This window comes from Phenylobacterium aquaticum (assembly GCF_022695515.1).
Classification (GTDB): Bacteria; Pseudomonadota; Alphaproteobacteria; order Caulobacterales; family Caulobacteraceae; genus Phenylobacterium; species Phenylobacterium aquaticum.
This window is the reverse complement of record NZ_JALDPT010000003.1, coordinates 52,855-108,405: the sequence shown is the minus strand read 5'-3', so window position 1 is coordinate 108,405 and position 55,551 is coordinate 52,855. Positions and strand designations below refer to the sequence as shown.

Here is a 55,551-nt window from a genome sequence, read left to right as displayed (position 1 = left end):
TCGAGATCTGGACCTGGGGCCAGCTGGGCTTTCACGCCAAGCCCTTCGGATTCCTGAACATCGCCGGCTTCTATGACGGCCTGGCCGGCTTCCTGGACCACACGGTGGACCAGGGCTTCGTCAAGCCGGTCCATCGCCAGATGCTGACCTTCAACGACCACCCCGACACCCTGATCGACGCGCTGGCGGCCTATGAGGCTCCCGACGTCGCCAAGTGGGTCGAACGGTTCGAGCTCTAAGCCATGACCCGCGCCAAAGCCTTCATCAACGCCCGCCTGGTGGACCCGGCCTCCGGCTGGGACGGTCCCGGCGCCCTTTTGGTGCGCGAAGGCAAGATCGCCGACGTGGTCCAGGGCGGCGATCTCGGCGCGCTCTCCGCCGACATCGAGGTGATCGACGCCCGCGGCGCCATGCTGGCGCCGGGCCTGGTCGATCTGAAGGTCCGCACCGGCGAGCCTGGGGCGGAGACGAAGGAGACGCTGAAGTCAGCGGGCCTGGCCGCCGCGGCCGGCGGCGTCACCTCCATCGTCCTGCAGCCCGACACCAATCCGGTGATCGACGAGGCCTCGGTCGTCGATTTCATCCTGCGCCGGACGCGGGATATCGAACTGGTCCACGTCTATCCCGCCGGCGCCGCCACCAAGGGCGCCAAGGGAGAGCGCATGGCCGAGATCGGCCTGATGCGGGAAGCCGGCTGCGTCTTCGTCACCGACGCCGACCGGCCGATCGTCAATTCCAAGGTCCTGCAGCGGGTCCTGGCCTACGCCAAGAGCTTCGACACCCTGGTCGCCCACCGCCCCGCCGATCCCTGGCTGTCGACGGGAGCCGCCGCCACGGCCGGCGAGCTGGCCGGACGGCTCGGCCTGCCCTCGGTCCCGGCCATCGCCGAGCGCATCATGCTGGAGCGCGACATGGCCCTGGTGGAGCTGACCGGCGCCCGCTTCCTGGTCGATCAGGTGACCACCGCCGCCGCCCTGGAGACCCTGGCGCGGGCCAAGGCCAAGGGCCTGCCGGTCACCGCCACCACCTCGATCAACCACCTGTCGTTCAACGAGATCGACATCGGCGACTACCGCACCTTCCTGAAGTTCGATCCGCCGGTGCGCGGCGAGGACGACCGGCAGGCAGTGATCGAGGCCCTGGCCTCGGGCCTGATCGACATCGTGGTCTCCGCCCACTGCCCCGCCCCGGCCGAGGACAAGCGCCTGCCCTATGACGAGGCCGCGCCCGGCGCCGTGGGGCTTGAGACCCTGCTGCCGGCCCTGCTGGCCTTCCACCATGACGGCCGCATTCCGCTGATCGACCTGATGCGGGCGGTCACCTCCAAGCCCGCCGATCTCCTGGGCCTCGCCGCCGGCCGCCTGGCCAAGGGCGCACCCGCCGACCTGGTGCTCTGCGATCTCAATGCGCCGATCCTGATCGACGCGGCCAAGCTGCGCTCCAAGTCCAAGAACTCCCCCTTCGACGGGCGCCGGCTGCAGGGCGAGGTGAAGATGACCCTGGTTGACGGCCGGGTGGTCTATCGGGCTTGACACACGCCCACATTCGTTCTCTTTTTGTTCCGATTTGGCGGACTTCGCTGTAAAGTAGGCCGATGAGGCCGCGCGTGGTGCGACGGCCCAGATCGGAGAGGCAAATGCAGCAAAGACAGGTCCGCCAACCGGCTCCGCCGCGATCCGTGGTCGATACCGATCGCAAGGCCTATGACGCCATGATCTCCGCCCATAAGGCGCGTCAGGCCCGTCAGGCGCAGCCGGACGCCAGGAGCCTGGCCGAGGGGCTGGACAGGGGCGCGCATGTGACCGAAGGCGGCCAGGCCGCTTCAGAGGTCATGGGATCGATCATGCATGACGCGGACGCCTTGATGGCGGCCGATGCCCTGAAGAGATTTACGGGCCCGGTCGGAAACGCGCTGTCGATAGGCGCGGCGGTTTCGAACTACCTCGCCGATGTTCGCGGTGGCATGTCGAAGCGAGCAGCCACACTGAAGAATGGCCTTGAGTGGGGCGCAAGCACGGGCGGCGCCGGGGCGGGGGCGGTGCTCGGCGGAGAACTGGGATCTGTCGCGCCTGGCCTCGGAACCGTTGGCGGCGCTGCGGTGGGCGGGGTCCTGGGCGGCCTTGGCGGCAGCGAATGGGCCCGTCGCGTTTCGGATCGCGCTCTGGAAAAGTACGATACCTTGAAGCGCGAAGCTCCTGAAATGAACTATCCCGCGTACTGGATGAACAGGCTCAAATAGACATGACCGACGCGGCCGGACGTCAGACCGTTATCGCCAGGCAGTCGATACCTCGCCTGCTCCTGGCCGCGTCGATCTGCGCCCTGGTTGGGATTGGTTCCCTCGTCCTCCTGATGATGACGCCAGAAGACAGCCCCCTGGGATCATTCGACACCGCCCTTTTCGGTGGCTGGCTTGTTGTGATGAGCGTTTGCGGGCCCTTGGGTTTCTACGCCCTGTCAACCGCCGCCATGGGAAGCGCCGCGATCTACGCCGAAGGCGGGACGCTTCGCTTCAGCATCACCGAGCAATGCCTTCCCATCCGCAGCTATCGCGCCCGCCCACGCGCAATCGCCGATGTCAGGCGTGTGAAGCCCGGGCCCCGCTTTCCCTGGGGCGGCGAACCAATTTTCATTACGATCCTCTGTCGGAACACCGCCAATCTGAGGATAATCACGTTTTTCTTCTCAACGCCCCTCAGCGAGATCGCGGCGAATTTTGAGGCGCTCGGTGTCAGAACCGAGGGGGATTCGCCAGCACCGACGTTTCCCCAAGCCTGACCGATGGAGTGAGTACACGCGACCATGTTGGGGGCCTTCCCCATGACAGCATGCCGGCGGCCCGCTAGGACTTGCCGATAAACCGAGGGGAAACGACCATGCCTGCTGACTTGAGCCCAGTCCTGATCGCCGGCGCCTTGATCGGCGGATATCTGCTCGGATCCATCCCGTTCGGGGTGATCGCCACCCGGCTGGGCGGGGCGGGCGATGTGCGCAACATCGGCTCCGGCAATATCGGCGCGACCAATGTGCTGCGCACCGGCCGCAAGGACCTGGCCCTGATCACCCTGCTGGGCGACGGCGGCAAGGGCGCGGTGGCGGTGCTGATCGCCTGGCTGGCCACCCGCGACGGCCCCAAGGAGGCCCAGGCCGCCCTCACCTCTCTGGCCGCCGGCGCGGCCTTCCTGGGCCACCTGTTTCCCGTCTGGCTGAAGTTCAAGGGCGGCAAGGGCGTGGCGACCTTCTTCGGCACCCTGCTGGCCGCGGCCTGGCCCGTCGGCCTCGCCGCCGGGGCGACCTGGATCGCCATGGCCTTCCTGTTCCGCATCTCCTCCCTCGCGGCCCTGACCGCCGTGGCCCTCGCGCCCATCTATGCGGCCTTCGTGTTCGACCGCCCCCTGCCGATCGCCTGGCTTTCCCTGTTCATGGGCGTGCTCATCTACATCCGCCACAAGGACAACATCCGCCGCCTGCTGAAGGGCGAGGAACCGAAGATCGGCGGCAAGAAGGACGCCGCGCCCCAGGACGCGCCAGCCCCGTGACACGCCGCCTGACCGACGCCGCCCGGCGCGACTGGCTCAGGCTGGCGCGCACCGAGAACGTCGGTCCGGTGACCTTCGATCAATTGATCAGCCGCTATGGCGAGGCCTCCATCGCGCTCGCCGCCCTGCCCGACCTCGCCCGGCGCGGCGGGCGAGTCTCGCCGCTCGGCGTGCCGGACCTGTCCGAGATCGAGGCGGAACTGACGCGCGGCGCCCGCCTCGGCGCGCGACTGATCGCCGCGTGCGAGCCCGATTTCCCCGCCAGCCTCGCCGCCCTGGATCCCCCGCCCCCGGTGATCTGGGTGCTGGGAAACCCCGACCTGCTGCACCGCCCCGCCGTGGCCGTGGTCGGCGCGCGGGTCGCCTCGGCCAGCGGCCAGAGGTTCGCCCGCACCCTGGCCGCCGACCTGGGCGCAGCGGGTCAGGTCGTCGTCTCGGGCATGGCGCGTGGGGTCGACGCGGCCGCCCACGAGGGCTCGCTTGCTGCCGGCGCGGTCGCGGTCCTGGGCGGCGGGCCGGACGACATCTATCCGCCTGAGCACCGCGGCCTCTATCAGCGCCTGGTCGCCGAGGGCTGCGTGGTCTCCGAGAACGCGCCGGGCCGCGCCGCCCAGGCCAAGGACTTCCCTCGCCGCAACCGGATCATCTCGGGCCTGTCGCGCGCCGTGGTGGTGGTCGAGGCCGAGATCCGCTCCGGCTCCCTGATCACCGCCCGCATGGCGCTCGAACAGGGGCGCGAGGTGCTGGCCGTGCCGGGCTCGCCGCTCGATCCCCGCGCCAGGGGCTGCAACGACCTGATCCGCCAGGGCGCGGCCCTGTGCGAGGGCGTCGACGACGTGCTGCGGGTGCTGGAGGGCTGGCGTGGCCTGCGCGAGCCGGACGGCCCGGACTTCACCGCGGCCCCGCCCGAGGACGCCGAGATCGACGCCCTGCGCGAACGGGTCTTCGACCTGATCTCGCCGACGCCGGTCTCCCGCGACGACCTGATCCGCGCGGCGGGCGCGCCGGCCGCCCATGTGCTGGCGGCGCTGGCCGAGCTCGCCCTGGCCGGACGGATCGAATTCTCCCCCGGCGGTCTGGTCGCCCGGACCTAGTGGCGGCGATCGGGGCCGGAATGGGCGGCGCGCATCGCCTCGCCCATGGCCTGGGTCAGGAGGTCCGACAGGCGTTGGTGGCCGTGCCGGGCCGCCAGCTCGACCAGATCGTCGAGCGCCTCGGCGATGAAGCCGGCGGCGAGTTGGGCGGGAGACTGGGCGGGCGGCTTGGACATGCGACGCCGCGGTCACTAGCCGATTCCTCCGCCGGCAGCGCGCTAAAGTTGTCAACGTCTTCAGGTTGCCGTTTGGGAAGCTTCGTCAGGGGCCGTTGACACGGAGGGGCGCCCGCCCCACCTTCCGGGCCCTTGAATTCCGGGCGCTCCGCCCGTTGGAACGCCCAGTCACTCATGAACCTCGTCGTCGTCGAGAGCCCCGCAAAGGCCAAGACCATCAACAAGTACCTGGGGTCGGACTATAAGGTCCTGGCCTCGTACGGACACGTTCGCGACCTTCCCGCGAAGGATGGGTCGGTGAAGCCCGACGAGGACTTCGCCATGCTGTGGGACGTGGACGCCAAGTCCGCCAAGCGGCTGTCGGACATCGCCGAGGCCGCCAAGGGCGTCGACCGCATCATCCTGGCCACCGACCCCGACCGTGAAGGGGAAGCCATCTCCTGGCACGTCCTGGAGGTGCTGCAGAAGAAGAAGGCCGTCAAAGGCGCCATCGTCCAGCGCGTGGTGTTCAACGCCATCACCCGCTCGGCGGTGACCGAGGCGATGAAGAACCCCCGCGACATCGACATGGAGCTGGTCGAGGCCTATCTGGCCCGCCGCGCCCTGGACTATCTCGTGGGCTTCACCCTCTCGCCGGTCTTGTGGCGCAAGCTGCCAGGCGCCCGCTCGGCGGGCCGCGTGCAGTCTGTCGCTCTGCGCCTGGTCGTCGACCGCGAAATCGAGATCGAGAAATTCAAGACCCAGGAATACTGGACCGTTGAGGCCGACGTCACCGCCGGCAGCGACCCGTTCCTGGCCCGCATGGTCAAGCACCAGGGCAAGCGGCTCACCAAGTTCGACCTCGGCAACGAGGCCTCCGCCCAGGCGGCGAAGGCCGCCGTCGAGGGCGCGACCTTCAAGATCTCCGCCGTCGAGAAGAAGCCCGGCAAGCGCTCGCCCGCCCCGCCCTTCACCACCTCGACCCTGCAGCAGGAGGCCTCCCGCAAGCTCGGCTTCTCGGCCCAGCGCACCATGCAGGCGGCCCAGAAGCTCTATGAAGGCGTCGACATCGGCGGCGAGACCGTCGGTCTGATCACCTATATGCGGACCGACGGCGTGCAGGCCGCGCCGGAAGCCATCGACGAGGCCCGCGTGGTCATCGGCGGCCTCTATGGCCGCGAATACGTTCCTGACGCCCCGCGCATCTACAAGACCAAGGCCAAGAACGCCCAGGAGGCGCACGAGGCCATTCGCCCGACCAGCCTGGCCCGAAACCCCGGCTCGCTGCGGCTGGATAGCGACCTCGGCCGGCTCTACGAGCTGATCTGGAAGCGGATGATCGCCTCCCAGATGGAGAGCGCCCGGATCGAGCGGACCTCCATCGATCTGGAGAGCGCCGACGGCCAGACCGGCCTGCGCGCCTCCGGCCAGGTGGTGCTGTTCGACGGCTACCTCGCCGTCTACGAGGAAGGCCGCGACGACGCCGACGACGAGGAAGGCGGCCGCCTGCCCCAGGTCAAGGAAGGCGCCGACGCCCGCGTGGTCGCCTCCCGCGCCGACCAGCACTTCACCGAGCCGCCGCCGCGCTATTCGGAAGCCAGCCTGGTGAAGAAGATGGAGGAGCTCGGCATCGGCCGGCCCTCGACCTACGCCTCGGTCCTCACCGTGCTGCGCGACCGCGCCTATGTGAAGATGGACAAGAACCGCTTCGTTCCGGAGGACAAGGGCCGCCTGGTCACCGCCTTCCTGGAGCAGTTCTTCGCCCGATATGTGGAGTACGACTTCACCGCGGCCCTTGAGGAAAAACTCGACCTGGTCTCGGCCGGCGAGCTCGACTGGAAGGCGCTGCTGCGCGAGTTCTGGACCCAATTCGCGGCCTCGGTCGGCGAGATCGCCGAGCTGCGCGTCACCCACGTGCTGGACGCGCTCAACGAGGCGCTCGGCCCGCACATCTTCCCGGAGAAGGCGGACGGCTCCGATCCGCGCGGCTGCCCGACCTGCGGCACCGGCAAGCTCAGCCTGAAGACCGGCAAGTTCGGCGCCTTCATCGGCTGCTCCAACTATCCGGAATGCCGCTACACCCGCCCCCTCGCCCAGTCCGAGGACGATGCGGAGAACGTCAGCGGCGACCGCGAGCTGGGCGTCGATCCGGAAACCGGTGAGACCGTGTTCCTCAAGGTCGGGCGCTTCGGCCCCTATGTGCAGCTGGGCGAAGGCGACAAGCCCAAGCGCGCCAGCCTGCCCAAGGCCTGGCCGCCGGCCGGCATGGACCTGGAAAAGGGCCTGCGCCTGCTGAACCTGCCCCGTGACGTCGGCGCCCACCCGGAGGACGGCGGCATGATCGTGGCCGGCATCGGCCGCTACGGCCCCTTCATTCTGCACAACGGCGCCTACGCCAACCTGCCCAGCGTCGACGAGGTGTTCGAGGTCGGTCTGAACCGCGCCGTCACCCTGCTCGCCGAGAAGCGGGCCGGCGGCGGACGCGGCCGGACCGAGGCGGCGGCGCTGAAGGACCTGGGCGCCCACCCGGTCGACGGCGCGCCGGTCAAGGTGCTGTCGGGCCGCTACGGTCCCTACATCAAGCACGGCTCCACCAACGCCAATGTGCCGCGCGGCTCGGATCCCGCCAACATGACGCTGGAAGAGGCGGTCAAGCTGCTCTCCGAACGCGAGGCCAAGGGCGGCGGCAAGAAGCCGGCCAAGAAGGCGGCCAAGCCCAAGGCCGCGCCCAAGGCGGCCAAGGCCGAGACGGCGGCCGCGCCGAAGAAGGCCGCAACCAAGAAGCCTGCGGCGAAGACGCCCGCCGCCAAGAAGGCCCCCGCGAAGAAGCCGGCCGCCACCGCGGCGACCGGCGCCGCGCCCTGGGACGACGCGTCCGAGGACGAGGCCTGATCTGAGCCATGGACCTCGCGGTACGAGATTTCTCCGCCGCGGGGTACAGGTCGCTTCAGCGCATCACCTACCCGGTCTCGCAGCTGGACGTCTTCGTTGGCGCCAACGGGGTCGGCAAGTCGAACCTCTATCGGGCGTTGGAGCTGCTGCGCTCGGCGGCCGACAACACCCTTGGCCGCGATCTGGCTCGCGAAGGTCTCGACCGGGCGATGTGGGCCGGGCCGCGCCGAAAGCAGCCTGTCCGAATCAGGCTCGCCGTCGGCCTCGCTCCGCCCGAGCGATCCGAGGCGACCTTTCGATACGAGGTCGAGATAGGTCTGCCGCCGCCCGTCAGCGCGGCGTTTGCATTCGAACCGCAGATCAAGGTGGAACGGCTTACCTATCAGGGCGGGTCGCGGTCCGTGGTCCTGGTCGAACGGGACGGTCTCTCGGTGATGGCGCGGGACGACGGGGGCCGACCGGTCAACATCGACATCGACCTGCTGGAGTCCGAGACCATCCTGGGACGGTTAGACGATCCCTCGCGCTATCCGGAACTGGATCGGGTCCGGCGCACCCTGCTCCAATGGCGGTTCTACCACGATCTTAGGACCGACCCCGGCTCACCGCTGCGTCAGCCCTGCATTGCGGCAGCTACGCCGACATTGGCCTCCGACGGCTCGGACCTCGCCGCCGTCTTCGCCACCCTGGCGCATATCCGCCAGGACACCGTCGACCTGGACGAGGCGGTCGCACATGCCTTCCCTGGCGCGCGTCTGGAGATTCCAGCCCCTGAACGGATGGCGACGTTCGGCATGGCCTATCCGGATTTTCCGCAGCGGGTGTTCGACGCCGCCGAGCTGTCCGACGGCACCCTGCGCTTCCTGGCCCTGGCCGGGGTGCTGATGGCCTATCGCCCCGCCGCCTTCATCGCCCTCAACGAGCCGGAGTCCAGCCTCCACCCTGATCTGATGGAGCCCCTGGCCCGCATGATCGTCCAGGCCGCAAAGCGCACCCAGATCTGGCTGGTCACCCACTCCGAACGCCTGGCCGCAGCCGTCGAGGCGACGGGCGCCGGCGCCGTCCGCACGGTCGTGAAGCGCGACGGGGCGACCACGGTCGAGGGCCTGACCCTGTTCGGGGCGTTCAAGGACGAGGACTGAGCGCCCGCCAGACAGGCGCAGCCTCCCGCCCCGCCCGCACGCCGGCGACGAGCAGGAGCAGCGCCAGCAAGGCCGGTCCCAGGCGAATGGCGAACGCCGTCTGCTCGGCCAGGCTGAGCACCAGGCAGACCACGCCGACCCAGAAGACCGCGCGGCGGCCCTCCGGCTCGCCCGCCGCGACCACGGCGACGCCGCCGGCCATCAGCACCAGGTCGTAGTCCATCAGCCGCGGATTGCAGATCTGGGCCACGGCCAGCGCCAGCAGGAATCGCGCCTGGGGCCCGAGCGCCCGCGTCTCGGCGATGACCAGGCCGCTCAGCGCCATGATCCCGGCGAACCCCAGCCACAGGATCTGGGTCGCGGCGTCCCCGCCCCTCAGGCCCAGATGGGCGACGTCGTCCAGGAACCCGACCCCCGTCTGCTGGCCGATCACCACGCTGGCGAGGGCGTCACGCCATGCCGCGATCTCCGGGCCGCCGGTGGTCACCACCCAGGCGGCCGCCAGAGCGGCGCCGGCGAGCCCCACCGCCAGCTTGGCGGCCCGCAGCCGCCAGGGCTCGGCCGCATAGGCGAAGATCAGCAGATAGGTCAGATAGACCGGCTTGATCAGGGCGACGCCGAGCACCACCGGGATCATCGCCCAGCCCGCCCCGCCCATGGCCAGAACCGCCGCGTGGCAGGGCCCGGCGATGTTGCCGCAGGAGATCGCGCTGCCCTTGCACATGGCCATCAGGGGCGCGCGGTCGCGCAAGGGGGCGTCCGGGGCGGACCGCAAGAACAGGGCCCAGAACATCCAGGCCATCACAGCGCCATAGGCCAGGCCATAGGCCAGCCGCAGGCCCGAGACGTCGGGCCCGCCCGCCAGGGGCGATAGCGCCCAGGCCAGCTGGGGCAGATAGACATAGGCCGCCGGCCGACCGCCCGGACAGGACAGGCCCTCGGCATAGAGCGGCATGTGGTGGGCGACCCGCCAGGCGGCGCAGGCCACGGCGTCGAAATCGTTCAGCCACCACCCGCCCTTGATCGCCCGCCCGATCAGCCCGGCCAGGGTCGAGAGGCTGAACACGACCAGGAGCTTGAGCGGCGCCCGCCCGGCGTCCGGCGCCGTCATGCCGGCCGCGCCGCGGGCATGGCGCTGACCACGCCGCAGGCGACCAGGGTTACTCCGAGCGCCAGCATCCCGGCCGGGGAGCCATAGTCGGCGAAGTCGAGCAGATGACCGGCCAGCGACAGGACGCAGGCCCCCATCGCCGCACGTCCCGCCCACAGGGCCGCCTTCGGTCGCCGGTCGCGGATGGCGCTGACCGCCACCAGCAGGCCGGGCCCAAGCAGGAATACGTCCTCGCTCATCAGCCGCGGATTGGCCAGCACGGCGCAGGCCAGGCCCAGCCACAGCCGCTGCTCGTCCAGCAGCCGGCCGCGCTCGGCGATCACCAGGCCGCAGAAGGTGACCAGCCCCGCCCAGAGCAGGGCCAGAGCCGCACCGCTGGGGCCGTCGGTTGGCACGCCGGCCAGGGTCAGCCAGCCGAACAGGCCGTCGCCCGGCGTCACCCGATAGACGAAGTGCGACAGGAGCTGACGCCAGGCCTCGGCCTCCGCGCCGCCCGCGCCGGCGAACATCACCGTGGGCGCAAGGCCCAGGCCCAGGCCGAGCGCGAGCGCCCCTGCCCGCCAGGCCAGGCTGCGCCGCGCCAGCACGACCACGGCCAGATAGGTCAGGAACACCGGCTTCACGGTCCCCGCGGCCGCGACCGCCAGCACGAACAGCCAGGGGGCCCTGGCGAACAGCAGGCCGGCGGCGGCGACGGCGGCGTGCAGGGGCAAGGCGATATTGCCCGTGGTGACCGCGCTGCCCGACACCACCGCCATGAACCGCGCGCGGTCCCGGGGCGCGCCCGGGGTCTCGACCCGCAGGCAGGCGGCCCAGACCACGAGGGCGGCCGCACCGACATAGAGGGCGACATAGAGGGCCATCAGGCCTGGATGACCGAACATCTGCAGCAGGCCGGCGAACACCCTGGCGACCCAGGGGCCATAGACGAAGGCCGCGGCGTTGGGGTCGGCGCAGGCGATCGCCTGGTCATAGAGGGCCGTCCCCGCCTGGGCGCGCTCGCCGCCGCAGACCAGGGCGCCGTAGTCGGTGAACCAGACCCCGCCGCGCACCACGCGGTTCACGAGCCCGGTCAGGACCGGCAGGCTGAACACCACCAGGCCCCAGCCGCCCGGGATGGCGATGCGAGGCCGGGGTCGGGCGATGGGCGGCGCGGCGGCGCCGAGGCGCAGCTCGCTCACGCTTCAGCCTCCCGCCACGCGCTGGACTCGACGACGGCGCTGGCCGCGGGTTCGGCGGACGCGCGCCGCCAGACGCCGACCCGCGCGGCGGCGAAGTTGAACAGGCCGCCGCCGGCCGCGCCCATCAGGCCCGCGGCGACGCCGGGCATGCCCAGCACATTGAGGCCCATGGCCATGGCCTCGCTGACCACCGCGCCCACCAGGCATCCCAGATAGAACCGGCCCAGCCCGACCAGGGCCTCGCGGCCGTGCAGGCGCTGGTCGCGGAAGGTGAGCAGATTGTTGGCCCAGAAGTTCCAGGTCATGGCCGCCCAGATCGCCAGGGCCTGGGCCGACCAGAGGCTCAGGCCCACCGCCTCGCCGCTCATCAGCACCGCCAGGTGCGCGGTCAGGCCAGTCACCCCGACGCCCAGGAACATGGCCAGCCGGGCCGGAATGACCCCGCCGGTGCGCTTCTCGATCAGCAGGCCGGCGAGATCGGCCATGACCCGCAGGTCCAGCTTGGACTCTCCGCCCAGCCGGGTGCGCAGCGCCGTCGGCGCCTCGACCACGCTGGGCGGCCGGGGCCCGGAGGTCAGCACATCGACCAGGATCTTGAACCCGACCCCGGTCAGGGATCCGCGCACGGTCTCGAACCAGTCGCGGCGCATCAGGAACAGGCCGCTGAGCGGATCGGTGACCCGCGCGCCGATCAGGGCCTGGGCCGCGCCCGTGCCGATCCGGCTGATCGCGTCGCGGAACCCGGTCAGGCCGCTGCCGGCCTCGGTCATGTAGCGGCTGCCCGTCGCCACCTCGGCGTCGGCGGCGCGCAGCCGGTCCAGCAACTGGCGGATCAGCCGCGGATCATGCTGGCCGTCGCCGTCCATGAGCCCCCGCACCTGGCCCTGGGCGGCGTCCCAGCCGGCGATAGCGGCGGAGGCCAGGCCCCGCGCGCCCTGTCGCCGGACCAGCCGGATCCGGGGATCGCCGCGCATCACCGCGCGGACGGCGCGGGCCGTGTCATCGGCGACCGAGTCGTCGACGACCACCACTTCGAAGGCCAGGCCCTCAAGCTCGCCGGTCAGCTCCTGGAGCACGCCGGGAATAGCCTCGGCTTCATCGAGGACGCAGATCACCACCGAAAGCTCCAGGCGGTGACTGTCATTGGCCGCGCGCAAACGGTCCGCGCGCCGGGGGGGCGGCTCGGTCATGGTCTCAAGTCCTCTGGGGGGCGGACCCCCGGGGTGTCAGGCCTGGGCGAGGTGCGCCCAGGCGGCCGGGGGGCGGAAAGTCCGGGATCGGCCGTGGGTCGAAATCGCCCGGCCAAGCTGTTGTTTTGATGACGTCTTCATTGCATCGCCTGGTCGTTCATTGCGGCGGGCGGCACAGACGAAACGAACCGGTATCATCTCGGTCAAACTCTAGTCGGAAGCGCGGCGAAGCCGGGGCGAGCCGCGGCGACGCGCCGGAATTCCAGTATCTATATGTTTAGTAAGAACGCAATATGTCGCGACATTTGTCCCACCCGAGGACGGCGACGGCGGCCCTGATTCCGCGCTACAAGGCGCCATGGCCAAACCCCGCGCGCCCAAGGCGTCCCGCTTCACCTCGAAAACCTCGACCAAGGTCCCCCAGGGCCTGCCGGACCGCGACACCCTGCTCAAGTTCATCCGCGAGGCGGGCGAGACCGAGAAGACCGACATCGCCAAGGCGTTCGGACTGAAGGGCGCCGAGCGTAAGGCCCTGCGCGAGATGTTGCGCGGGCTGGAGGCGGACGGCTCGCTGGGCCGGCGGGGCCGCAAGGGATTCGCCGAATCCGGCGCCGTGCCTCCGGTCGGCGTGGTCGATATCGTGGAGCGCGACGCCGATGGCGAGCTGATGGTCCGCCTCACCCGCGCCGAGGACGCCCCCCTGGTGCGCCTGGCCCCCGATCGCAGCGCCCCGGTCGGAGGCGCGCCCGGTCTCGGCGACCGCCTGCTGGTGCGCTTCGAGCGCCTGGAGAATGGCGAGCTGGAGGCCCGGCTGATCAAGCGCCTGGGCGCCAGCGCCCACAAGATCCTGGGCGTCATCCGCAAGGCGCGGCGTGAGACCCGGGTCGAGCCGGTCGACCGCAAGAGCAAGGAAAGCCTGCTGATCCCGGAGCCCGAGGCCCGCGACCTGCGCGACGGCGACCTGGTCCTGGCCGCGGTCGGCGCCTCGGAACAACGCTACGGCCCCAAGCGCGGCAAGATCCTGGAGGTCGTCGGCCGCGAGGACCAGCCCCGCGCCGCCTCCCTGATCGCCATCCATTCCCATGGCATCCCCACCGGCTTCACAGCCGAGGCGGAAGCCGAAGCCGAGGCCGCCGAGCCCCCGACCCTGTCGGGCCGCGAGGACCTGCGCGAAATTCCCCTGATCACCATCGACCCGGCCGACGCCCGCGACCACGATGACGCGGTCTACGCCCAGCCGGACGACGCGCCCGACAATCCCGGCGGCTGCGTGGTCTGGGTCGCCATCGCCGATGTCGCGGCCTATGTCCGCCCGGCCTCGGCGCTGGACAAGGAAGCCCGGGAAAAGGCCAACAGCGTCTATTTCCCCGACCGGGTGGAGCCCATGCTCCCCGAGCGGCTCTCCAACGGCCTGTGCTCGCTCAGGCTCGGCGAGGCCCGCGCCTGCCTGGCCGTGCGGATGGTGTTCGACGCCCAGGGGCGCAAGCGCGGCCACAAGTTCGTCCGCGGCCTGATGCGGTCGGCCGCCAAGCTCTCCTACGAGCAGGCCCAGGCGGCGATCGACGGCCAGACGGACGATGTGACCGGCCCCCTGCTCGAGCCGATCCTGAAGCCCCTGTGGGCCGCCTATCACATCATGCTGAAGGGCCGCCTCGCCCGCTCGCCTCTGGCCATCGAGAGCATGGAACGCCGGATCATCATCAATGCGGCCGGCGAGGTCGCCTCCATCCAGCCGCGCGCCTCGCTGGAAGCCCACCGGCTGATCGAGGAGATGATGGTCCAGGCCAATGTCTGCGCCGCAGAAATGCTGGAGTCGAAGCGCACCCCGCTGATCTACCGCATCCACGACACGCCCAGCGCCGAGAAGGTCCAGTCCCTGGCCGAGTTCCTGGCCACCCTGGGCATCCCCTGGTCCAAGGGCGAAGCCCCGCGTACCGACCGCTTCAACAAGCTGCTGGCGGAGACCCGCGAAAGCCCGCACGCCGACATCATCAACGAGGTGGTGCTGCGCTCCCAGATGCAGGCGGTCTATTCGACCGAGAACATCGGCCACTTCGGCCTGAACCTGCAGCGCTATGCCCACTTCACCTCGCCGATCCGCCGCTACGCCGACCTGGTGGTCCACCGGGGGCTGATCTCGGCCCTGGGCTTCGGGGCGGACGGCCTGTCGGACCGCGACATCTCGCAGATGAAGGACACGGCCGAGCAGATCACCGTCGCCGAGCGCCGGGCCATGGCCGCCGAGCGCGACGCCACCGATCGCTATGTGGCCGCCTTCCTGGCCGACCGGGTGGGCGCGGAGTTCCCCGGCCGCATCACCGGCGTGACCCGCTTCGGCCTGTTTATCCGCCTGGACGAGACCGGCGCCGACGGCCTGGTCCCGATCTCCAAGCTGGGCGGCGAATTCTTCATCCACGACGACCGCATGCACGCCCTGGTCGGCGAGCGCTCCGGCGCCCGCTGGCCGCTCGGCCACAAGGTGGTGGTCAGGCTGGTCGAGGCCACGCCGATCACCGGCGGCCTGCTGTTCGAGATGGTCAGCGAACCGGCCCCGCCGGACCGCACCGCCCCCCGCCCCCGCCTGGGCCAGGTCCGGCGGGTTCCCGGCGCCATGGACGCCAAGCGCAAGGGCGGCCCGCCCAAGGGCGTCCGCAAGGGCAAGCGGCGATGAGACGGGGGCTCGGCGCGGCTGCGCTCCTTCTGGCCGCCACACCGGCCCTGGCCAATGATTCCACCGCCGAGCTCGCCGCCGGCGGCCTCGTCCTGACCCGCTCTGCCCAGATCCGCATGGCGTCGGAGGACCTGTTCGTCTCGGCGACCGAGGTCCGGGTCCGCTACCATTTCCGCAATCTCACCGACCACCCGATCACCGCCCGGGTCGCCTTCCCCATGCCGGACGTGATCTCCACCGAGGAGCCCCTGGGTGTCCCGACCGAGAACCCCGAGAACCTGCTCGATTTCGCCACCCTGGCCGATGGCGTCCCCGTCCGGGCCCAGGCCGAACAGAAGGCGGTGGTCGAGGGCGTCGACCGCACCGCCCTGCTCCGCGGCCTGGGCGTGCCCCTGGCTCCGCACCTGGGCCTGACCCGCGACGCCATGGACCGGCTCACCCCGGCCCAGCAGAAGCAGTTGCTGGACCTGGGCGTGGTCCGGCCGGACGAGTATGACGCCGGCAAGGGCTGGGAGCGCCACCTCGCCCCGCTCTGGACCCTGAAGACCGCCTATCACTGGGAGCAGACCTTCCCGGCCGGGCGCGACCTGGTCGTCGACCACCGCTACAAGCCCGCCACGGGCGGCAGCGTCGGCACCCTGGTCGGCTCCGCCCGCTACGCCGCCGACGCCGAAGGCCGGGCCGAGATCGCCAAGTACTGCATGGATCGCGGCTTCCTGGCCGCCGCGACTCGCACCCGCAAGCCCGGCCAGGACTTCGCGCCCTTGAGCGAACAGCGCATCGCCTATGTGCTGAAGACCGGCGCCAACTGGGCCGGCCCGATCGGCGACTTCAGCCTCACCGTCGACAAGGGCGCGGCGGCGAACCTGGTCAGCTTCTGCGCCGAGGGTGTGCGAAAGTTCGGCCCCACCCTGTTCCAGGTGAAGAAGACCAACTTCACCCCGGCCCGCGACCTCGACATCCTGATCCTGGTTCCGAACCCTGAGCTGGCGAACTGATCGTCCAATGACCGGTTGACGCTACGGCGCCGTTTCCTCGGCGCAACAGCGGTCATACAGTTGTTTCATGACCGATCCGATCCTTGCCCCGCGGCCCGCCGAGGGCGGCCGCATGAGAGCCGCGGGAAGCCCCGCCGTGCGTCCGCGCGACGCCGCCACCCTGTTCATCATCCGTCGCGACGGCGCCAAGCCGCGCGTGCTGATGGGCAAGCGGCATGGCGGACATGATTTCATGCCCAATCTCTGGGTGTTCCCAGGCGGACGGATCGACAAGGCCGATTTCCGCGCGCCCTACGCCACCGACCTCAAGCCCGACGTCGCCGCCAAGCTGGAGGGCCACAAGGGCTCCCGCGGCCGCGCGCTCGCGCTCGCCGCCGTGCGCGAGACCTTCGAGGAGGCGGGCTTGTTGCTCGCCAAGAAGGCCGATCCCCGTCCCGCCGCCGGGCCCTGGCGCGAGTTCCTGGCCCAGGGCGCCCTGCCCGACCTCGATGCGCTCTCGATCATCTTCCGCGCGGTGACCCCGCCCATGCTCGCCAAGCGGTTCGACACCTGGTTCCTGATGGCCGACGCCGAGCGGCTGATCAGCCTGGAGCGCCAGCCCGACTGCGGCGAACTGGAGGAGATCGCCTGGTTCGAATTCGAGGACGCTCTGGCCCTGCCCCTGCCCATGGTGACCCGCACGGTGATCAAGGAGACCATGGCCCGGCTCGAGGAACCGGACCGCCCGGTGCCCTATATGCGCTTCACCGCCGGGGCGCCCAGGCTGCGTCACCTCTGATTTTCCGCGAAGCGCCACGGGCGCATTGACTTTACTCGCGGGATTCGTATTTTCCGCGGCTCTTTCAGAACACCTGCCGGCGCTTCGCGCCCCGGCCCCGCCCGAGGACCGACCATGGCGAAGCCCGCCTCCATCAAGATCCGCCTGAATTCCTCGGCGGACACCGGCTTCTTCTACGTGACCAAGAAGAACGCCCGCACCAAGACCGACAAGCTCGTCATGAAGAAGTACGACCCGATCGTGCGTAAGCATGTCGAGTTCAAGGAAGGCAAGATTAAGTAAGCGGACCCTCTCCAGGTCTGTTGTCAAAACGCCCGGACCGCAAGGCCGGGCGTTTTTCGTTTGCCCGCTGCGTTCAGGCCGCCCGCGATACGACCTTGTTTCGGCCCGAGGCCTTGGCCTCATAGACGCCCTCGTCGGCCCGCTTCAGCAGGGCCTCTGGCTTGTCGTTGGGCCCGAGCGTCGCCGCCACCCCGATCGAGATGGTCACGGTCAGCAGCTCGGCGCCGTGCATCACCCGGAAGGGCGAGCCGGCCACATGCAGGCGGATCCGCTCGGCGATGCGCTCGGCGTCCTCGATGCGGGTGTCGGGCATGACCACCACGAACTCCTCCCCGCCATAGCGGCAGGGCAGATCGATCGCGCGGACGTTCGAGGCCAGGCGCACCGCGAACTCGCGCAGCACTTCGTCGCCAACGTCGTGGCCGTAGCCGTCATTGATCTTCTTGAAGTGGTCGATGTCGATCAGCAGGCAGGCCACCGGATCGCCGCCGAGCGTCGCGCGCTTGACCAACGCGTCCAGCTGGCCAGTCATGTAGCGGCGGTTGTGCAGGCCGGTCAGCTGGTCGGTGACGGCCAGCTCCAACGAGTGATCGAGATTGTCCCGAAGATAGTCGGTGTAGCGCTTGCGCCGGATCTGGGTCCGGGCGCGGGCCGCCAGCTCCTGAGGGTCGATCGGCTTGGACAGGATGTCGTTGACCCCGATCTCCAGGGCCTTCACCAGCCGGGCGCGCTCGTCGAAGTCCACCACCGCCAGCACGGGTATATGCCGCGTGGTCTCGTCCGACCGCAGCATGGCGGTGAAGCGCAGGCCGTCGAAGGTCCGCGCCGTGGCGTTGACGATCACCAGATCCACTGGACCGCGAGCGGTCATCAGGGCCTTCTCCGGATCGCTCTCCACCACCGGGCGGTGCTCGATCGACAGCTCGTCAGCGATGCGCTGGGCCTGGCGTTCATGATCGTCGACGATCAGCACCCGGCCGCCTGTGCCGCCCAGGCGCGAGGCGGCGCCGGCGATTACGCCCATGCGGCGGCCCGAGGCCTCCCGCTCGCGCAGCTCGTCGATGACCATCTTCAGCCGGGTCAGGCTGCGCACGCGGGCGAACAGCATGACGTCGTCGATGGGCTTGGTCAGGAATTCATCGGCCCCGGCCTCCAGCCCCGCGATGCGGTCGGCCCGGCCGTCGAGCGCGGTGACCAGCACCACGGGCACGTGGCGGGTCTCGGGATCGTCCTTCAGCCGGCGGCAGACCTGGAACCCGTCCATGCCCGGCATCATGACGTCCAGGAGGACGATGTCCGGCTTCTCCTTGGCCGCAATGGCGAGGGCTGTCGGCCCATCGCTGGCGGTCAGGACCTCATAGTACTCGGCCGTCAGCTTCGCCTCGAGGAGGCGGACGTTCGCCTCGATGTCGTCAACGACCAGGATGCGAGCGGTCATGGCGTTCAGCCCAACAGACGGCGGATGGTTTCAAGGAAGTGGGTGACGGAGATCGGCTTGGAGATATAGGCCTCACAGCCGCCCTCGCGAATGCGCTCTTCGTCGCCCTTCATGGCGAAGGCGGTGACGGCGACGACCGGAATCGCGGCCAGGTCGTCGTCTTCCTTCAGCCATTTGGTGACCTCCAGCCCGGAGATCTCCGGCAGCTGGATGTCCATGAGGATGAGGTCGGGACGATGTTCGCGCGCCAGGGCCAGAGCCTGCAGCCCTTCGCGGGTCTGCAGCGTCTCGTAGCCTTGGGCGTCGAGCAGATCATGAAAGAGCTTCATGTTCAGCTCGTTATCCTCGACGATGAGGACTTTCTTGGCCATTGACGTCCTGACGATGCTTCGGGCCTGCGCGAATCGATCGCCAGCCCCACCATTAGGCTGTTGATCTCACGGATATCCTTAAACTCGCGTTAGTCGCGCCGGAGACCGCTTTTGGGAGAGCCCATGCCGCCTAGCGTCAAGACGCCTCATCTGGAGTCGATGGGGGTCGATCTGAGCCGTCCGCTGGTCATCGTCGACGTTGACGAGGTGCTCGGCCTGTTCATGCAGGGCTTCGGCGACTTCCTGGTCGGACGGGGGCTTGAGTTCCGTGTGGACCGCTTCGCCCTGTTCCAGAACATCTACCAGCCCGGCGCGACCGAGCACCTCGATCTGGACGAGGGGCGCAAGCACTATGAGGACTTCTTCCGCTATGGCGCGGGCGACATGCCGCTCGCGCCCGGCGGCCCCGAGGCCCTGCGCGCGCTCTCCGAAATCGCCAGCGTGGTCATCCTGACCAACGCCCCCGGACAGGCCCGCCTGGCCCGCGCCCGCTGGCTGGGCCGCCATGGCATGGACTATCCGCTGATCCTCAACACCGGCCCCAAGGGCCCGCTGGCCGCCGGCCTGGTCGCCCAGGGCCGCGGCCCCGCGGCCTTCGTCGATGACCTGCTGCCCAATCTGAACTCGGTGGCCGAGCATGCGCCCCACGTCGCCCGCTTCCAGCACGTGGCCGACCCCCGCCTGCAGCCGCTGGCCCCGGCGGAACCCGACCGCCACACCCGCATCGACGACTGGGACCTCCTGCGCCAGGCGATCGCCCAGGCGATTTCCTAGCCGCCGCCCTGCGAACGCCCGTTGAGTTCCGCGCCAAAACAGAACAAATCATGACCCCATGATCCGGATCGGGGTGGACTTCGGCGGGACCAAGATCGAGGCGGCGGCGCTCGACGCCGACGGCCGGTTCCTGGCGCGCCTGCGGGCGCCCAACCCCCGCGACTATGACGCCGCCCTGCGCACCGTCGCCAATCTGGTGGCCGACGCCGAGCAGGAGGCGGGCGGCCGCGCCGCCGCCGTGGGCGTCGGCATGCCTGGTTCGATCTCCCCGGCCAACGGCCTAATCCGCAACGCCAACTCGACCTGGCTGAACGGCCGCAGCTTCGGCGCCGACCTGGAGCAGGTTCTCGGCCGCCCCGTCCGGCTGGCCAATGACGCCAACTGCATGGCCCTGTCGGAGGCCACAGACGGCGCCGGCGCCGACAGCGCCGTGGTCTTCGCCGTCATCATCGGCACCGGCTGCGGCGGCGGGCTGGTCGTCGACCGCCAGCTGGTCAACGGTCGCAACGGCGTCGCCGGCGAATGGGGCCACACGCCCCTGCCCTGGCCCTCGGACCTGGAGCACCCCGGCCCGACCTGCTGGTGCGGCCGCCGCGGCTGCCTGGAGACCTGGATCTCGGGGACCGGCCTGGAACGCGACCACGGCGGCGGACTGGCCGCTCATGAGACCGTCGCCCAGGCCCGCTCAGGGGACGCGGACGCCTCCGCCGCCCTCGACCGCTATGTGGATCGCCTGGCCCGCGGCCTCGCGGTCGTCTGCGACATCGTCGATCCGGACGTCATCGTCCTGGCCGGCGGCATGTCCAATGTGGACGAGCTCTATTCCCGCCTGCCCAGCGCCATCGCGCCCCACGTCTTCACCGACGCCTTCACCACCCCTGTGCGCAAGGCGGTCCACGGCGATTCCTCGGGGGTGCGCGGCGCCGCCTGGCTCTGGCCCCTGGAGGGGTCGGCGTGAAAGCCCTCTGCCGCGACTGCTTCCAGCGCGGCGAGTTCGAACGCCGCTGCCCGGCCTGCGGCTCGCTGCGTGTCGTCGCCCACGAGGAGCTTGAGGCGCTGTCCATCGCCCACATGGACTGCGACGCCTTCTACGCCTCGGTGGAGAAGCGCGACCGGCCGGAGTTGCGCGACGTGCCGGTCATCGTCGGCGGCGGCAAGCGCGGCGTGGTCACCACCTGCTGCTACATCGCCCGCATCTTCGGCGTTCGCTCCGCCATGCCGATGTTCAAGGCGCTCAAGGCCTGCCCCCAGGCCGTGGTGATCAAGCCCGACTTCACCAAGTACCGGACCGAGAGCCGCCGGATCATGGCCATGATGGCCGACCTGACCCCCCTGGTTCAGCCGCTCTCCCTCGACGAGGCCTGGATGGATCTGTCGGGCACCGAGCGCCTGCACGGCCATCCCCCCGTCGAGACCCTGGCCCGCCTCCAGGCCCGCATCGAGGCCGAGGTCGGCATCACCGTCTCCATCGGCCTGGCCGCCAACAAGTTCCTGGCCAAGATCGCCTCGGACCTCGACAAGCCCCGCGGCTTCTCGGTGATCGGCGCCGAGGAGGCCGAGCGCTTCCTGGCCCCCCGCCCGGTCGGCATCCTGCCCGGCGTCGGCCCGGCCATGGTGGCGACCCTGGCCGCCCAGAACCTGCGCACCGTGGGCGACATCGCCCGCGCCGACCTCAAGCAGCTCGCCGCCCGCCTGGGCGCCAACGGCCTGCGGCTGCACGCCCTGGCCCAGGGCCGCGACACCCGCGCGGTCAATCCCGACCAGGTCCGCAAGTCGATCAGCGCCGAGACCACCTTCGAGGACGACCTCAAGACCCTGGAGGCGCTGGAGGACCAGCTGCCGCACCTGGCCGAGAAGGTCGCCCGCCAGTCCCGGTCCGGCCAGCTCGCCGGCCGGGTGGTGACCCTGAAGCTGCGCGGCGACGACTTCCGCATCATCACCCGCCGGCGCGCCCTGCCCCTGCCGACCCAGACCGCCCGCACCATCTTGGCGGTCGGCCGTGAGCTCCTGGCCCAGGAGCTGAAGACCGGCGCCCCCGGCCGCAGCTGGCGGCTGATCGGGGTAGGCCTGACCGAACTGGTCGAGCCCGACAGCGTCGAGACGGACTTCTTCGGGGGCGGCGAGGCCCGGGCGCTGGCGGGCGAAAAGATCGCCGACGCCATCCGCGCGCGATTCGGCGCGGGCGCCCTGACGTCAGCTCGCGCCTTGAAGGGGAAATCCTCAGCCGAGGATTGAAATTGTCACATTCGACCCCATTTCGAGCCATGTGAGCGTGACCAAAACTCAGCCTCGCTGTCGATCTGTCGTCTCGCGACGATTTCGACCCTTCCAAACCGCTGGCTTTTCCATATCTAATCCAGAGGTAGGGCGGACCTTTGTCCGTCAGGAGACCTGTTCGATGGCCGAGCGTAAGCAAGGTGATCAGGCGACGGGCGACCGGTCGGCGGTGATCACTCAAACGAAGCCGAAGACGCAAAAGCCTTCGCTTTACCGAGTGCTGCTTCTGAACGACGACTACACTCCAATGGAGTTCGTGGTCTACGTATTGGAGCAGTACTTCCATAAGTCGCGCGAAGAAGCGACAAAGATCATGCTGCATGTCCACCAGCACGGTGTGGGCGTCTGCGGCGTGTTCACTTATGAAGTGGCGGAAACAAAGGTGGCTCAGGTGGTTGATACCGCGCGGCGGCATCAGCACCCCCTTCAATGCACCATGGAAAAGGACTAGGTCCGTTGCCGTCATTCTCGCGCCATCTCGAAGAGTCCCTCCATCGCGCCGTCGCTTTCGCCAACCAGCGCAAGCACGAGTACGCGACCCTGGAGCACCTCCTCCTGTCGCTCATCGACGATGAGGACGCCGCCGGCGTGATGCGCGCCTGCGACGTGGACCTCGCGGCGCTGAAGACCACCCTCACCAACTATGTGGACAACGAGCTGCGCTCGCTGGTCGTAGACGACGGCGAGGACGCCAAGCCCACCCCCAGCTTCCAGCGCGTTATCCAGCGGGCGGTTATCCACGTTCAGTCCTCGGGCCGCGAGGAGGTCACCGGCGCCAATGTGCTGGTCGCGATCTTCTCCGAGCGCGAGAGCCACGCCGCCTATTTCCTGCAAGAGCAGGACATGACCCGCTACGACGCGGTGAACTACATCGCCCATGGCATCGCCAAGAAGGCCGGCGCCGCCGGCGAGGCCAAGCCTGTCAAAGGCGCCTCCGAGGACGAGGAGAAGCCGGCGGTGAAGACGGGGGGCGAGGCGCTGGACGCCTACTGCGTCAACCTCAACGAGAAGGCCAAGCAGGGTAAGGTCGATCCGCTGATCGGCCGCTACAGCGAGGTCGAGCGCTGCATCCAGATCCTGTGCCGCCGGACCAAGAACAACCCGCTGCTGGTCGGCGATCCCGGCGTCGGCAAGACCGCCATCGCCGAGGGCCTGGCCCGCAAGATCATCAACGGCCAGGTGCCGGAAGTGCTGTCGGGCTCGACCATCTTCTCGCTCGACATGGGCGCGCTGCTGGCCGGCACCCGCTATCGCGGCGATTTCGAAGAGCGCATCAAGCAGGTCGTCAAGGAACTTGAGAACCACCCCGACGCGATCCTGTTCATCGACGAGATCCACACGGTGATCGGCGCCGGCGCCACCTCGGGCGGGGCGATGGACGCTTCGAACCTGCTGAAGCCGGCGCTCGCCTCGGGCACCCTGCGCTGCATGGGTTCGACCACCTACAAGGAGTTCCGCCAGCACTTCGAGAAGGACCGGGCCCTCGTCCGGCGCTTCCAGAAGATCGACGTGAACGAACCGACGGTGGAAGACACCATCAAGATCCTCAAGGGCCTGAAGTCCTACTACGAGGACTTCCACAAGCTCCGCTACACCAACGACGCCATCAAGGCGGCGGTGGAGCTGTCGGCCAAGTACATCACCGACCGCAAGCTGCCGGACAAGGCGATCGACATCATCGACGAGGCCGGCGCCAGCCAGATGCTGGTTCCGGAAAACCGCCGCAAGAAGACGCTCGGCGTGAAGGAGATCGAGGCCGTCGTCGCCAAGATCGCCCGCATCCCGCCGAAGTCGGTGTCCAAGACCGACACCGAGGCCCTGAAGCAGCTGCACGACGACCTGAAGCGGGCCGTCTACGGCCAGGACGACGCGATCGAACAGCTGTCCGCGGCCATGAAGATGGCCCGCGCCGGCCTGCGCGATCCGAACAAGCCGATCGGCTGCTACCTGTTCTCCGGCCCCACCGGCACCGGCAAGACCGAGACGGCGCGCCAGCTGGCCTCGACCATGGGCATCGAACTCCTGCGGTTCGACATGAGCGAGTACATGGAGCGCCACACGGTCAGCCGCCTGATCGGCGCGCCTCCCGGCTATGTCGGCTTCGACCAGGGCGGTCTCCTGACCGACGCCGTCGACCAGCACCCGCACTCCGTGGTGCTGCTCGATGAAATCGAGAAGGCCCACCCCGACGTCTTCAACATCCTGCTCCAGGTCATGGACCACGGGGTGCTGACCGACGCCAACGGCAAGAAGGTCGATTTCCGCAATGTGGTCCTGATCATGACCACCAACGCCGGCGCCGCCGACGCCCAGCGGAACTCGATCGGCTTCGGCCGCGGCAAGCAGGACGACGAGGTCGGAGAGGCGCTGAAGCGTCTGTTCACCCCGGAATTCCGCAACCGCCTCGACGCCGTGGTCCAGTTCAAGGCCCTGACCCAGGACATCATCCGCCAGGTCGTGATGAAGTTCGTGATGCAGCTGGAAGCCCAGCTGGCGGATCGGCACGTCACCATCGAGACCTCGGAAGACGCCGCCGACTGGCTGGCCAAGAACGGCTTCGACGAACTCTATGGCGCGCGGCCCCTGGCCCGGGTCATCCAGGAGAGTATCAAGAAGCCGCTCGCCGACGAGATCCTCTTTGGCAAGCTGGTCAAGGGCGGCCACGTCAAGGTGGTGCTCAAGGACGGCAAGCTCGCCTTCGAGATCGAGGGCGATCAGCGCGAACCCGGCGCGCCGACCATCGAGACGCCTTCGGAAGACGCCGCGGCCCCTGAACTGGCCGGCTGACGTCGGACGATCGCCGATTTCGGATCCAAAGAGCCCCAGGCGGTCGCCGCCTGGGGCTTTTTGTCGCGCGAAATGCAGGGGTGTCGCGCGCAACCCGAGGGCCCTTGCCTAGTATGGGTCCGTGGGCTGACCATGCTGACTACGCCGCGTGGCCCCGGGGGATTCGTCGAGCGTGCATCGCGTCCAACTCTTTCGACCGGCCCAGACGCCTCGGCCCGCGATCCTGCCGCTAGGCTTCCTGCTGGCCTATGTTGGCTTCTCGATCATCGCCTATGCCTGGACCACCACGACCGGCGGACTCGCCGTCCTGTGGCCCTGCAACGGCATCCTCGCCGCCGCCCTGCTCCTGCTGCCCCGACCTCAGGCCCTCGTGGTCCTGCTGCTCTGCGGCGTCACCGACCTGATCTGCGCCTACCAGACCGGCAGCGCGGCGGATCGCGCCGTGCTGATCGCCGCCTGCGACATCCTTGAGGCCCTGGTCGCCGCGGTCCTGATCCGCCGGGTCTGCGGCGCCGGTCTCGACATGACCTCCGTCGCCCGGGTCCGCAGCTTCGCCCTGTTCGCCGCCCTGCCCGCCACCCTGGTGGTCGGAACCCTGGGCGCCCTCCTCGCCTTCCACACCCATTTCCTCAAGATCTGGCCGACCTGGGTGCTCGGCGACTATCTGGGCATGATCACCGGCGCCCCGGCCGCACTCATGCTCGCCCGCTTCTCCCGTTACGACCGGGGCGCGCCGGCCGGCCCCGCCGAACGCGCAGTCCTGATCGGCATGATGACCGTGGTCACCGCCGCGATCTTCGCCACGCCCATGCCTCTGCTGTTCCTGATCTTTCCCCTGGGCTTGCTGGTGGTCATCCGGATCAGCCCGCCCTACGCCCTGCTCGGCGTCATGCTGATGGCCCTGGCTACCGCGGGCGCCACCATCGAGGGCCACGGTCCGATCGCGGCGGCGACACCGCACGCGATCGGCGACCGGATCCTGTTCCTGCAATTCTTCCTCGCCACGGTCTTGCTCTCCAGCCTGGTCCTCTCCAGCGTCCTGGCCCAGCGCGGACGGGCCCAGGCCGGCCTGCGCCGGGCGCTGGCCGCCTCCCGCCAGGCCCGCCGTGAGGCCGTCGCGGCGGCTGGCGCCAAGGGCCGCTTCCTGGCGGTGATGAGCCACGAGATGCGCACGCCGCTGAACGGCATCACCGGCTACGCCCAGCTGCTCGCCGCCCGGTCGGACCTGCCCGCGGACGCCCGCGCCCAGATCGCCGTGATGCAGACCTCCAGCCAGGTGCTCCTGTCCCTGATCAGCGACGTGCTGGACTATTCGCGGGTGGAGAACGGCCATCTGGAGCTGTCGGTCGCGCCCTTCAAACTGGCTGACCTGACCCGCGCCACGGTCGAGGTGGTGCGGCCCTCGCTCGCCGGCCGCGCGGTCCGTCTGGACCTCGACCTCCAGGCCGCCGAGGGGCTCACCCATCTGGGCGACGCCCGGCGCATCGGTCAGGTCCTGCTCAATCTGCTGGGCAATGCGGCCAAGTTCACCGATCGCGGCGCCATCACGGTCAGCCTGGCGGTGGCGCCTGTCACAGAGGATGAGGCCGAACCGGACCTGGATCGTCTGCGGATCACGGTCGCAGACACAGGCATCGGCATTCCGGCCGACAAGATCGAGGGGCTGTTCACCCCCTTCTCGCAAGTCGACGGCGGCTCCACCCGCAGCTTCGCCGGCGCGGGCCTAGGCCTGGCCATCGTTCGGTCGCTCGTCCAGCTCATGGGCGGCGAGGTGGGGGTCGAGAGCGTCGAGGGGCGCGGGTCGCGCTTCTGGTTCGACCTGACCCTGCCGCGCACCCAGAGCGCGCCGGAAGCCGTCGCCGAGGCGGCGGCCGCGCCCGTCGCCGCCGGCCCGCTGCGTCATGTCCTGGTCGTCGACGACCATCCGGTGAACCGCCAGGTCGCCATGCTGATGCTCGACGCCGCCGGCTTCCGGGTCGAGACCGCCGACAATGGCGAGGAGGCCGTGGCCGCCGTGCGCGACGGGGCCTTCGACCTGGTGTTCATGGACCTGCACATGCCGGTCATGGACGGCCTCGCCGCCGCCCGCGCGATCCGCGATCTGCCGGGCGACCGCGGACAGGTGCCGATCATCGCCATGACGGCCGCCGCCCTGCCCGAGGACATCGCCCTGTGCGACGCCGCCGGCATGGACGGGCATATCGCCAAGCCGATCGAGCACGCCGAGTTGCTGGAGACCGCGCTCAGCGCCGCCCGGCGCCAGGCCGCCTGATCAGGCGATCATCGCGGAGATCTGGGCCGCCAGGTCCTTCAGCTCGGCCGGATCGGCCATGCCGCCGCCGGCGTGCCGGCCCAGCGCCACGCCCTCCCAGCGCGGAATGATGTGGAAGTGCAGGTGGAACACCGTCTGGCCGGCCGGCTGGCCGTTGAACTGGGTGATCACCAGGCCATCTGGCTTGAGCGCTGCGCGCACCGCGCGGGCCACCCGCTGGACGCCGAGGATCAGGGGCGCGAGCACCTGCGGATCCTCCTCCAGCAGGTTGCGCGCCTGGGAATGCTTCGGGATCACCAGGGTGTGGCCGCGCGCCTGGGGGAACACGTCCATGAAGGCGTAGACGTGCTCGTCCTCGAACACCCGGGCCGAGGGCATCTCGCCGCGCAGGATCTTCGCGAAGATGTTGCCGTCGTCGTAGGTCCCGTCCAAGCTCATGACGCCTGCTCCCGCTCACTGTCGGAAGCGTCCTAGCACAGAGAAAGGCCGCCATGGGAGACGCCGACGCCCAGAACGCCAAGGGCCTCAGCCCCCGGCAGCAGAAGTGGTTCGCCAGCGCCCGCGCCAGTCTCGAGAAGGACACCGGCAAGTCCATGGACGAGTGGGTGGTCATCGCCCGCACCTGCCCCGAGACCAAGCCCCGGGCTCGGGTCGCCTGGATGAAGGACCACCATGGGCTAGGCATGAACCGCGCCAGTCTGGTGCTGTCGGCCGCCTTCCCCACCGGATCCGGCTGGGACGAGCCGGCCAAGCTGCGCGACGCCCTATGGGCCGACCCGGCGGCCGCCGCGATCTTCGAGGCGGTCGAGCGGACGGCGACCGCCCTGGACGATGTCGTCACGGGTCAACGCAAGGCCTTCACCGGCTTCTCGCGCGCGTTCCAGTTCGCCGCCGCGCGGCCGATCAAGGGCGGGGCCGTGGCCCTGGGCCTGGCCGTCCCGCCTGACGCCTCCCCTCGCCTGTCGCCGGCCGCGAGCCGCGACGGCTGGTCGGAGCGGTTGAAGTCGCGGATCGAGCTCGGCTCCGCCGCCGAGGTCGACGCCGAGCTCATCGACCTGATCAGCCTGGCCTGGGCGCGATCCTAGCGCCGCGGTGGTTTCAAACCGGGCGCCGAATTGACCCGTCCGTCAGATCGCTCGCTGAATTTTTGACTGTTATTTCAATTCTATAGAGCGCGACCGGGTTTCACCGAACCCTCAAGAACCCGTCGCCGATCCGTCATCCCCACCCCCTAGGCAACCGGTTTCCGTGTTCAGGGGATTTCGCGATGACTCATTCCAAGTTGCTCTTGCTCGCTACCGCGGCGATGTCCGCCGCCTTCGCCACCGGCGCCTATGCCGAGGCCAATGACAGCGCCACCCAGGTCGAGGAGCTGATCGTCACCGCCCAGAAGCGCGAGCAGAAGACCCTCGACGTGCCGATCGCCATCACCGCCTATGGCTCAGACATGATCGACAAGCTGGGCATCCAGGAATTCGACGCCCTGTCGCTCTATGTCCCCGGCTTCGAGGTTCAGAATCAGTCGCCGAACAATCCGGGCTTCGTGATGCGCGGCATCACCTCCGACTCCGGCGAGGCCACCAATGAGCCCCGCGTCTCGGTCTTCCAGGACGGGGTGTCGATCTCCAAGTCCCGCGGCTCCTATATCGAGCTGTTCGATCTGCAGCGGGTCGAGATCGCCAAGGGCCCGCAATCGACCCTATACGGTCGCGGCGCCCTGATCGGCGCGGTCAATCTCGTCCAGGCCAAGGCCAATCCCGCCGCCTGGGACGCCCGCTCCAAGGCCGAGGTCGGCAACTACGGTTACGCCATGTTCGAGGGCATGGTGAACATGCCGGTCAGCGACACCTTCGCGGTGCGGGTCTCCGGCCGCCTGAAGAAGCGCGACGGCTACGTGAAGAACCTGCTGGGCGGGGCCGACTTCAACTCCACCGATACCGCCGCCGGCCGCATCGCCCTGAACTGGCGTCCGACCGACAAGCTCAACTTCGACCTGATCTACAATTACGAGCACGACCGCCCCTCGGGCACCTCGTTCAAGTCCCTGACCTACGCCCCGACCGACCCTGCCACCGGCAAGGTGATCGGCGATCTCGGCCGCAACTCTGGCGCGGCCCTGACCGCGTCCGACGGCTTCCTGGGCGGCAAGCAGCTGGGCATCAACCGCTCGGTGCGGGGCCTGACCCTGCTCAGCGACTACAAGATCAACGACACCCTCAGCCTGTCCTCGATCAGCGCCTATCGGCGATTCGACAGCCTGGAGGTGTTCGACGCCGACGGCTTCGCCCTGCCGCTCTTCCTGTTCGCCGAGGACGCCCACGGCCGCCAGGCCAGCCAGGAATTCCGCCTGAACTACGACAACGGCGGCAAGCTCACCGCCTTCGGCGGGGTCAGCTACTTCTGGGAGGACGGCTACCAAAAGGTCCCGCTGCAGTTCAACGAGAAGGTCTACGCCGTGATGGCGGCCGGCGTCCTGGCCAAGCCCAACGGCCTTTCGCTGCCGACCGTCACGGCCATCGCGCCGGCGGCGCTCAAGTCGGTCCACCGCGAGACCTACGCCAACTATGGCGAGACCAACTCCTATGACGCCTTCGCCGACGCCACCTACAAGCTGACCGACAAGCTCGAGCTCACCGCGGGGGTCCGCTACACCTATGACGACAAGTCGAGCGGCTACAGCGCGGTGCTGGAGAACGGCGGTTCGGTGCTGGGCGGCTCGACCGCCACGGTCGCCCGCGGTCTGTTCGTCCAGCCGACCGCCGGCGGCGCGATCCAGTCCAAGGGCTTCACCGATTCAGGCCTGACCTATCGGGTGGTCGGCCGCTACACCCCCGACGACCACACCAGCCTCTACGCCTCCTATGCCCGCGGGCGGCGGCCGAAGGTGCTGTCGGTCGGCGCCCCGGCCACGCCCGGCGGCGCGGTCCGCTTTACCGAACTGCCGGCCGAGCAGGTTGATTCCTACGAGCTCGGCGCCAAGAGCGACCTGTTCGAGCGCCGCCTGACCCTGGAGGGGTCGGTCTATCACTACAGCTACCAGAACTTCCAAACCTCGGTCCTGAACTCGGCGGGCCAGATCGTATCGGCCAACGCCGGCGAAGCCGCCGCCACCGGTTTCGAGGGCCAGATCACCGCCAAGCCGGTCTCCCACCTCGAGGTCTTCGGCACCTATGGCTACAATCGGGCGCGGTTCGGCAACGGCCTGTTCAAGGGCAACAGCTTCCGCCTGGCGCCCGACCACTCGGTCTCGCTCGGCGCGACCTGGACGGTGGACGGCCTGGGCGGCGCCTTCGCCTTCACGCCCACCTATACCTGGCAGTCCAAGGTGTTCTTCGACAGCAACAACGACCTGCCGAAGTTCCAGGCCACCGACAAGATCCAGGACGAGGTCCAGGGCGCCTATGGCCTGGCCAACTTCAAGATCGGCTACACCCCGGCCAACCAGCCCTGGGCTGTGGAGGCGTTCGTCACCAACGCCTTTGATCAGAAGTACATCAAGGATGCGGGCAACACCGGCGACGCCTTCGGCATCGCCACCTTCATCGCCGGCACGCCGCGCTATTACGGCCTGTCGTTCAGCCTGCACTACTGAGGCGACCAAGCCGGCCGGGGATCAGTCTCCGGCCGGCCCCTCCCCGCCCTGGCGGAACGGGGAATATTCGTCCGAGAGCCATTCCATCTCGCCCTCCACCGCCGCCCGCTCGCGGGCACAGAAGTCCTCGACCGCCGCCCGCAGACGGCGGTCGGCGATGAAGTGGGCGGATCGCACCGGGGCCGGCAGATAGCCGCGGGCGATCTTGTGCTGGCCCTGGGCGCCGGCCTCCACCCGCGCCAGGCCGCGGGCGATCGCCCACTCGATGGCCTGGTAGTAGCAGAGCTCGAAATGCAGGAAGGGGATGTCCTCGACGCAGCCCCAGTTGCGGCCATAGAGGCAGTCGGCCCCGATCAGGTTGAGCGCGCCCGCCACCCAGCGGCCATGTCGCCTCGCCATGACCAGCAGCACCTTGTCGGCCATCCGCTCGCCCAGCAGCGAGAAGAACAGCCGATTGAGATAGGGCCGCCCCCACTTGCGCGAGCCGGTGTCCATGTAGAAGGCGAAAAAGGCGTCCCAGTGATCCTCGGTGATCTCCGCGCCGGTCAGGCAGAAGATCTCGACCTCGGCCTGGGCGTCGCGCCGCTCGCGGCGGATGGTCTTGCGCCGGCCGGACGACAGCGCCCCCAGGAAGTCCTCGAAGGTCGCGTAACCCGCATTGGTCCAGTGATATTGCTGGCCCTGGCGCTGGGCCAGGCCCTGGGCGCCCAGCCAGTCCCACTCCGGCTCCATCGGAAAATTGATGTGGAGGGACGAGGCTTCGTAGCGCTCGGTCAGCGCCACCGCCCCGCCCAGCAACAGGGCCCGCGCCTCGTCGGCGTCGACATCCGGCCGGACCAGCAGCCGCGGTCCCGTCGCCGGCGTAAACGGCGCCGCCGACAACAGCTTGGGGTAATAGGCCCCGCCCACCCGCTCATAGGCGTCCGCCCAGGCGTGGTCGAAGATGTATTCGCCCTGGCTGTGAGACTTCAGGTACAGCGGCATCACCGCCGCCACCCGACCCGCCTCGTCCTCCACCGCCAAGTGCTGCGGCCCCCAGCCGGTGCGCTCGACCGCGCAGCCCGACTCCTCGGCGATATCGAGGAAGTCGAAGCCCACGAAGGGATTGGCCATATAGTCCGGGGCGCCCGCGCAGGCGTCCCAGTCGGCGCGGCCGATCTCGGCGATCCGGCGGGCGACCTTGATCGCCGGCCTCAGCGTCACGCCGCGAAACCCTCGAAGATCAGGTTGTCGCAATGGTCCTTCAGCGGCGCCCACTGCTCGGGCTTGCGCACGGTCCAGGCGACCACCGGCATGCCCTTGGCGCGATGGGCCTGGGCCTCTTCGGCCAGCACCATGTCCAGGCTCATGGCCAGGAAGTGCGGCCGGGCGATCGAGACCTGCTCCAGCCGCTTGAAGGCTTGGCGCTGCTCGGCTGACAGATGCGGGGTGTCGTCCTCCCAGGCATAGCTGTCCAGGCCGCGCAGCACGCCCGGGAACCGGTCGGCGAACCAGGCGTGGGAATAGGGATTGAAGCCGATCACGCAGGTCGGGCCCGCATGGTCGATGAGGATCTCGTGGACCCGCTGTTCCAGGGGGCCGACCTCGCCGAACGGGGTCTTCAGCTCCACATGCACCATGGCCCGGTGGCCGATGACCGCCAGGGCCTCCAACAGGGTCGGGATCTTCTCGTCGGTGTCTTTCAGGCGGATCTCGCCCAGGTCCGCGGCCGTGCGGTCCTTGAGCTTGCCGTCGATCCCGCACATCCGCTTCAGCGAATAGTCGTGGAACACCATGGCCTCGCCGTCGGCCGAGAGGTGGACGTCGAGCTCGATGCCGTAGCCGGCCTGGCAGGCGGCCTGGAAGGCGCCCAGCGAATTCTCCGGCGCGCCGTCCGGGGTCCACAGGCCGCGGTGGGCGACCGGCGGATGGAACAGGAGGTCCCAGGCCTCGCCGAACTGTTGCTTCGCGGGCGGGCTCAACGGATTTCCACCACGGCGTCGACCTCGACGGCGAAGTTCATGGGCAGGCGATAGACGCCCACCGCCGACCGCGCATGCTTCCCGGCGTCGCCGAAGGCCAGGACCATCAGGTCCGAGCAGCCATTCACCACCTGGGGGATCTCGAAGAAGCCGGGGCCGGCCTGGACGAAGCCGCCCAGCTTGACCACCCGGACCACCCGGTCGAGGTCGCCGTCACAGGCCGCGCGCATCTGGGCCAGCAGATTGACGCCGCACATGCCGGCCGCGCGCTTGGCGGTCTCCATGTCGACATCCTCGCCGACAATGCCCCTCACCCCGCCGGCGGGGTCGATCGAGACCTGGCCGGAGATGTGGACGAGGTTTCCGACCCGGACGAACGGGACGTAGTTGGCGACGGGGGCGACGGGCTGCGGCAGCGTGATCCCGGCGGCGGTGAGACGTTCTTCGACCTGTGACATGAGCCCAGGTCTAGCGCTCCCCAGCCCAAGAGAAAAGGCCCGGACCACAAGGGATCCGGGCCTTCTGAAGTTGGACGCCCGGACTGGGGCGTCGCTGGGAGAGCTTGGCTTAGCGGGCGGCCTGCATGCGCTCGACCAGCGCGGTCACGCGCTCGTTCAGCGGCTTGGCCGAGTCCTTGAAGGACGCGGCGACGGTTTCGCCCATCTTGCTGACTTCAGCCATGTAGGCCTCCATCGCGGTCTTGGCGAACGAGGTCTGCAGCTCGATCACTTCTTGGATGCTCTTGGCCGACGACAGCGACTTGGCGGCGGCGACCTGATCTTCGACGGCCTTCTTGGAATAGGCCATCGCCTGGGCGCCCAGGGCTTCAGCGCCCTTGGTGGCGGCCGAGACCGAAGCGATCACGGCTTCCAGGTTCTTCTTGGAATGAGCGTTGGCGTCGTTCAGCGAGCTCAGCGACTTTTCGACGGCGTCCTTGAACGCCTTGTTGCCGGCGGTGGTGAACTGCTCGACGGTGGACTTCACGGTTTCGGCGGCGGCCATGGGATGACTCCTGGATCGAGTGTCTCGCGGCGACGCCGCGAAGCGACTGGGGAACGTGAGACGCGGGGGCGGACTAACTTCGAATTCGCAGCTTAATTCTCATGTTGCAGTGCAGCAGTCAAGGGCTTTTTGTGCACTGCACAATCGCGCCTGCAGCGAAACATCGCCCGCCTGGGGCGAACGCCCGCCGCAGCGGCGCCCGCGACTTTTCGGCTCGCTCAACAGGTGTTTACCCTCGCGCAAGATCGAACCTGTCATGCTAGGATTCCAGTGTGGCGACCGGGGGGTCGTCGAAACCCTTTGATCTGACGGACGAAGCTGATGTTCGAGCGCGCCCGCCGCCTTTGTATCTCCCTCGGCCTAGCCGTCGCCGCCGCGACCGCGGGTCTGGCCGGAGCCGCCCAGGCGCAGATTCCGTTCCTCGAAGCGCCCGCGGCGGTGCCGAAATATGCGGCGATCGTGGTCGATGCGAAGTCCGGCGAGGTGCTGTACGCCAAGCGCGCCGACAGCCCGCGCTATCCGGCCTCGATCACCAAGATCATGACCCTCTACCTGACCTTCGATGCGCTCAGCACCGGACGTCTGAAGCCCGACGAGACCATCGTCATCTCCCCCCACGCCGCCGCCCAGGCGCCGACCAAGCTCGGCCTCGCCCCCGGCGAGACGCTGAGCGTCAATGACGCCATGCAGGCGCTGGCCATCAAGTCGGCCAATGATGTGGCCGTGGCCCTGGCCGAGAAGCTGGGCGGCAGCGAAAGCCGCTTCGCCGCCATGATGAGCCTGCGCGCCCAGGAGCTGGGCATGGTCAACACCCGCTTCGTCAACGCCTCGGGCCTGCCCGACAGCCGCCAGATCTCCACGGCCCGCGACATCGCCATCCTCTCGCGCGCCGTGATGCGCGACTATCCGCAGTACTATCGCCTGTTCAGCCAGCAGCAGTTCACCTTCCGCGGCGTGACCATGAACAACCACAACGGCCTGCTCGGGAAGATGCCCGGCGTGGACGGGCTGAAGACCGGCTACACCAACGCCTCAGGCTATAACCTCGCGGTCTCGGCCGTGCGCGACAATCGCCGCCTGATCGCCGTGGTCATGGGCGGCCCTTCGACCGCCGCCCGCGACCTCAACGCCGAGGACCTGCTGCTCACCGGCTTCGACGTCATGAACCGCCGCGACCGCGGCGAGCGCATCACTGTCGCCCAGAACCTGTTCGAGCCCGAGCCGACCGGCCCGATCATGAGGCCCAGCGCCGAACAGGGCGACGGCGAGCAGGACGGCCTGAAGATCGTGCTGGCCTCGGCGACCCCGCCCCCAGCCCAGGTGTCCAACTTCACCATCGTAGAGCCCCGGACCACCGCCCTACGGGGAACCCAGAGCGCCGACCGCGACGACAAGCCCGAGCGCAAGGCCGCCGGCCGCTGGATCGTCCAGGTGGGCGCGTTCAAGTCCAAGTCCCTGGCCAAGAAGCAGCTGACCCTCATCGACCAGCGCTTCAAGAAGGCCTTCGGCAAGGCCGACAGCCGCGTCGCCGAGGATGACGGGACCTACAAGGCCCAGTTCAAGGGCTTCAGCGAAGACAACGCCCGCGACGTCTGCCGCTCGCTCAAGGCCAAGAAGATGGCCTGCATGGTGATCTCGCCGGGCTGACCCCGCCTCACCGCTTCAGCAGCCGATCCCGCGCCGCATTAAGTTGGGCCGCCAGGCCGTCGGTGCCACCGGCGTCGGGGTGCGCCACCCGCATCAGCCGCGCATAGGCGGCCTGGATGTCCGCCGGAGTCGCATCGACCCCGACCCCCAGGATGGAGCGCGCCTCAGCATCGCCCAGGGCCTTGGGCGCAGGCCGCGCCGCGCGGACGGGCGAGACCGCCGTCCGGGTCGTGGCCGCCAGCCACAGGCCCACGACGCCCAGGACGATCGCCCTGCCCCACTCGCCACGGATCCCGACATAGGCCGCGCCCGCGAAGGCGGCGACGGCGAGCGCGCTGGACAGGAACCGCCATTCGCGCCGCTTGAACACCGGCCGGCGGCTGGAGGCCCACAGCAGGACGGCGAGCACCGCGCAGCCGAGGGCCAGATAGATCACTATTGAGCGGCCATCAGCTCATCGCCGGCGGCGCCGGAGAGGCCCAGCGATCCCACCAGGGCCCGCAGTTCCTGGCGCGCGGCCACGTGCTGCAGGGACATGGCCACCGGCTTGATGGTCGGCGACAGGTCCGCGATGGTCAGGCCGAAGGGGAACAGCTCGCGATAGATCACCCGGTCGCGCAGGCCGGGACCGACGCGGAAGCCCACCCGGCGCGACAGGGCCTGGACCCGGTCGTCGACGCGCTTGCGGTTGCGGGCCTCGGTGGGGGCCAGGCGATTGCGCAGCACCACCCAGTCGATCGACTGGCCGGACTTGGCCGCACGGATCTTGCGGCTGTTCCAGACGGTCTCGGAATAGAGGCTGGGGCGCTTGAGCTCCAGCGTCACCGGATCGACCACGCCCAGCATGTCGAAGTCGACGAAGCTGTCGTTCATCGGGGTGACGATGAGGTCGGCCAGCCCATGGGCGGCGCGGCTGACAGCCGTGTCGCCGCCAGGGGTGTCGATCAGGATGAAGTCCGACGAATCGGCCTCGGCGAAGGCCTGCTCGAAACGACCCAGCGCCTCTTCCTCGCTGGCCTTGGCCAGTTCGGCGCTCGACAGATGCTCGATCGGCATCGGGGCGACCGCCTTGTTGGCGTCCAGCCAGGCGCGGCGATGGGCGAAGAAGTGCGCCATCGACTGCTGGCGCAGATCCAGATCCAGCACGGAGACGCGCGCGCCGCCATGCAGCAGCGCCGTGGCCACATGGATGGCCAGGGTCGACTTGCCGGCCCCGCCCTTCTCATTGCCGATGACGATGACCTTGGGTTGGGCCATGGCTTAACGACTCCACCATCTTTGTCGGGATCACGTCCCGATTCTAAAGGTTAACCTGTGCCTCTTGGAGACGGCGCGTCAACGCGCACGGGGACCCAGGTTGTGGACGGATGGACGCAGGCGCCCCATCGCGTCATAAGCGCCTCCGTCTCAGCCCCCCGGAGGCCTCATGTCCGATAACCTGTTCGCCGTGGTTCGCACGGTCGCCGACCTGCGCCGCCAGGTCGCCGCCTGGCGAAAGGCCGGGGACCGCGTCGCCATGGTCCCGACCATGGGCGCCCTGCATGAGGGCCATCTGTCGCTGGTCAATCTGGCCCGCGGCAAGGCTGATCGCGTCGTCGCCAGCGTCTTCGTGAACCCGACCCAGTTCGCGCCGCACGAGGACTTCGACGCCTATCCCCGAGACGAGGCTCGCGACAGCGCCCTCCTGGCCGAGGTCGGTTGCGACCTGCTCTACGCCCCCACCGTGGGCGAGATGTACGCTCCTGGCTTCTCGACCACCGTCACGGTCGCCGGCGTGTCCGAACCCCTGGACGGCCAGGCCCGCCCGACCCACTTCGCCGGCGTCGCGACCGTGGTGACCAAGCTCCTCCTGCAGTGCGGCCCCGACGTCGCCGTGTTCGGGGAGAAGGACTATCAGCAGCTGCAGGTGATCAAACGCCTGATCGCCGACCTGGACATCCCCGTCGAGGTGGTCGGCGCCCCCACGGCGCGCGCGCCCGACGGACTGGCGCTCTCGTCCCGCAACGCCTACCTCACCCCCGCCGAACGCGAGGCCGCACCGGCGCTGGCCCGCGCGCTCAACCGCGCCGCCGAGCGGCTGCGGGCCGGCGATCCCGTCGAGGCTGTCGAGGCCGAGGGCCGCGCGGCGCTGGAGGCGGCCGGCTTTTCCCGCATCGACTATTTCGAGGCCCGCGGCGCCGCCGATCTCGCGCGCCAGGGCCCCGGCCCCATCACCGGCGACACCCGACTCCTGGCCGCCGCGCTCATGGGCAAGACCCGTTTGATCGACAACCTGGCGGTCTGAGCCGCTCTACCAAGCCCCGGCCTCGCGCAGCTGGCGGGCCAGCTCTGTGGGGATCTCTTCGCCGCCCTCGGCCCCGCCCAGATCCGGCGGCGCGTCCTTGGGATCGAGATAGCGCCAACCCTGGAAGGCGCGGCGCGGGGTCGGCGCGACCTTGATGATCTCGGGGTCCAGCTCCAGCTCGCACTGGGCGGTGACGCCCTCGCCGATCGTGCGGATGGCCAGGATGCGCTGGCGGCACAGGATCATGCCCTTGAAGATCCGATAGATGGAGCCGCCGTCCAGCAACTCGTCCGCGCGCTTGGGCGTCATGCGGGTGTGCAGCAGCCACGGGCCCTTGTCGCCCCTGTGCCAGTCGAGCAGGTCCTCTATGGTGTCGCAGCCGACGCACAGCCGGATCATGTGGACGGTCATGCCGCCGCCTTCAGCCGGGCCAGGGACACGCCCTCGCTGACCTGGTCCCCGGCGCTGACCAGCAGGGCCTCGACCTCGCCGTCGAAGGGCGCGGTCAGCCCGTGCTCCATCTTCATGGCCTCGAGCGTCATCAGCACCTGGCCGCGGGTCACCGTGTCGCCCACCGAGACCGACACCGCCACGACCTTGCCCGGCATGGGCGAGCGGATCTGGCCGTCCCCGGCCGCCTCGTCGAGATCGGCGATCGGCGCCCGGGCGCTGAAGGCGTAGGCCTCGCCGGCCTCGAACACGATCACCTCGTCGCCGGTGATCAGCACATCGGCCTCGACATCGCCCTGCGGCAGGGACGCCAGCACCGGCCGGCCGTCGAGATACAGCCGCAGCGTCGTCTCGGGCGCCGCGTTCAGCCGGAAGCCCGTGAGGTCCCGCCAGGGCGTGGCCGGCCCGTCCTGGTCGCCCAGGGCGGCGGCGGCGGCCACCATCAGCGCCTCGTCCGACGGCTCCGGCGTCGCCGCCAGCGCGTCCAGCCGTGCGCCGATGAAACCGGTGTCCACATCGCCGGCGATGAAGTCCGCATGGTCCAGGCAGCGAGCCAGGAAGCCGGCATTGGTCTTCACCGGCCAGACCTCGACCTCGGCGCAGGCCTGGGCCAGGCGGTCGCTGGCGCCTTCGCGGGTGGGCGCATGGGCGATCAGCTTGGCGATCATCGGATCATAGTGGGGCGAGACCTCGTCGCCCTCCTCCACCGCGCTGTCGACCCGGATGCCCGCCGGCATGCGGAAATGCTCCAGCACCCCGATCGAGGGCAGGAAGCCGCCGGCCGGGTTCTCGGCATAGAGCCGGGCCTCCAGCGCGTGGCCGTTCAGGGTGATCTCGTCCTGGCGCAGCGGCAGGGGTTCGCCCGAGGCGACCCGGAACTGCCACTCCACCAGGTCGACCCCGGTCACCGCCTCGGTCACCGGATGCTCCACCTGCAGGCGGGTGTTCATCTCCATGAACCAGATGCGGTCGGGGCGCAGGCCCTCGCTGGCGTCGGCGATGAACTCCACCGTGCCGGCCCCGCGATAATTCACCGCCTTGGCCGCCTTGACCGCGGCCGAGGTGACCGCCGCGCGGGCTTCGGCGCTCATGCCGGGGGCCGGCGCCTCCTCGATGACCTTCTGGTGGCGGCGCTGCAGGGAGCAGTCGCGCTCGAAAAGGTGGACCACCTCGCCATGGGCGTCGCCGAAGATCTGCACCTCGATATGGCGCGGGCGGGTGACGTATTTCTCGATCAGCACCTTGTCGTCGCCGAACGAGGCCGCGGCCTCGCGCTGGCAAGAGGCGAGCGCCTCGGCGAAGCCGGCCGCGGCGTCGACCTTGCGCATGCCCTTGCCGCCGCCGCCGGCCACGGCCTTGATCAGCACCGGATAGCCGATGGCGTCCGCCTCGGCCTGCAGGCGGGCCAGGCTTTGGTCCTCGCCCAGATAGCCCGGCGTCACCGGCACCCCGGCCTCGATCATCAGCGCCTTGGCCGCGTCCTTCAGCCCCATGGCCAGGATGGCGGCGGGCGGCGGGCCGATCCAGACCAGGCCCGCGGCGATCACCGCCTCGGCGAAGGCGGCGTTCTCGGACAGGAAGCCATAGCCCGGATGGATGGCCTCGGCCCCCGTCGCACGGGCGGCGGCGATGATCTTGTCGGCCACCAGATAGCTTTCGCGAGCCGCCGCAGGGCCGATCAGCACGGCCTGATCGGCCTCGGCCACATGCGGGGCGTCGGCGTCGGCCTCAGAATAGACGGCGACCGTCGCGATACCCATCCGGCGGGCGGTGCGGAACACCCGGCGGGCGATCTCTCCACGATTGGCGACAAGAACGGAGCTGATCACGCGGGGAACTTCCTAGATCTGGGCCAGGGTGAAGAACATCAGGGTGGCGAGCAGGGTCGAAAAGGCCGTCACGCTCACGAACCAGACGATCACCGTCTTGATCGCCGCGCCGACGATCCCCGAACCATAGCCCCCGCGAAGGGTCTGGAACAGATTGACCGGCGTCCAGACCGTCAGGAGCATGAACCAGAACACCGCCGCCCAGCTGGGCAGGACCAGGCCGAACGCATTGGTCAGGAAGGCGAAGGACAACAGGTTCGTCGCCACCAGCAGGTGGTCGTAGATGTAGTACTGGCGCTTGTTCACATAGACGAGCGCCAGGCTCAGCCCCATGATCGGCAGGAGCAGCACGGCCAGCCGGTGGGCCCAGCCGAACATGACCATGAAATAGTATTCGGGATTCTCGACCGCCTTGGCGATCTGGTTGCGCAGCCAGTGCTCGTCCCGGCCGGCCTTCTTGTCGACCTTCAGGAACGGAATGTCGCTGGTGACGGTCTTGGCCTTGGCGTCCTTGCCGGGCAGGTCGACATCCAGGCTGCGGATCTGCTTGGCGGCGGCCTTGCCCAGGTCGTCGCCGGCCTCCACCGCCTTGATCGCCGCCTCGGGGTCGTGCTCGATCTGGTCGGCCTTGGCCATGGCCCGGGCGTACTGGGTCTCGACCACGGCCGCCGCCTTGGCGTGCTGGGCCAGGACCTTGGCGGGATCATTGTCCTTGTCGGCCAGCTCCTCCTGGCGGTCCTCGGCGATCTCCTTGAGCGCCACCTCGCGGGCGGAGGTCGCCTCGGTGCGCAGACGCATCGCCTCGGCCATGCGCCCCTGCGGGGTCTTCATCCGTTCGGCCCGCGCCTCCCAGGCTTCGTGCGCCTTGTGCTGCATGCCGTGGATCGCGTGCTCGGCGGCGAAGATGAACAGCAGCAGGGCGACCAGGAAGGTGCGGAACGGCGGCACGTGCCGGGCGATCCGGCCCTCCATATAGTCCTTGGCCAGGACGCCGGGCTTGAAGAACAGCAGAGGCAGGGTGCGCGCCAGCCGGCCGTCGAGGTGGAACATCCCCTCGATGGCTTCCCAGATCAGGTGCGGCAGCGACCGGTGATGGGTGTCGCTGTCCTGCCCGCACTCATGGCAATAGTGACCCTCCAGCGGCGTGCCGCAGTTGGCGCAAGGCTCTCCCTTGCGCGTGAAGGGCTCCGGCTTGCGCCGGAAAAGGTCGCGGACCGAATCCGCCGCCGCCGCCTCGAGATCCGCCCCCGTCATGCGCCCCCGCCGTCGAGCCTATTGCGCCCAGGAGGGCTTGCGCTTGTCGAGGAAGGCGCGGACGCCCTCCTGCCCTTCCTCGCCCACACGGGCGCGGGCGATCCGCTTGGCGGTCTCCTCCATCAGCCCGTGGTCGATGTCGCGGAACGCCACGTCCTCGACCAACTTCTTGGAGGCCGCGACGGCGCCCGGCGCGCAGGCCATCATCTGGTCGGCGATCTCCTCGCAGGCCGCCGCCAGGCCGGTGGGGTCGGCGACCACCTGGGTGATCAGGCCGATCTTCTCGGCATGGGCCGCGTCAAACACCCGGCCGGTGGCGAACAGGCCCCGCGCCGCCCGCGGTCCGATGGCGCCCACCACATAGGGGCTGATGGTCGCCGCGATCAGGCCCAGCCGGACCTCGGAGAAGCTGAAGGTCGCGTCCTCAGTGGCCACGGCCAGGTCGCAGGCTGCGGCCAGCCCCGCGCCGCCGCCATAGGCGCCGCCCTGGATCACCGCCACCGTCAGGGCCGGGATATCCCAGAGCGCCTTGAACATCTTGGCCATCTGCAGGGCGTCGTCGCGGTTGTCGGCCTCGGTGTGCTCGGCCGCCGCCTTCATCCAGTCGAGGTCGGCGCCGGCGCAGAACACCTTGCCGGCCCCGCGGATGAACACCACCCGCACGTGCTCCGACCCGTGCAGGGTCAGGAAGGCCTCATGCAGGGCCGAGATCAGGGCCGCGTCGAAGGCGTTCTTGCGATGCGGGCGATTGAGGGTGACCTCCACCACGCCCTCGGACGTGGCCGCGATCTGGACCAGCTGCGAATTGGCGTCGGAATCGACGCCCTCCACCAGGGGATCGGCGATGGGATTGGGCATGACGGGCCTCACGAAGAACAACGGCGTCCCAGATAGCCCTTAAGCGGCCCTCTGCACATGGCCCCCTCGCCAAATCCAGCCTGAGAAGCGCGTCGAGCCCCAGTTTGAGCCTGTCTTGGCCCGAAGCAGCTTGACCTTGGGGTGCGCGATACTGTTAACGGGCGCCCAGAGTTAGTGCCGCGCCCCTTGAAACATCGGCGCCTTGCGAACACCTCCTCCCCCAGACGGGTCGTTCGCCGCTTGTGTAGACCCAAGATCAGGCCGTCCGGGGCGGCCGCTATGAGGATTCCCATGCGCCTGGCCATGGATCGCAACCTTTCGAGCCTGTCGCTCACCCAAGTGATGACCGTCTCGGCCCGTCCGGCCCGTGGCGGCGACCGCCGCGCGATCCAGATCGAGCAGCAGCGGCGCAAGACCGCCCGCATCGCGCTCGCCATGGGCGTCATCGCCTTCGCCGCCAGCCTCGGCGTCATGGTCGGCGAACTGGCCCGCACCGCCTTCGGCGGCTGATCTACATCCTGAAGACGCCGAACCGGGTCTCGGGGATGGGCGCGTTCAGGGCCGCCGAGATCGACAGCCCCAGCACGTCGCGCGTCTGGGCCGGGTCGATGATCCCGTCGTCCCACAGCCGCGCTGTCGCGAAATAGGGATTGCCCTCGTCCTCATACTTCTGGCGCACCGGCGCCTTGAAGGCCTCCTCCTCCGCCGGCGTCCACTTGCCGGCGTCGCGGTGGACGGTGGCCAGCACGCTGGCGGCCTGCTCCCCGCCCATCACGCTGATCCGGCTGTTGGGCCAGGTCCACAGGAAGCGGGGCGAATAGGCCCGGCCGCACATGCCGTAATTGCCGGCCCCGAACGACCCGCCGATCAGCACCGTGAACTTCGGAACCTCCGCGCTCGCCACCGCCGTCACCAGCTTGGCGCCGTCCTTGGCGATGCCGCCGGCCTCGTATTTCCCGCCCACCATGAAGCCTGAGATGTTCTGCAGGAACACCAGCGGAATCCCGCGCTTGCAGGCGAGTTCTATGAAGTGGGCGCCCTTCAGCGCGCTCTCCGAGAACAGCACGCCGTTATTGGCCAGGATCGCCACCGGCTGACCCCAGATCCGCGCGAAGCCGGTGACCAGGGTCGTCCCGTACAACGCCTTGAATTCGTCGAACCGCGAGCCGTCGACGATGCGGGCGATGACCTCGCGCACGTCATAGGGCGCGCGCACGTCGGCCGGCACGATCCCGTAGAGCTCCTCGGGGTCGAACAGCGGCGCCTCCGGCTCGGCGAGGTCCAGCCCGACCTTCTTGACCGTGTTCAGGTTGGCGACGATCGAACGGACGATCTGCAGGGCGTGCTCGTCGTCGGCCGCCACATGGTCGACCACGCCGGACTTGCGGCCGTGCACGTCCGCGCCGCCCAGGTCGGTGGCGCTGATCACCTCGCCCGTGGCGGCCTTCACCAGGGGCGGGCCGCCCAGGAAGATCGTGCCCTGGCTCTCCTCGCCGGCCCCGCGCACGATCACTGTCTCGTCGGACATCGCCGGCACATAGGCCCCGCCGGCGGTGCACGAGCCCATGACGCAGGCGATCTGAGCGATGCCCTCAGCGCTCATCCGCGCCTGGTTGAAGAAGATCCGCCCGAAATGCTCGCGATCGGGAAACACCTCGGCCTGGTGCGGCAGGTTCGCCCCGCCCGAATCGACCAGATAGATGCAGGGCAGCCGGTTCTGTTGGGCGATCTCCTGGGCGCGGAGATGCTTCTTCACCGTGATGGGGTAATAGGCCCCGCCCTTCACCGTGGCGTCATTGGCCACAATCATCACCTCGCGGCCGGACACCCGCCCAATGCCGGTGATGACGCCGGCGCCGGGCGCCTCGTCACCATAGAGGCCGTGGGCCGCCAGGCCCGCCACCTCCAGGAACGGCGCGCCGGGATCCAGCAGCCGCATCACCCGCTCGCGCGGCAAGAGCTTGCCGCGGGAGACATGGCGCTTACGCGAGTCCTCGGAGCCGCCCAGGGCGGCCAGGGCGGACCGTTCGCGAAGTTCGGCGATCAGGGCGCGATTCACCGTCTCATTGGCGAGAAAGGCGTCGCTGCGGGGCTGAATGGCGGTCTTGATGACGGGCATGGCGAAGGCATAGCCGGGTGCGGCGACGCAGGCTAGGTTCTGCGACCGTGGCGAACCTACCTGACATCCCCGACGATTCGGCCCTCGCGCGGCTGTTCGAGGACGAGCGGGCCCAGGGCGAGGCGGCGTGGTTCTCCCTGCCCGGCGGCGCGACCCTCTATGACGCCGGCGAACCGTCCGACCATCTCTATTTCCTCCGCGCCGGCCGCCTGGGCGCGTTCCGCGGCGAGGAAGGCCAGGAAAAGCAGTTCCTGGGCGTCATCCGCCCCGGCGAGCCGGCCGGCGAAATGGCCCTGATCGCCGGCGTGCCCCACTCCGGCCACGTGGTCGCCCTGCGCGACTCCGAGATCTTCTCCCTGCCCCGCGACGTGTTCTTCGAGGCCTGCGAGTCTGATCCCGCGGTGATGACCGAACTGGCGCGGCTGATGATCCTGCGCAGCCGCCAGGCCGCCACCAAGGCCTCGGTCGGCGAGCCCTCGGTCTATGGCTTCATCGGCGTGGGCGAGCCCGTGGCGGTGCGGCCCCTGGTCGACCGCTTCGCCCGCGAGCTGGGCAAGCTGGGCTACATGGTCACCGTCCTGGGCTCGGAGGCCCAGCACGCCCCGACCGAATGGTTCTCCGACGTCGAGCGGGAATACGACTTCGTGCTCTACGCGGCCGAGACCACCGACCTCGGCTGGCGCCAGGTGGTGTCTCGCCAGGTGGACCGGCTGTTCCGGGTCGGCCGCGGCGACTTCCCGCCCCCGCCCGGCGGCATCCTGACCGGGAACGATCCGCTCCAGGCCCAGAACCTCGCCGACCTGATTCTGATCCAGAAGCGCGACTGCGAGCGGCCCACCGGCTCCGAGGCCTGGATGGACGCCGCCCGGCCGGCGCGCCTCTTCCACGTGCGTCGCGACAATGTCGAGGACATCAAGCGGATCGCCCGCACCCTGGCGGGCCAGGCCGTCGGTCTGGTGCTGTCCGGCGGCGGCGCGCGGGCCTACGCCCATGTCGGCGCGATCCGCGCCCTGCGTGAACGCGGCGTGCCGATCGACTTCGTGGCCGGCGTCTCCATGGGGGCGGTCATCGCCGCCGGCGTGGCCATGGGCTGGGACGGGCCGGAAATGGATCGCCGGATCCAGGACGCCTTCGTCAACACCAGTCCGCTGGACGACATCGCCATCCCGATCCTGGCCATGACGCTCGGCAACAAGGTGCGCGAGCGGCTGGCCGCCCATTTCGGCGACGTGCAGATCTCCGATCTGTGGCTGCCCTTCTTCTGCGTCTCCACCAACCTGACCAAGGGCGCCTATCAGGTCCACCGCCGCGGCCTGCTGCGCGACGCCCTGCGGGCCTCCATCTCCCTGCCCGGCGTCATGCCGCCGGCCATCGACCACAATGACGTGCTGGTCGATGGCGCGGTGCTCAAGAACTTCCCCGCCGACGTGATGCGGGTGTTCCAGCTTGGGCCCATCGTCGGAGTGGATGTGACCCGCGGCCGTTCGATCACCGCCGACGACGTGGCGCGGCCGGCCTCGGTCTGGCGCTGGATCTTCTCCGGCCAATGGCGCAAGGGCCCGCCGATCGTCTCACTCCTGATGCGCGCGGCCACGGTCTCGTCCTGGCGCGACCATGTCGCCGCCCGCGACGCCACCGACGTGCTGGTCGCGCCCGAGGTGACCGGGGTCGAAATCCGCGACTGGGACGCCTATGCCCCAGCCGTCGCCGACGGCCACCAGGCCATGATCGAGGCCCTCGACAAGCTGAAGCGGCCGGTCACCGAACTGCGCCGCCGACCGGGACGCCGCGACCCGGCGCCTGTTTGACCGGCGATCTCCTGAGCCCCTCCCCGCGACCGACCACCGCATTTGCAAGATGCGAAAAGCGGGCGCACAGTCGGGGTCCTGTCTCAACAGCTGAAAGGAGGTGACCCAGTGTCTCATTGTCTTCATCCGCAAGTGGAAACCGTGATCTGGGCCTCCGTTACCGAGGCGAAAGCCTAAGGGGCGAAGGGTTACGGGGCCGCTTGGCGGTCCGACAATGGAAGGGCCGGTCCCGACAACGGGCCGGCCCTTCGCATGTCCGGATATGCTTATTTTCCGCTAACATCGTTTGCGAACAAAGCTTTAGCGACAACCATGCAACCTTGCGTGCTCCAACTGACGGAGACACGCATGGACGTTGTCAACGGTTTCAAGTGCCGCGACACCACCGATCGCGAATACGCCAAGCAAGGCATTGATCCGGCCAAGCCGCAGGAAGGCGCGCATGGCGGCGCGACCAAGAAGGAAGCCGAGGTCGTGGCCAAGGCCACCGCGGACGCCATCCGACTGAGCGCCGAAGCCACCGCCTCACGTGAGGAGGCCCAGGCCAAGGCCGCCGCCCTGCTCCAGGCCCAGACCCAGGGCCAATCCCAGGCCAACAACCCCCCGCCCCCGGCGCCGCCGAAAGACCGGGTTCGCGCGGCGGGCGACCTTGTCGATGTGAGCGCCTAGCCCCTGGTTTCAGGTCCTCCCGGCGAGGATCGAGCGCCCGCCCCGCGTTCCCACCCCGGGGCGGGCCTCCAGTAATTGCCGCCCCGCCTGCAACCCCAGGCGGGGTGTTGCGCGTTGAGTCTCCTGAGCCGCCCCCTGGCTCGCGAAAATCGGAGAGTCACATGCGCAAGTCCACGATCATGGCGGCGGCTGCGGCCACCGCGCTTCTCACCTTCGGCGTCTCGGCCAACGCCCAGCTGCTCGGCGGCGCCGCCGGCGGCGGTCTGACCGGCGGCCTGACGGGATCCACGCCGCTGGGCGGCGTCACCGGCTCGGTCACGGGTTCGGGTCAACTGAGCGGCGACACCGCGGGCGTCGAGTCCCGCGCCACCGGCGCCGCGGCGGCCACCACCAGCGCAGCGCGGCATACGGCCCATCGGGCCCGGACCACAGCCACCACCACGGCGCGCGGCGCGGTTGATGCGGCGAGCGACACCGCCGCGACCACCGCCAACTCCGCGCCCTCCGGCGCCTCGGTCGATGGCGGCGGCTCGGTCGGCGTCACGACGCCCAAGGGCGGCGCGACCGTCAGCGGCGACGTCAACGCTCAGGCCAGCGTCCAACGCCCTCACTAGCCTCCTGAGCCCGGGGACGGGCGCGGACGGCGGAGGTGCGCCAGGAGAGGCTTTTCGAAGCGGCGCGCCTCGTACGTCTGCGGAAAGGCCGCCGGCCCAGCCGGCGGCCTTTTATCAAAATCCAGCGCAGACCGGCTGGCCGAGGATCATGACCGACTCCTGATGGAACCGGGCCTTGTAGGCGGCGCGCACGGCGTCCAGCCGGGCCAGGCTCGCCGTCGATCGGTCAGGCAGGACGAGCATGACCAGCTTGGACGCCTCGCGCTCCACACGCCCTACCCCGCCGCGCCATTGACCGGTCGCATCGATCACCGTCAGGCCGTCCGGAAACCGCGGCGTGAGTTCCGCGTCGACGAAACTCTGGAAGTCCGCATCGCTGACGCCCGGCCGCCCGTCGATATTGCGCCCGAACACCAGCTGGGCTTCCCACGCCGCGTGCTCCCCCGGCGGACAGGCGCGCGGCAGGGTCGCGCAGCCGCCGAGCGCTATCGCCAGGACGAGCGCGGCCGCCCGGGTCACGCCCCGATCAGCTCCCGGCCGATGAGGTAGCGACGGATCTCGTTGGTGCCCGCGCCGATGTCGTAGAGCTTGGCGTCGCGCAACAGGCGCTCGACCGGGAAATCCCTGGTGTAGCCCGCCCCGCCCAGGGCCTGGATGGCTTCGGCGGCGCATTTCACCGCGTTCTCCGACGCCATCAGGATCGCCCCGGCCGCATCGAACCGCGTGGTCTTGCCCGCGTCGCAGGCCCGGGCCACGGCATAGACATAGGCGCGAGACGAATTCAGCGCGACATACATGTCGGCGATCTTGGCCTGCATCAGCTGGAAGGACCCGATCGGTTTGCCGAACTGCTTGCGGTCGCGGACATAGGGCAGGACCACGTCGATACAGGCCTGCATGATCCCCAGCGGCCCGGCCGACAGCACCGCCCGCTCATAGTCCAGCCCGCTCATCAGCACCCCGACCCCGCCGTTCAGCGGGCCCATGACATTCTCTTCGGGGACCTCACAGTCCTCGAACACCAGCTCGGCGGTGTCCGAACCGCGCATGCCCATCTTGTCCAGCTTGGGCGAGACGCTGAAGCCCTTGAAGCCCTTCTCGATCAGGAAGGCGGTGATGCCCTTGCCCCCCTCCTCCGGCGCGGTCTTGGCGTAGACCACCAGCATGTCGGCGTGCGGGGCGTTGGTGATCCAGAACTTGGTCCCGTTCAGCACGAACCGGTCGCCACGGCGCTCGGCCTTCAGCCGCATGGACACCACGTCGGAGCCCGCGCCTGCCTCGCTCATGGCCAGGGAGCCCACATGCTCGCCGCTGATCAGACCCGGCAGATAGCGGCGCTTCTGTTCGTCCGAGCCCCAGCGGCGCAGCTGGTTCACGCAGAGATTGGAGTGGGCGCCATAGCTCAGGCCCACCGAGGCCGAGGCGCGGCTGATCTCCTCCATCGCCACAACGTGGTCGAGGTAGCCGAGGCCGAGCCCGCCATACTCTTCCTCGACCGTAATGCCGTGCAGGCCGAGCGCGCCCATCTCCGGCCACAGCTGGCGCGGAAAGGTGTTGGTCGCGTCGATCTCGGCGGCGATGGGGGCGATCCGGTCGGCGGCGAAGCGCGCCGTGGTCTCGCGAATGGCGTCAGCGGTCTCGCCCAGGGCGAAATCCAGCGAAGGTCCAGGGTTTGCGGTCATGCGCCACGACTAGCACCAAGCCCGGCGGCCCGCGAGAGGGGCCGAAACGACAAAGGGGCCCGCCTTGCGGCGAGCCCCTTCGGGAAGTCCGGGAGGGCGGCGCCTATTGGTCGGCGTCGTCCTCGTCGGTCAGCTCGGCGTGGCCGAGACGGCCCAGCATGAGATAGGCGGCGACCCCGAAGAAGCCGATCCCGGCGATGCCGGCCATCCAGCCCACGGTCATCGGGTTGAAGATCCCGCCGTCGACGTCCGGGCGAACGCTGGCCGCCCAGAACAGGCCGCCGGCGAAGAAGGCCAGGCCGGTGATCGCCAGCGCCAGAAGCGGCAGCAGGCTGAGCTTGGGCTGTTCGGCCGACAGGTCCTCGAAGGCCGTATCGAAGTCCAGCTCGGTGTCGTCGATCAGGATCCGGCGGGCCGGCGCCTGGGCGCGGGGCGGTTCCGGCTGGGCCAATTCGTCATTGGCGAAGGCGGGCCGAGGATCGAACAGGGTCGGGCCCGATTCGTTGGCCGGGGTCGGCAGCTCCATGCGCGTCGGGGCGGCGGGCGGCGGCTCGACCTCCGGCTCCGGCGGGGTCAGGGTGAACACCCGGTCGCCCGAGGCCATGGCCAGCGGCGCAGGCGCCGACGGTTCCGGCGGGGAGACGGTCTGCAGGGTGAGCGCGATCGGCGCCGGCGGCGGGGCCGGCTCGGGTTCGGGCGCGACGTCCGGCGCCTGGGCGACGGGCTCAGGCTCCGCCGGCGGGGCGACAGGCGTCTCAACCTGGGACGGCTCGGCGGCCGGAGCGGGCTCCTCGCGGAAGATGGTCGACAGGCGCGAGGTCACCGACGCGGCGGCGGCCTGGGTCGGGCTCATCACCTCTTCCTCCGGCACCGCCGGCAGGATCGGGGTCGGAACGTCGCGCACCATCTTGGCCTCGAGACCGTCCATGCTGGGCTTCAGCACGGTCGGGGTTTCCCGCGGCACGACGCCGCTCGCATCCATGTCGAGGTTCGGCCGCAGGATCGGCGACGGCACGGGCACCCAGCCATGGGCCGGGGTCAGGAACAGGGTCTTCTCGGCCGAGCGGCGGCGCACCAGGGCGTCGATGATGATCCGCTCGCCTTCGAAATCGGCCTTGCGCCACAGCTCCATGGCGCAGGCGGCCTGCAGCAGCTGGCCTTCATTGACCCGGCGCAGCACCGACGAGCGGCGGAAATTGTCCACGCCGATATTGAAGGCGAAGGCGCACAGGGCGTCGAACTGGTTCTGGGTGAGCGGGGTGAAGGTCCACTCATTGACCGAATGGGCGACCGCGATCAGGTCGTACATCAGCAGCGCCTCGGCGTCCTGTTCCGAGACCTCGGCGCCCTCGCGGGCCGTGAGCGTGTGGCCATAGCCGATCGTCCAGCGGCCATCGGGCAGCCTGGCGGACTTCCTGCGGTAGCCTTCGAACCTCTTGATCAGTTCGATGGAGGCTCTGGAGACCTGATGACGCGGTTTCATGCCCAGCTGACCCAAATTGAGACAAGGACGCGGACGTCCTCACCTCTACGGGCAAGATAGGGGCCGATTAAAGCAGGATTAGGCTTGCGATGCCGAGAAGGGCCAAGAAACCCATGAAATCGGTCGCGAAGGTGACCAGCACCGACGAAGAGACGGCAGGATCGCGCCCCAGCCGCTCAAGCACGATGGGGGCCAGGATCCCGGCCAGGGCCGCGACGAACAGATTGGCGATGATCGCCAGCCCCATGGTCCAGGCCAGTCGGGCGTCGTGATACCAGGCGAACACCGCCAGCCCCATGACGAGCGCCAGCACCAGCCCGTTCAACAGCCCCACGATCAGCTCGCGCCAGATGATCCGCGCCGCATTGGCGGCGTTGAGCTCGCGGCTGGCCAGCGCCCGCACGGCGACGGTGAGCGCCTGGGTGCCGGCGTTGCCGCCCAGCGACGAGACGATCGGCATGAGGACCGCGAGCGCGATCACCTTGGCGATGGCGTCCTGGAACACGCCCACCACGCTGACCGCGACGGTCTCGGTGGCCAAGTTGATCACCAGCCAGGGCAGGCGCGATTTGACGATGCCGAACACGTCGGCGTCGCGGCCGGCGTCCGACACACCGGCCAGGGCCAGGATGTCCTCGTCGCTCTCTTCCTGGATGACGCCGACGATGTCGTCGACGGTGATCTGACCGACCAGCCGCCCGCCCGGCTCGACCACCGGGGCCGAGATCAGATGGTACTTGTTGAAGATGTAGGCGACCTCTTCCTGGTCCATGCCGACCGGGATCTCGGTGACCGGCTCCATGATCTGGGCCAGAGGCGCGTCGCGCTTGGTCCGCAGCAGGTGGCTGACCGGGATGGCGCCCACGGGAACATGGCTGGGATCGACCACATAGACGTCGAAGAACAGCTCCGGCATCGCGTCGCCCTCGCGACGGAAATGGTCGAGGGTCTGGCCCACGGTCCAGAACTGCGGCGCCCAGACCACCTCGCGCTGCATCAGGCGCCCGGCGGTCTCGTCCTCATAGGCCAGCGAGGTCTCGATCGCGGCGCGTTCGCCCTCGGGCATGGCGGCCAAAACCTGGGCGCGCTTGTCGTCCTCCAGATCGTCAACCACGTCGACGGCGTCGTCGGAGTCCATCTCGCCCAGCGCCTTGGCGAGGATCGCCGCCGGCACGTGATCGAGGACGTCCTCGCGGATCTCGGGGTCCAGTTCGGACAGCACCTCGGCGAGCGCCTCGGGGTCCAGGTGGGCGATCACCTCTTCGCGGTCGCCCGACGACAGGAAGCCCATCAGGTCGGCGACGTCGGCAGGCCTCAGAGCCCCGAGCAGTTCGCTCAGGCGCTCGGCGTCGCCGCGATCCAGCGCGTCGGCGACGAGGTCCACATAGTCGGGATTTAGCGCGTAGTCCTCGCCCAGGGCGAGGTCTTCAAGGTCTTCTTCGACTTCAGGCGCGATCGCGTCCTTGGCTTCGGTCAGGTCGGCCGTTTCGCGGCTCATGCGGACCTCCCTCAGCTTCGGATATCAATCTGCTTTCTGCCTCGGGAAAGACCCTGATTCACTGGTGCGGTCGAGAAGACTCGAACTTCCACGGGTTGCCCCACAGCGACCTCAACGCTGCGCGTCTACCAATTCCGCCACGACCGCGCGTGGTGAGGCGCGGGGGTAGCAAACCCCCACGCCGGGCGCAAGCGCTCTGGAGAATTAGGCGTAACCGCCGGCCATATAGTCGTAGACATTGGCGGCGCGGGTGACGGCGATCGAAATGCGATCGTCATTGATCTGGATCTCGCCGCGGGCCACCGGGTGGTTGTTGGCCAGGATCCAGACTTCCTCGTTCACGGTGGCGTCCAGGGGAATCACCGCGCCGCGACCCATGCGCAGGAGCTGCTGCATGGGCAGGACCGAACGGCCGAGAACCACAGCGATCTCGACATTGACGGCGTTAACTTGACCCAAAGCGCGACACCTCGAAACACGGACGAACCGAAGCGCCCATGGCGCCACGCCGACTGAAGGGCCACATTGCAGCACACATGCTTGACCGCTCGTTAAACCTCGACCTTGAGACGCCGATTTTCGGGCGCGACGATGCGGCTCCCTGCGGCTGGGCGATCTCGTCCGGGCCCGTGGATTATCCGGCCGCCGTCGCCGCCATGGAGGCCCGCGCCCAGGCCATTTCCGAGGGCCGCGCAGGCGAGCTGGTCTGGCTCCTGGAGCACCCGCCCCTTTACACCGCCGGCGTTTCGGCGAAATCCGCCGACCTCCTGGCCCCCGACCGCTTCCCGGTGTTCGAGACCGCGCGCGGCGGCCAGTACACCTATCACGGCCCCGGCCAGCGGGTGGCCTATGTGATGCTCGACCTCACCCGCCGCCAGCGCGACGTGCGCGCCTTCGTCGCGGCCCTGGAAGCCTGGGTCATCGGGGCGCTCGCCCGCTTCAATGTCGAGGGTGCGATTCGGCCCGGCCGTGTCGGGGTCTGGGTCGAACGCCGGGTCTCCGGCGCGCCGCCGCGCGAGGACAAGATCGCCGCCATCGGGGTCAAGCTGCGCAAGTGGGTCTCGTTCCACGGCGTCTCGCTGAACGTCGAGCCGGACCTCAGCCACTTCGACGGCATCGTCCCCTGCGGCATCACCGAGCACGGGGTCACCAGCCTGGTCGACCTCGGCCTGCCCGTCACCCTCGACGACGCCGACGCCGCGCTCAAGGCCAGCTTCGAATTGGTCTTCGGCCGGACGGTCGTGGTCGAGCCCCCGGTCTAAGGGACCGCCCCCAATCCGCTCATCCCGGCGAATGCCGGGACCCAGATGGAATGGCTCAGGGGTGGGTTCCAGATGCGCGGAGCTGATCCAAACCGCTATCCAGCCTTGGGATCTGGGTCCCGGCATTCGCCGGGATGAGCGGATGAAATTGCATTCGTGCCACGGCGCCCTCAGGCCACCGCCGGCCGAAGCGGGTTCACCCCGAATCGATTGGCGCCCAGTTCGCCCGGCATGACGCCCAGCTCGACCACGGCCCAGACGATGACGATGGAGAACAGGAAGTCGAATAGCCCCACCGGCTGCGGCCATACCGCCACCAACGCGAACAGGATCAACGCCGCCAGCCAGCCGGTGCGCCCCCGATCATGCAGCCGCTTCGACAGCACGCAGGCGCCGCAATAGAACAGGGCAGGATAGACGAACCAGCCGGTCAGCCAGTGCACGGGGGTGGGAACCACGGCCTCATAGGCCGAAACCAGGCCGATCAGGATCGCGCTGGCGATGAGGAACGGCGTCCGCGACAGCCGTCCCGTGGCGGTGAAGAACAGCTCTCCCCACGCGATCTGGCCGTTCATGCTGCCTCCATCGGACTCGCCGCCACAATATAGTAGGCTCGGCCATTCCACCAATCGGCCGGTCCGGCCGGGAGCGCTCCCATGATCAAGCCCGCCCTGGCGCTCGCCGCCGCCCTCCTCGCCGCGGCCCCGGCCCTGGCCCGCGCCGACGCGCTCGCCGACAACGCGGCCTTCCTGGCGGCCAACGCCAAGGCCCCTGGCGTCGTCAGCCTGCCGGCCCTGCAGTACAAGATCATCAAGTCCGGCCCCGCCGACGGCCCCCACCCCACCCGCGCCAGCACCATCCACGTGAAGTACGAAGGCCGCCTCTTGAGCGGCAAGGTGTTCAACACCTCCCAGGAGGTCAGCCCCGCCGACGGGATCGCGGTCTTCCCCCTGCAGAAGCTGATCCCCGGCTGGGTCACCCTCCTCCAGCTCATGCGCCCGGGCGACGTCTGGGAAGCCTATCTGTCGCCGGAATTCGCCTATGGCCATCCGGGCAAGGAGACCATCCCGCCCGACAGCCTGCTGATCTTCAAGATCGAGTTGGTCAGCGTCGATCCGGCCTAGCCGCCCCGCCCCTGCCGCTCGGCCAGGGCGGAGATATAGCTCTCCATCAGCCGCACCAGTTCGTCCTCCAGGGCCTGGGGATCGAGGCCCAGGCCCGGCTCGGCGGCCGCGGCGCGCAAGAGGCCGATCGCGGCGTGGGTCAGGACGAAGGCCGTTTCGGGCGTCAGCTCGACGCTGAGCTTGGCGCGGCCCTCGATCGCCGCGAGAAACGCCTGGTGATGAGCGAGCAGCGCCCCCTCTCCGCCGCGCTCGATCAGGGCGTCCATCATCGCCCGCCGGGTCTCGGGCTCCCCCTGGAAGCTGGCCATCAGGGCCCGCACGATGGTCCGCACGCTGCCCAGCGTCGGCTGGGCGATCACGGTGGCGGCGATATGGTCGCGCACAGCGGCCGCCCGGCGCTCGGCCAGGGCGCCCAATATGTCCTGTCGCCCGCCGAAATACTGATAGAGCGTGCCGATGCTCACCCCCGCCCGCTCGGCGATGCGGTTGGTGTTGAACCGCGCCGGCCCCTCGGCCTCCAGAAGTTGAAGGGCCGCCTCGAGAATGGCGTCCACCGTGGCCCCGGCCCGCGCCTGGCGCGGCGATCGCCTTTGTCTTTCAGCCACTTGCCGGCCCTTCCGAAAGCCCGCCGCCCGTGCGGCGGAAGGCGAGTAGGAACATGAGCAATGCTTACATATCTTCCTGGGACTGCAAGCTCCCCTTTGCATCCAGGACGCCGATGACCCCGCAGATCGACCAGGTGCGCGCGCGCGTGGCCGCCCAGAAGACCGCCCTTCCCGGCCTCTATGGCGAGGTCGACTTCGACCGCGTCCCCGAGCGCTTCACCGAGAATCCGGCTGAGAGCGTGGCTGGCGGGGGCCGCGCCCCCGGCGTCGCCCCGACCGCCGACGACCTGGCCCTGGTGCGCGCCTACACCCTGATGGGCGACCGCACCGCGGACGCCTATGCGGCCCTGATGCCGACCCACAAGTTCGGCCAGCTGATCGGCATGCTCACCGCCGCCTGCGACCACGGCATAGAGGCCGTGCCCAATGCTCCTCCCGAGCTGAAGGCCTTCATCGCCGACATGGAGCGGATCCCCGATTGGCTGGACATGGATCTGGTGCGCGAGGGCGCCCGGGCCGACCTGAACAGCACGGCCAACCTCGCCCCCTACGCCATCCGCGGGGCCTTCGTGGCCACCTTCATGAACAAGTACTCGGCCCTGCCCATGGCCCTGACCGGCACGCTGGGTCACGAGACCGCGGCCAAGCGGGTGAACGAGACGGCGACCTTCTTCGCCACCACCGTCCTGCCGGGCGCCCTGGAACGTCACGGCCCCGGCTTCAAGGCCGCCGCCATGGTGCGGCTGATGCACTCCATGGTGCGCTTCAACGCCCTGCGCCGCGCCGGCGCCTGGGATACGGGCGTCTATGGGGTGCCGATCCCCCAGGTCGACCAGATGCCCGCCGGCCTGATCCCCA

The 55,551-nt window shown here is 69.3% G+C and carries 54 protein-coding genes and 1 tRNA gene (2 of these 55 cut by a window edge); 29 read left to right on the top strand and 26 right to left on the bottom strand.

Annotation, left to right across the window (positions count from 1 at the left end):
* The 6 genes from MQH10_RS03685 to dprA all read left to right on the top strand — a co-directional run.
* Positions 1–239, top strand: the final stretch of a protein-coding gene (locus tag MQH10_RS03685) for an LOG family protein (protein ID WP_242562717.1). 343 nt of this gene lie to the left of the window's left edge; 239 of the gene's 582 nt are visible here — the last part of the coding sequence; its start codon lies beyond the left edge, outside the window; the stop codon is at positions 237–239.
* Between the two features lie 3 nt (positions 240–242).
* The gene (pyrC, locus tag MQH10_RS03680) at positions 243–1,532 is read left to right on the top strand and encodes a dihydroorotase (protein ID WP_242562716.1); all 1,290 of its coding nucleotides are present in this window, start codon (positions 243–245) and stop codon (positions 1,530–1,532) included.
* Between the two features lie 104 nt (positions 1,533–1,636).
* A complete protein-coding gene (locus MQH10_RS03675; RefSeq protein ID WP_242562715.1) occupies positions 1,637–2,239 on the top strand; it encodes a hypothetical protein in 603 nt (200 codons plus the stop codon).
* A gap of 2 nt (positions 2,240–2,241) precedes the next feature.
* Positions 2,242–2,778 carry a hypothetical protein gene (locus MQH10_RS03670; protein WP_242562714.1) on the top strand — a complete coding sequence of 179 codons (537 nt, stop codon included), beginning with the start codon at positions 2,242–2,244 and terminating at the stop codon, positions 2,776–2,778.
* Positions 2,779–2,876: 98 nt separating this feature from the next.
* The gene (gene plsY / locus MQH10_RS03665; protein ID WP_242562713.1) at positions 2,877–3,539 is read left to right on the top strand and encodes a glycerol-3-phosphate 1-O-acyltransferase PlsY; all 663 of its coding nucleotides are present in this window, start codon (positions 2,877–2,879) and stop codon (positions 3,537–3,539) included.
* Positions 3,536–4,633, top strand: coding sequence for a DNA-processing protein DprA (dprA, locus tag MQH10_RS03660; RefSeq protein ID WP_242562712.1), 1,098 nt, complete (start codon positions 3,536–3,538; stop codon positions 4,631–4,633). Before plsY ends, dprA begins: the two co-directional genes overlap by 4 nt.
* On the opposite strand, the gene MQH10_RS03655 is transcribed toward dprA, so the two are convergent.
* Positions 4,630–4,809 (bottom strand): hypothetical protein, encoded by a 180-nt coding sequence (locus MQH10_RS03655; RefSeq protein ID WP_242562711.1) that lies wholly within the window; start codon positions 4,807–4,809, stop codon positions 4,630–4,632. The genes dprA and MQH10_RS03655 overlap by 4 nt on opposite strands.
* Before the next feature lie 174 nt (positions 4,810–4,983).
* Here MQH10_RS03655 and topA point away from each other — a divergent pair, with 174 nt between their 5' ends.
* Positions 4,984–7,680, top strand: coding sequence for a type I DNA topoisomerase (gene topA / locus MQH10_RS03650; RefSeq protein ID WP_242562710.1), 2,697 nt, complete (start codon positions 4,984–4,986; stop codon positions 7,678–7,680).
* A gap of 8 nt (positions 7,681–7,688) precedes the next feature.
* The gene (locus MQH10_RS03645) at positions 7,689–8,822 is read left to right on the top strand and encodes an AAA family ATPase (RefSeq protein WP_242562709.1); all 1,134 of its coding nucleotides are present in this window, start codon (positions 7,689–7,691) and stop codon (positions 8,820–8,822) included.
* Here MQH10_RS03645 and MQH10_RS03640 read toward each other — a convergent pair.
* From MQH10_RS03640 to MQH10_RS03630, 3 genes are read right to left on the bottom strand one after another with little or no spacing between them, the layout of a single operon-like run.
* On the bottom strand, positions 8,806–9,933 hold the full coding sequence (locus MQH10_RS03640; protein WP_242562708.1) for a hypothetical protein: 1,128 nt from the start codon (positions 9,931–9,933) through the stop codon (positions 8,806–8,808). The two genes, MQH10_RS03645 and MQH10_RS03640, sit on opposite strands and share 17 nt — an antisense overlap.
* Entirely contained in the window at positions 9,930–11,114 is a 1,185-nt protein-coding gene (locus MQH10_RS03635) for a hypothetical protein (RefSeq protein WP_242562707.1), read from the bottom strand. Before MQH10_RS03635 ends, MQH10_RS03640 begins: the two co-directional genes overlap by 4 nt.
* On the bottom strand, positions 11,111–12,304 hold the full coding sequence (locus MQH10_RS03630) for a glycosyltransferase (RefSeq protein ID WP_242562706.1): 1,194 nt from the start codon (positions 12,302–12,304) through the stop codon (positions 11,111–11,113). The genes MQH10_RS03635 and MQH10_RS03630 overlap by 4 nt, the downstream gene beginning before the upstream one ends.
* Positions 12,305–12,662: 358 nt before the next feature.
* On the opposite strand from MQH10_RS03630, the gene rnr reads away from it, so the two are divergent.
* The 4 genes from rnr (at position 12,663) to rpmG (ending at position 17,033) form a co-directional block, all read left to right on the top strand.
* Positions 12,663–14,975 (top strand): ribonuclease R, encoded by a 2,313-nt coding sequence (rnr, locus tag MQH10_RS03625; protein ID WP_242562705.1) that lies wholly within the window; start codon positions 12,663–12,665, stop codon positions 14,973–14,975.
* Entirely contained in the window at positions 14,972–15,973 is a 1,002-nt protein-coding gene (locus tag MQH10_RS03620) for a DUF4424 domain-containing protein (protein WP_242562704.1), read from the top strand. Before rnr ends, MQH10_RS03620 begins: the two co-directional genes overlap by 4 nt.
* Positions 15,974–16,040: 67 nt before the next feature.
* Positions 16,041–16,751, top strand: coding sequence for an NUDIX hydrolase (locus tag MQH10_RS03615; RefSeq protein WP_242562703.1), 711 nt, complete (start codon positions 16,041–16,043; stop codon positions 16,749–16,751).
* Between the two features lie 114 nt (positions 16,752–16,865).
* A complete protein-coding gene (gene rpmG, locus MQH10_RS03610; protein ID WP_242562702.1) occupies positions 16,866–17,033 on the top strand; it encodes a 50S ribosomal protein L33 in 168 nt (55 codons plus the stop codon).
* Positions 17,034–17,106: 73 nt separating this feature from the next.
* Here the strand turns inward: rpmG and MQH10_RS03605 are convergent, their stop codons facing one another.
* Both MQH10_RS03605 and MQH10_RS03600 read right to left on the bottom strand, forming a co-directional pair.
* On the bottom strand, positions 17,107–18,471 hold the full coding sequence (locus tag MQH10_RS03605; RefSeq protein ID WP_242562701.1) for a PleD family two-component system response regulator: 1,365 nt from the start codon (positions 18,469–18,471) through the stop codon (positions 17,107–17,109).
* A 5-nt stretch (positions 18,472–18,476) separates the two neighbouring features.
* Entirely contained in the window at positions 18,477–18,842 is a 366-nt protein-coding gene (locus MQH10_RS03600; RefSeq protein WP_242562700.1) for a response regulator, read from the bottom strand.
* A gap of 123 nt (positions 18,843–18,965) precedes the next feature.
* On the opposite strand from MQH10_RS03600, the gene MQH10_RS03595 reads away from it, so the two are divergent.
* The 6 genes from MQH10_RS03595 to MQH10_RS03570 all read left to right on the top strand — a co-directional run bounded on the left by MQH10_RS03595 (position 18,966) and on the right by MQH10_RS03570 (position 26,952).
* Positions 18,966–19,616, top strand: a complete 651-nt coding sequence (locus tag MQH10_RS03595; protein ID WP_242562699.1) for an HAD family hydrolase — start codon at positions 18,966–18,968, stop codon at positions 19,614–19,616.
* Between the two features lie 58 nt (positions 19,617–19,674).
* Positions 19,675–20,574, top strand: coding sequence for an ROK family protein (locus MQH10_RS03590; protein WP_242562698.1), 900 nt, complete (start codon positions 19,675–19,677; stop codon positions 20,572–20,574).
* Positions 20,571–21,851, top strand: a complete 1,281-nt coding sequence (locus MQH10_RS03585; RefSeq protein ID WP_242562697.1) for a DNA polymerase IV — start codon at positions 20,571–20,573, stop codon at positions 21,849–21,851. The genes MQH10_RS03590 and MQH10_RS03585 overlap by 4 nt, the downstream gene beginning before the upstream one ends.
* A gap of 163 nt (positions 21,852–22,014) precedes the next feature.
* Positions 22,015–22,344: an ATP-dependent Clp protease adapter ClpS gene (gene clpS, locus MQH10_RS03580; protein WP_242562696.1), complete on the top strand. Its 330-nt coding sequence runs from the start codon at positions 22,015–22,017 to the stop codon at positions 22,342–22,344.
* Between the two features lie 5 nt (positions 22,345–22,349).
* The gene (clpA, locus tag MQH10_RS03575) at positions 22,350–24,680 is read left to right on the top strand and encodes an ATP-dependent Clp protease ATP-binding subunit ClpA (protein ID WP_242562695.1); all 2,331 of its coding nucleotides are present in this window, start codon (positions 22,350–22,352) and stop codon (positions 24,678–24,680) included.
* Positions 24,681–24,852: 172 nt separating this feature from the next.
* Positions 24,853–26,952, top strand: a complete 2,100-nt coding sequence (locus MQH10_RS03570; RefSeq protein WP_242562694.1) for an ATP-binding protein — start codon at positions 24,853–24,855, stop codon at positions 26,950–26,952.
* On the opposite strand, the gene MQH10_RS03565 is transcribed toward MQH10_RS03570, so the two are convergent.
* A complete protein-coding gene (locus MQH10_RS03565) occupies positions 26,953–27,390 on the bottom strand; it encodes an HIT family protein (RefSeq protein ID WP_242562693.1) in 438 nt (145 codons plus the stop codon).
* A 53-nt stretch (positions 27,391–27,443) separates the two neighbouring features.
* Between MQH10_RS03565 and MQH10_RS03560 the strand changes: the two genes are divergently transcribed.
* Positions 27,444–28,037, top strand: coding sequence for a DUF4287 domain-containing protein (locus MQH10_RS03560; RefSeq protein WP_242562692.1), 594 nt, complete (start codon positions 27,444–27,446; stop codon positions 28,035–28,037).
* Positions 28,038–28,219: 182 nt separating this feature from the next.
* Entirely contained in the window at positions 28,220–30,544 is a 2,325-nt protein-coding gene (locus tag MQH10_RS03555) for a TonB-dependent receptor (RefSeq protein WP_242562691.1), read from the top strand.
* A gap of 21 nt (positions 30,545–30,565) precedes the next feature.
* Here MQH10_RS03555 and MQH10_RS03550 read toward each other — a convergent pair whose 3' ends face one another.
* The 4 genes from MQH10_RS03550 to MQH10_RS03535 all read right to left on the bottom strand — a co-directional run bounded on the left by MQH10_RS03550 (position 30,566) and on the right by MQH10_RS03535 (position 33,507).
* A complete protein-coding gene (locus MQH10_RS03550) occupies positions 30,566–31,747 on the bottom strand; it encodes a GNAT family N-acetyltransferase (RefSeq protein WP_242562690.1) in 1,182 nt (393 codons plus the stop codon).
* A complete protein-coding gene (locus MQH10_RS03545) occupies positions 31,744–32,505 on the bottom strand; it encodes a glycerophosphodiester phosphodiesterase family protein (protein WP_242562689.1) in 762 nt (253 codons plus the stop codon). Before MQH10_RS03545 ends, MQH10_RS03550 begins: the two co-directional genes overlap by 4 nt.
* Positions 32,502–32,963 carry a RidA family protein gene (locus MQH10_RS03540; RefSeq protein WP_242562688.1) on the bottom strand — a complete coding sequence of 154 codons (462 nt, stop codon included), beginning with the start codon at positions 32,961–32,963 and terminating at the stop codon, positions 32,502–32,504. The genes MQH10_RS03545 and MQH10_RS03540 overlap by 4 nt, the downstream gene beginning before the upstream one ends.
* A 109-nt stretch (positions 32,964–33,072) precedes the next feature.
* Entirely contained in the window at positions 33,073–33,507 is a 435-nt protein-coding gene (locus MQH10_RS03535) for a phasin family protein (protein WP_242562687.1), read from the bottom strand.
* Positions 33,508–33,828: 321 nt separating this feature from the next.
* Between MQH10_RS03535 and MQH10_RS03530 the strand changes: the two genes are divergently transcribed.
* Positions 33,829–35,154, top strand: a complete 1,326-nt coding sequence (locus tag MQH10_RS03530) for a D-alanyl-D-alanine carboxypeptidase (RefSeq protein WP_242562686.1) — start codon at positions 33,829–33,831, stop codon at positions 35,152–35,154.
* Positions 35,155–35,161: 7 nt separating this feature from the next.
* On the opposite strand, the gene MQH10_RS03525 is transcribed toward MQH10_RS03530, so the two are convergent.
* A complete protein-coding gene (locus MQH10_RS03525; RefSeq protein ID WP_242562685.1) occupies positions 35,162–35,590 on the bottom strand; it encodes a J domain-containing protein in 429 nt (142 codons plus the stop codon).
* A complete protein-coding gene (locus tag MQH10_RS03520) occupies positions 35,590–36,411 on the bottom strand; it encodes a division plane positioning ATPase MipZ (protein ID WP_242562684.1) in 822 nt (273 codons plus the stop codon). Before MQH10_RS03520 ends, MQH10_RS03525 begins: the two co-directional genes overlap by 1 nt.
* A 169-nt stretch (positions 36,412–36,580) precedes the next feature.
* On the opposite strand from MQH10_RS03520, the gene panC reads away from it, so the two are divergent.
* Positions 36,581–37,438 (top strand): pantoate--beta-alanine ligase, encoded by an 858-nt coding sequence (gene panC, locus MQH10_RS03515; RefSeq protein ID WP_242562683.1) that lies wholly within the window; start codon positions 36,581–36,583, stop codon positions 37,436–37,438.
* 6 nt (positions 37,439–37,444) lie between these two features.
* Here the strand turns inward: panC and MQH10_RS03510 are convergent, their stop codons facing one another.
* The 4 genes from MQH10_RS03510 to MQH10_RS03495 are packed head-to-tail and all read right to left on the bottom strand — an operon-like array spanning position 37,445 to position 41,829.
* Positions 37,445–37,849: a DUF1489 family protein gene (locus MQH10_RS03510; RefSeq protein WP_242562682.1), complete on the bottom strand. Its 405-nt coding sequence runs from the start codon at positions 37,847–37,849 to the stop codon at positions 37,445–37,447.
* Complete coding sequence (locus MQH10_RS03505; RefSeq protein ID WP_242562681.1) at positions 37,846–39,717, bottom strand: acetyl/propionyl/methylcrotonyl-CoA carboxylase subunit alpha; 1,872 nt, start codon at positions 39,715–39,717, stop codon at positions 37,846–37,848. The genes MQH10_RS03510 and MQH10_RS03505 overlap by 4 nt, the downstream gene beginning before the upstream one ends.
* A gap of 12 nt (positions 39,718–39,729) precedes the next feature.
* Positions 39,730–40,971 (bottom strand): DUF3667 domain-containing protein, encoded by a 1,242-nt coding sequence (locus tag MQH10_RS03500; RefSeq protein WP_242562680.1) that lies wholly within the window; start codon positions 40,969–40,971, stop codon positions 39,730–39,732.
* Between the two features lie 18 nt (positions 40,972–40,989).
* Positions 40,990–41,829 carry an enoyl-CoA hydratase-related protein gene (locus tag MQH10_RS03495; protein WP_242562679.1) on the bottom strand — a complete coding sequence of 280 codons (840 nt, stop codon included), beginning with the start codon at positions 41,827–41,829 and terminating at the stop codon, positions 40,990–40,992.
* Positions 41,830–42,120: 291 nt separating this feature from the next.
* On the opposite strand from MQH10_RS03495, the gene MQH10_RS03490 reads away from it, so the two are divergent.
* Complete coding sequence (locus tag MQH10_RS03490) at positions 42,121–42,339, top strand: hypothetical protein (protein WP_242562678.1); 219 nt, start codon at positions 42,121–42,123, stop codon at positions 42,337–42,339.
* 1 nt (position 42,340) lies between these two features.
* Here the strand turns inward: MQH10_RS03490 and MQH10_RS03485 are convergent, their stop codons facing one another.
* Positions 42,341–43,948 (bottom strand): carboxyl transferase domain-containing protein, encoded by a 1,608-nt coding sequence (locus MQH10_RS03485; RefSeq protein WP_242562677.1) that lies wholly within the window; start codon positions 43,946–43,948, stop codon positions 42,341–42,343.
* Positions 43,949–43,995: 47 nt separating this feature from the next.
* Here MQH10_RS03485 and MQH10_RS03480 point away from each other — a divergent pair, with 47 nt between their 5' ends.
* The 3 genes from MQH10_RS03480 to MQH10_RS03470 all read left to right on the top strand — a co-directional run bounded on the left by MQH10_RS03480 (position 43,996) and on the right by MQH10_RS03470 (position 47,039).
* A complete protein-coding gene (locus MQH10_RS03480; RefSeq protein ID WP_242562676.1) occupies positions 43,996–45,756 on the top strand; it encodes a patatin-like phospholipase family protein in 1,761 nt (586 codons plus the stop codon).
* 348 nt (positions 45,757–46,104) lie between these two features.
* Positions 46,105–46,425 (top strand): hypothetical protein, encoded by a 321-nt coding sequence (locus MQH10_RS03475; RefSeq protein ID WP_242562675.1) that lies wholly within the window; start codon positions 46,105–46,107, stop codon positions 46,423–46,425.
* A 161-nt stretch (positions 46,426–46,586) separates the two neighbouring features.
* A complete protein-coding gene (locus MQH10_RS03470) occupies positions 46,587–47,039 on the top strand; it encodes a hypothetical protein (RefSeq protein ID WP_242562674.1) in 453 nt (150 codons plus the stop codon).
* A 114-nt stretch (positions 47,040–47,153) separates the two neighbouring features.
* Here MQH10_RS03470 and MQH10_RS03465 read toward each other — a convergent pair whose 3' ends face one another.
* The 6 genes from MQH10_RS03465 to MQH10_RS03440 all read right to left on the bottom strand — a co-directional run bounded on the left by MQH10_RS03465 (position 47,154) and on the right by MQH10_RS03440 (position 52,161).
* The gene (locus tag MQH10_RS03465) at positions 47,154–47,558 is read right to left on the bottom strand and encodes a DUF3574 domain-containing protein (protein WP_242562673.1); all 405 of its coding nucleotides are present in this window, start codon (positions 47,556–47,558) and stop codon (positions 47,154–47,156) included.
* Positions 47,555–48,721, bottom strand: a complete 1,167-nt coding sequence (locus tag MQH10_RS03460; RefSeq protein WP_242562672.1) for an isovaleryl-CoA dehydrogenase — start codon at positions 48,719–48,721, stop codon at positions 47,555–47,557. The genes MQH10_RS03465 and MQH10_RS03460 overlap by 4 nt, the downstream gene beginning before the upstream one ends.
* Before the next feature lie 103 nt (positions 48,722–48,824).
* Positions 48,825–50,204, bottom strand: coding sequence for a lysozyme (locus MQH10_RS03455; RefSeq protein ID WP_242562671.1), 1,380 nt, complete (start codon positions 50,202–50,204; stop codon positions 48,825–48,827).
* Positions 50,205–50,271: 67 nt separating this feature from the next.
* Positions 50,272–51,702: a magnesium transporter gene (gene mgtE / locus MQH10_RS03450; RefSeq protein ID WP_242562670.1), complete on the bottom strand. Its 1,431-nt coding sequence runs from the start codon at positions 51,700–51,702 to the stop codon at positions 50,272–50,274.
* Between the two features lie 62 nt (positions 51,703–51,764).
* Positions 51,765–51,849, bottom strand: a tRNA-Leu gene (locus tag MQH10_RS03445).
* 57 nt (positions 51,850–51,906) lie between these two features.
* Positions 51,907–52,161, bottom strand: coding sequence for a FliM/FliN family flagellar motor switch protein (locus MQH10_RS03440; RefSeq protein ID WP_242562669.1), 255 nt, complete (start codon positions 52,159–52,161; stop codon positions 51,907–51,909).
* A gap of 77 nt (positions 52,162–52,238) precedes the next feature.
* Here MQH10_RS03440 and lipB point away from each other — a divergent pair, with 77 nt between their 5' ends.
* A complete protein-coding gene (gene lipB, locus MQH10_RS03435; protein ID WP_242562668.1) occupies positions 52,239–52,964 on the top strand; it encodes a lipoyl(octanoyl) transferase LipB in 726 nt (241 codons plus the stop codon).
* Positions 52,965–53,134: 170 nt separating this feature from the next.
* Here lipB and MQH10_RS03430 read toward each other — a convergent pair whose 3' ends face one another.
* Positions 53,135–53,539 (bottom strand): DUF805 domain-containing protein, encoded by a 405-nt coding sequence (locus tag MQH10_RS03430; RefSeq protein WP_242562667.1) that lies wholly within the window; start codon positions 53,537–53,539, stop codon positions 53,135–53,137.
* Positions 53,540–53,620: 81 nt separating this feature from the next.
* Here MQH10_RS03430 and MQH10_RS03425 point away from each other — a divergent pair, with 81 nt between their 5' ends.
* A complete protein-coding gene (locus tag MQH10_RS03425) occupies positions 53,621–54,088 on the top strand; it encodes an FKBP-type peptidyl-prolyl cis-trans isomerase (RefSeq protein ID WP_242562666.1) in 468 nt (155 codons plus the stop codon).
* Here MQH10_RS03425 and MQH10_RS03420 read toward each other — a convergent pair.
* Positions 54,085–54,693: a TetR/AcrR family transcriptional regulator gene (locus MQH10_RS03420; protein WP_242562665.1), complete on the bottom strand. Its 609-nt coding sequence runs from the start codon at positions 54,691–54,693 to the stop codon at positions 54,085–54,087. The genes MQH10_RS03425 and MQH10_RS03420 overlap by 4 nt on opposite strands.
* Positions 54,694–54,806: 113 nt before the next feature.
* On the opposite strand from MQH10_RS03420, the gene MQH10_RS03415 reads away from it, so the two are divergent.
* Positions 54,807–55,551, top strand: partial view of an oxygenase MpaB family protein gene (locus MQH10_RS03415; protein ID WP_242562664.1) — the 5' portion only. 587 nt of this gene lie beyond the right edge of the window; the window shows 745 of its 1,332 coding nt (coding positions 1–745); its start codon is at positions 54,807–54,809; its stop codon lies beyond the right edge, outside the window.

What these genes read in the sequence shown, in the direction of transcription:
- pyrC (WP_242562716.1), top strand. Translation starts at nt 243, where the DNA reads ATGACCCGCGCCAAAGCCTTCATCAACGCCCGCCTGGTGGACCCGGCC.
- MQH10_RS03675 (WP_242562715.1), top strand. Translation starts at nt 1,637, where the DNA reads ATGCAGCAAAGACAGGTCCGCCAACCGGCTCCGCCGCGATCCGTGGTC.
- MQH10_RS03670 (WP_242562714.1), top strand. Translation starts at nt 2,242, where the DNA reads ATGACCGACGCGGCCGGACGTCAGACCGTTATCGCCAGGCAGTCGATA.
- plsY (WP_242562713.1), top strand. Translation starts at nt 2,877, where the DNA reads ATGCCTGCTGACTTGAGCCCAGTCCTGATCGCCGGCGCCTTGATCGGC.
- MQH10_RS03655 (WP_242562711.1), bottom strand. Translation starts at nt 4,809, where the DNA reads ATGTCCAAGCCGCCCGCCCAGTCTCCCGCCCAACTCGCCGCCGGCTTC.
- topA (WP_242562710.1), top strand. Translation starts at nt 4,984, where the DNA reads ATGAACCTCGTCGTCGTCGAGAGCCCCGCAAAGGCCAAGACCATCAAC.
- MQH10_RS03645 (WP_242562709.1), top strand. Translation starts at nt 7,689, where the DNA reads ATGGACCTCGCGGTACGAGATTTCTCCGCCGCGGGGTACAGGTCGCTT.
- MQH10_RS03640 (WP_242562708.1), bottom strand. Translation starts at nt 9,933, where the DNA reads ATGACGGCGCCGGACGCCGGGCGGGCGCCGCTCAAGCTCCTGGTCGTG.
- MQH10_RS03630 (WP_242562706.1), bottom strand. Translation starts at nt 12,304, where the DNA reads ATGACCGAGCCGCCCCCCCGGCGCGCGGACCGTTTGCGCGCGGCCAAT.
- rnr (WP_242562705.1), top strand. Translation starts at nt 12,663, where the DNA reads ATGGCCAAACCCCGCGCGCCCAAGGCGTCCCGCTTCACCTCGAAAACC.
- MQH10_RS03620 (WP_242562704.1), top strand. Translation starts at nt 14,972, where the DNA reads ATGAGACGGGGGCTCGGCGCGGCTGCGCTCCTTCTGGCCGCCACACCG.
- MQH10_RS03615 (WP_242562703.1), top strand. Translation starts at nt 16,041, where the DNA reads ATGACCGATCCGATCCTTGCCCCGCGGCCCGCCGAGGGCGGCCGCATG.
- rpmG (WP_242562702.1), top strand. Translation starts at nt 16,866, where the DNA reads ATGGCGAAGCCCGCCTCCATCAAGATCCGCCTGAATTCCTCGGCGGAC.
- MQH10_RS03605 (WP_242562701.1), bottom strand. Translation starts at nt 18,471, where the DNA reads ATGACCGCTCGCATCCTGGTCGTTGACGACATCGAGGCGAACGTCCGC.
- MQH10_RS03600 (WP_242562700.1), bottom strand. Translation starts at nt 18,842, where the DNA reads ATGGCCAAGAAAGTCCTCATCGTCGAGGATAACGAGCTGAACATGAAG.
- MQH10_RS03595 (WP_242562699.1), top strand. Translation starts at nt 18,966, where the DNA reads ATGCCGCCTAGCGTCAAGACGCCTCATCTGGAGTCGATGGGGGTCGAT.
- MQH10_RS03590 (WP_242562698.1), top strand. Translation starts at nt 19,675, where the DNA reads ATGATCCGGATCGGGGTGGACTTCGGCGGGACCAAGATCGAGGCGGCG.
- clpS (WP_242562696.1), top strand. Translation starts at nt 22,015, where the DNA reads ATGGCCGAGCGTAAGCAAGGTGATCAGGCGACGGGCGACCGGTCGGCG.
- MQH10_RS03565 (WP_242562693.1), bottom strand. Translation starts at nt 27,390, where the DNA reads ATGAGCTTGGACGGGACCTACGACGACGGCAACATCTTCGCGAAGATC.
- MQH10_RS03560 (WP_242562692.1), top strand. Translation starts at nt 27,444, where the DNA reads ATGGGAGACGCCGACGCCCAGAACGCCAAGGGCCTCAGCCCCCGGCAG.
- MQH10_RS03555 (WP_242562691.1), top strand. Translation starts at nt 28,220, where the DNA reads ATGACTCATTCCAAGTTGCTCTTGCTCGCTACCGCGGCGATGTCCGCC.
- MQH10_RS03540 (WP_242562688.1), bottom strand. Translation starts at nt 32,963, where the DNA reads ATGTCACAGGTCGAAGAACGTCTCACCGCCGCCGGGATCACGCTGCCG.
- MQH10_RS03535 (WP_242562687.1), bottom strand. Translation starts at nt 33,507, where the DNA reads ATGGCCGCCGCCGAAACCGTGAAGTCCACCGTCGAGCAGTTCACCACC.
- MQH10_RS03530 (WP_242562686.1), top strand. Translation starts at nt 33,829, where the DNA reads ATGTTCGAGCGCGCCCGCCGCCTTTGTATCTCCCTCGGCCTAGCCGTC.
- MQH10_RS03520 (WP_242562684.1), bottom strand. Translation starts at nt 36,411, where the DNA reads ATGGCCCAACCCAAGGTCATCGTCATCGGCAATGAGAAGGGCGGGGCC.
- panC (WP_242562683.1), top strand. Translation starts at nt 36,581, where the DNA reads ATGTCCGATAACCTGTTCGCCGTGGTTCGCACGGTCGCCGACCTGCGC.
- MQH10_RS03510 (WP_242562682.1), bottom strand. Translation starts at nt 37,849, where the DNA reads ATGACCGTCCACATGATCCGGCTGTGCGTCGGCTGCGACACCATAGAG.
- MQH10_RS03500 (WP_242562680.1), bottom strand. Translation starts at nt 40,971, where the DNA reads ATGACGGGGGCGGATCTCGAGGCGGCGGCGGCGGATTCGGTCCGCGAC.
- MQH10_RS03495 (WP_242562679.1), bottom strand. Translation starts at nt 41,829, where the DNA reads ATGCCCAATCCCATCGCCGATCCCCTGGTGGAGGGCGTCGATTCCGAC.
- MQH10_RS03490 (WP_242562678.1), top strand. Translation starts at nt 42,121, where the DNA reads ATGCGCCTGGCCATGGATCGCAACCTTTCGAGCCTGTCGCTCACCCAA.
- MQH10_RS03485 (WP_242562677.1), bottom strand. Translation starts at nt 43,948, where the DNA reads ATGCCCGTCATCAAGACCGCCATTCAGCCCCGCAGCGACGCCTTTCTC.
- MQH10_RS03475 (WP_242562675.1), top strand. Translation starts at nt 46,105, where the DNA reads ATGGACGTTGTCAACGGTTTCAAGTGCCGCGACACCACCGATCGCGAA.
- MQH10_RS03470 (WP_242562674.1), top strand. Translation starts at nt 46,587, where the DNA reads ATGCGCAAGTCCACGATCATGGCGGCGGCTGCGGCCACCGCGCTTCTC.
- MQH10_RS03460 (WP_242562672.1), bottom strand. Translation starts at nt 48,721, where the DNA reads ATGACCGCAAACCCTGGACCTTCGCTGGATTTCGCCCTGGGCGAGACC.
- MQH10_RS03455 (WP_242562671.1), bottom strand. Translation starts at nt 50,204, where the DNA reads ATGAAACCGCGTCATCAGGTCTCCAGAGCCTCCATCGAACTGATCAAG.
- mgtE (WP_242562670.1), bottom strand. Translation starts at nt 51,702, where the DNA reads ATGAGCCGCGAAACGGCCGACCTGACCGAAGCCAAGGACGCGATCGCG.
- lipB (WP_242562668.1), top strand. Translation starts at nt 52,239, where the DNA reads ATGCTTGACCGCTCGTTAAACCTCGACCTTGAGACGCCGATTTTCGGG.
- MQH10_RS03430 (WP_242562667.1), bottom strand. Translation starts at nt 53,539, where the DNA reads ATGAACGGCCAGATCGCGTGGGGAGAGCTGTTCTTCACCGCCACGGGA.
- MQH10_RS03425 (WP_242562666.1), top strand. Translation starts at nt 53,621, where the DNA reads ATGATCAAGCCCGCCCTGGCGCTCGCCGCCGCCCTCCTCGCCGCGGCC.